Source organism: Bacillus sp. M13(2017) (genome assembly GCF_002218325.1).
Classification (GTDB): Bacteria; Bacillota; Bacilli; order Bacillales; family Bacillaceae_G; genus Bacillus_A; species Bacillus_A thuringiensis_K.
Window position 1 is genome coordinate 115,344 of record NZ_KZ268506.1, and the last position, 56,951, is coordinate 172,294.

Below are 56,951 nucleotides of genomic sequence, written 5' to 3' on the forward strand. Positions count from 1 at the left end.
GATCCATTAATTCTAAGTTTTCATCGCGAATTAATAAACTCATATCAATATTTGCAACTTCAGAAATGCGTTTCATAACAGGTACGCATAAAAGAGCATCGCCACACCAATCAGCAGTTAATACGATAACACGCCAGCCATCATTTTGACGTTCTTCTAATACAGGAAGTAATTCATTTGGAATTAAAAAGTTATTGTAAATGTGTAGTAGTTCGTATTGGTTTACTTTCATTTCATTCACATATGTATCAAAGGACATACCTTTATCAGCCCATTGTTGTAAGTTCATAATTAACACCTCTTTAGTAAGATTTGCTTTCATTGTACCAATTTTTATATAGAAAAGCTTGTATTCTTACTCTTTCTTGTCACTTAATAATTTATTTAATAGAAAAAAGAATAGTACGACACATAATTCAGTTAAGTTAGACATTTGTACGCTTTCTATCCAATCATCAGCAGTATGAATGACGAACCAATCTAGTGTAATTTCAATGAATGAGAAAAGAGTGATAGAAATCAAATTTGGCATGTTTTGAGTCAATGGATATAGCAGCGCTTTGAAGAAACTGAAAATAAATAATGTAATACTATCTAAGAAAGTGATTAATAAAAAAAGAGAAGTAAAGTAGTACGTGAACTATACGCTATACCTGTAATTTGAAAGATTCCTACATATACAAAAAATATAAATGCAAAAACTATAATGAGAAAAAGAGCAATAATACTAATGATAATTGTTTTATCTTTTAGGCTGAGATTTGAGAACCTCTCCTTCTCATGCATTAAAATACCCCCTTTTTCTGAAAGGTGACTTCGTTTTATCATGAAATACATATTAAAAAACTACGAATTATGGGAAAATAAGGTGACAAAAAGTAAGATTTCATGTAAAATTATTAATAAGGTTTTTATTTAACTAAATGAAATAAAAGGAGCTGTCAAAGTTGTCTCAAAATCGAGAGCAATTAATGGAAGAACTATCGACAAATGTGTTTGCTATGTTTCGCACGTTGCGTAATGATATTGGAAAAATATTCGGTGGTTACATACCGTGGAATGAATTCATCGTTCTGAGAATATTAAATCGTACGAATAAAGAAATGGTATCGCGTGTAGCAAATGAATTAAATGTGTCGAATAGTCATATTACAGCTGTTACAGAAAAATTAATTAATAAAGGTTTTGTAACTCGTTCACGTTCTACATCAGATCGCCGAGTTGTGTATTTAGAGATTACAGAACAAGGGAAAGATTTAGTTTCGAAAATGGAAGATGCGAAAAAACAATATTTACAAGAAAGATTCTCTGCACTTTCAGAAGATGAAATGAATGTAATGATTTCAATTTCCCAAAAACTTATTTAAGTGATTATAAACAAGAAAACGTTTACGTGATGAAATAGAAGATCTTCCTTATATATGGGAGATCTTCTTTCGTGTGTAATAGATGTTAATAAATAAAATGTGTATGAAAAAAGATAGAGCGCCATACTACTAATACAAGGAAGGAGGGAGAAGTATGACGAATCGTAACGGTAGTAAAGGGAGCGGTAATCAAGGGTCACCAAAGTCCGGCCAATTTAATCAGGAATTTAGCACTGAATTTGAAACTGGTAATGATAATAAAGGAAAAGAATATCGTTCTAAAAAAGGGAGTAAATCAAAAAAGGAGTGAAATAATTCACTCCTTTTTTGATTTAAGATGCTGCCGATTGATCCGTATTATATTTTTCTTCTGATTTTGCGACAATCATTGCGCAAATTGCATCGCCAGAAATGTTTACAGCTGTTCTAGACATATCTAGAATACGGTCAATACCGATAATTAAAGCGATGCCTTCTACTGGCAGATTTACTTGATTTAAAACCATTGTAAGCATTACAAGTCCAACACCAGGTACACCAGCAGTACCGATACTAGCTAGTACAGCAGTTAATACAACCATAGCTAATTGGGGTAATGTAAGTTCAACACCGTATACTTGAGCGATAAATACAGTGGCTACCCCTTGCATAATGGCAGTACCATCCATATTAATAGTTGCCCCTAGTGGTTGTACAAATGAGCTTATCGCTTTTGGAACGCCAAGTTTATCTTGTGCTGTTTTCATTGCAAATGGAAGCGATGCATTAGAGCTAGATGTACTAAATCCAATTGCCATTACTGGTCCGAAATGTTTAAAGAAACGAACAATACTTTCTTTTGCTAATACCTTTAATAAGCCGCCATATACAAAGACCCCGTGAATAATGAGTACTAACATAACGACAATCATATACTTGAACATCGCAGCGACGCCTGTAAGACCCATTTTACCAACGGATGAAGCGAGCAAACCGAATGTTCCAATTGGGGCTAATTTCATAACGATATTAACAAGATACATCATTAATTCGTTGCCCTGTTCAAGTAATGAATGGATACCTTGAACTCGTTTTCCTAAAATAGCTATACCGAGTCCAATCAATACGGCAAAGGCAATGATTTGTAACATGTTTCCGTCAGCCATCGCTTTTGCTGGGTTATCTGGTACGATATTTAGCAATGTGTCGACGAAAGATGTTTCAGTTTTTGCACCTTCATACTTAAGACCTTCTGTTTTAAAATTACCGCCAGCTCCTGGTTTTATAATAAGTGCAAATGTAACCGCTATAGAGATGGCAACCGCAGTTGTTACGAGGAAGAATGAAATTGATTTTAAACCGATTCTTCCAAGTTGTTTCGGATCTCCAAGACCGGCAGCACCAAGTACGATAGAAATGAACACAACGGGAACAACTAGCATTTTAATAAGTCGAATAAACAATTGACCAATTGGGTTGAACACATATTGATTTAGTGGCTCAAAGATGGATGGAGCAGCTAAATTTAGAGTGAGTCCAACAACTAGACCTAGAAATAATGCGATTAAGATTGCTTTTGTTTGTTTCAATAAAATCCCCCTTTTGTTTTTACGAAATTTCTTTCTAAAGTAATTATACCGAAAAAATACTTAATTTTACAATATTTTCTGAATTTTTTGTTTAAGTGTAGATAGACTTATTTTGTGTTTGGAAAATAAAATAGACCATCACATAGGATGGTCAAGGGAAGGGGACAATTTATGTCAATTTAATTAGGGATGGAAGTTGCTTTAAGACACTGGGGAATGTCTTATAAATTAGGGAGGAACAACTTCGATACATATACTATAAAAGATAGGTGTGACTCTCATGTGAACATAGGGTGAAAGAGAGAGGGAGTTTTAAATAAAAGATAGAAAGACAAAAAATAAGACCATCATTTATAAGATGGTCAAGGAAGGGGACAATTTATGTCAATTTAATTAGGGATGGAAGCTGTTCAAAGACACTGGGGAATGTCTTATAAATTAGGGAGGAACAACTTCGATACATATACTATAAAAGGTAGATGTGACCTCTGTGTGAACATAGGGTGAAAGAGAGAGGGAGTTTTAAATAAAAGATAGAAAGACAAAAAAATAAGACCATCATTTATAAGATGGTCAAGGAAGGGGACAATTTATGTCAATTTAATTAGGGATGGAAGCTGTTCAAAGACACTGGGGAATGTCTTATAAATTAGGGAGGAACAACTTCGATACATATACTATAAAAGGTAGATGTGACCTCTGTGTGAACATAGGGTGAAAGAGAGAGGGAGTTTTAAATAAAATGAAAATTTAATGAGTGTTTTTTGTTCATCCCCTGTTAATTATTAGCCTTAACCAATCGGGCGTTTATTGCCCACAAATAGCGGAATAAAAGATAGAGCAAACAAAAAATAAGACCATCACATATAAGATGGTCAAGGAAGGGGACAATTTATGTTAATTTAATTAGGGATGGAAGCTATTCAAAGACACTGGGGAATGTCTTATAAATTAGGGAGGAACAGCTTCGATACATATACTATAAAAGGTGGATGTGATCTCTGCGTGAACATAGAGTGAAAGATATGGGGATTTGAAAAATAGTACATATGAAATTGTTATTGCTAGCAATATTGAGCTAGGATATAGTTTTCCAGCATAAAACGAAAAAGGAATCTGAATATAAATAAAAGTTGTAATCTATAAAAAAAAGGATTATGCTCAACTATATTATGAGAATATAAGGTTTGTCCCAGTTATTTAAGGGCTTTTAAAAAGCTTTTTATTTATGAGGGGAAAGCTTCACTTTAATAAGGGAGTTAGTGATATGGACATAACAAAAAAACAAGGACTTTATAATCGTCTTATACGATTAAACCCACCACAAATATTAGCATTAGGTTTTTTCTGCTTAATTGTGGTTGGCGGTTTGTTATTAAAATTACCATTCGCAACGAAAGTACATATTAGTTGGGTAGATGCTTTCTTTACAGCAACGTCAGCAGCGACCGTAACTGGTTTAGGAGTAGTGGATACAGCAAGTACATTTACGATGTTTGGCGAAATTGTTATTATGTTTTTAATTCAAACAGGTGGTCTAGGTCTTATGACAATTGCCATTTTAATTGTTTGGGTACTAGGTAAAAAAATCGGATTACGTCATCGTTTGTTAATTGGAGAAGCATTTAATCAAACAAATATAGGTGGTCTTGTAAAATTAGTAAAGCGTGTCTTTATATTTTCGATTTGTATTGAACTTATTGGGGTCATCTTTTTATCGTTTCGCTTTATTCCAGAGTTTGGTTTTGGAAAAGGTTTATACTATAGTATTTTTCATGTAATTGCATCTTATAATAATGCAGGCTTTGCTTTATGGCCAGATAATTTAACAAGATATGTAGGGGATCCCATTATTAATATTGGGATTTGCTCTTTAATTGTAATAGGGGGACTCGGTTTTACCGTATTAATTGATATGTGGTATAGCCGTAGTTTTCGAAAATTATCGCTTCATTCGAAAATCATGATTATTGGAACAGTAGTGCTAAATGTTATAGCGATGATTGTTATTTTTGTATTGGAATATAATAATGTGAAGACGTTAGGGAATTTACCTTTAAATGAAAAGTTATGGGCTTCTTTCTTCCAAGGTATAACTCCTCGTACTGCTGGATTTAATACAGTTGACTACGGGGGAATGGAAGAATCATCTATATTATTTACGATGATTTTGATGTTTATTGGTGCAGGAAGTGTATCGACAGGTGGAGGAATTAAATTAACGACGTTTGTTATCTTAATTACATCTGTCCTTTCTTTCTTTAGAAAAAAAGAGGAAATCGTATTATTTCAGCGTACGATAAAAATGTCAACAGTAACGAGAGCATTAGCCATTGCTGTTGCCAGTCAAATACTTATTTTTGCAGCGGTATTTATATTAATGCTGACAGAAAACTTCAGCTTTATTCAATTATTATTTGAGACGATATCAGCGTTTGGCACAGTCGGATTAACGATGGGAATTACTGCAAAGCTATCGGCATTCGGAAAATGTATTATTATGTTTGTTATGTTTTGCGGATTGATTGGACCATTAACACTTGTGTTCTCTTTAGCGCGACCAGCAAAACAAAAAATAAAATATCCATCGGAAGATGTGTTTACAGGATAAGGTATCCCACGTTAAGCGAGATACCTTTTTCTTTTTTAGAACAGAGAGAACAGTAAACCAATTAGTGCTACTCGGAATAAAATTGCAATAAGTGCAGCAATCCCACCAACAACTGCAGCGATACCCCCAGTTACAGTAGCTCCGCGGTTATAAGCGTAAATACCGAGTAAAACAGAAACAAGACCAAATAGTGTTGGGAATGTAAATAGTGATAAGATAGATAGCGCAAGAGCAATAAAACCAGCAGTTGATCCAGCAGCGGAAGATTTTACAGCATCTTTATCGTCTTTATCATCGTAATTATAATCAATGCGTTGTGGTGCAACTTCAGCGGCGTACTCTTCCTTATAATCACTATCTATTCTATCTCTTCTTTTATAATCATCAAATTTCTCAGTCAAAGTCATGACTCCTTTCATAACAAGGTTCAATAGTAGTATGTATCTCTTTTTCTTTTTTATCCCGCATTAACGGGTAGTAAGACCCCATCTCAAAATTCAGCGAAAGCAAAAAAAGTTAGGTGGGGATTGGGCTGCCCGTAAAAGCCCGATTGGTTAGGGCTAATAATCAGTGGGGGATAAACACCCCCCCACTGATTAAAGTTTCACTATACCGGAGCATGTACAGGGAGTAGTATCTTTTAAAAGGAGGAAAATGTTTTCTTGAAATAGGAAAAGTTAGTATGACTTCCTCTATTTTGGAAAGTATAAAAAGGAATAATGAGGAAAGGGTGCAATACATAATGGAACATCCAATTGAAAATTTAATGAAAACGGCAATGACAAATTTAAAAGAGATGGTAGATGTAAATACGATTGTTGGGAGTCCGGTTTCAACAGCTGACGGAAATGTAGTATTAACAGTATCTCAAGTGGCTTTTGGTTTTGGTGCTGGTGGAAGTGATTTTAAAGGGGATTTCATTACTGAAAAACATAACGGTGGGCAAAATCAGCATAAAGAGAACAAGCAAGGGCATCCATTTGGAGGAGGAAGCGGGGCTGGGGTTTCCATTAGTCCAGTGGCTTTTTTAGTAGTTGGTTCTAATGGGGTGCAAGTATTACATCTCAACAGTAGTACACATTTAATTGAAAAGGCTTTAAATACTGTACCAAGCACTGTAGATAAATTTGTAAATGGTCGTCAAAAGTGAACTTGCATTTTTTAGGAATTATGATATATTAGAAAAAGTGCGCTTTAGGATGATCGGAATAATTGAAATGTAAATATATATGATGTATGGAATAAGGGAGAGGACTTTATGATTAATATTAAAAACTTAGTAGTTGGCTTATTTATGTTAGTAAGCGGCTTTGTTGTATATGTAATAAAAGAAAAAGCTCCATTCTAAAACAGACAAACCGTTACTGTCTGTTTTTAATTTGCAGAAAAATGTTGACAAGTTATTGTATTGGTGTTAAAATTTTAATTCGTGTCTCGGTTACAGCTAGTGTAGAGTAAATATTTCTTATGAATGCAATACGAAAAGTTTGCGAAAGATCGGGTAATTTTATCAACAACTTTTGTGAACAAACCCTATAAATTGTATTTGTAAGCTATATATGTATACTAGTGAATCAAGGAGCGGTCAGTGGAACCGTAATGATGAGAGAGAGGTAGGGCTTTCATCCAGTATATGTTACTTTCCCGTTAGGTGAATATAAAAAAGAGGACTCCTTTTAAAAGGAGTCCTCTTTCATTTTTTAAGTGCGACTTTCAACTTGTTGACAAATTTCATCCGTTGTTAAACCGTGAGCTGTAATGACTGATCCTTTAATTGATGCATCTGCAATGCCCATCATATTGGAATCTTGCCCAGTTACCACACAACAATCGCACCCTTGTGCATCCTGTTCTGAGTTAAGTGTAACAACTTCATGACCTTGTTGCTGAAGAGCTTGTTGAACGTCTGTTAATGAGTTTTCAACGCCAATTCTAGCCATAATTCTCACCTCCTACCATCTAATTGCTAGTATGCTCAAGTTCACTGCATATATTTATGAAAAGACGGTAGGAAGTAAATCTTTGTTTAGTCGTTATATACGCCAGTAAGCATTTGACTAACGAATTGGTCGTTTAATGTATCTTGTGCTGAAGAAGTATTTGAATGGATGTCAATTGAAGCAATAAAATGATTATGTTCTTTCGTATTTGGTTCTACCTCTACGTAATTATCGAATTTACAAAAACCTTTCGTATCCATTAGATCAAATAATTGCAGCATTTCTACTACCTCTTGTCTCGTTCCTTTAATTTGTACACACGCCATATTTATTTCCTCCTTTATTTTGACAAATTGTTTTTTAAAAATAGGATTATGATTACGAAATGAAAAATATGAATGTTATTTTTAGACAGCGCTATTTTTGTTATTTTCCCCCTTTTTCACCAAAAGTCGTTATATATTCCCGGATTTATAAAATCGGATGTCCGTTTATTGAATACAATAGATTCGTATCAATTGATGAAAATCCTTCTTTTAAACAAATATTTTTTTAGTGGAAATTGGCGAAAAAAATTTTTGACTTTTTGTAAACGTTAACAATGTTGTTAAATCAATATAATTAAAGAAGTACGTACGATTAAAAATTATAAATTTTCTAAAAATTCACTTGATTTATTTAGAAAGGAGAGTAAACTAGGAAACAATAAAAAATTCATAGAACATAGGAGGCGCTTCTAGTGAATGAGCAATGGATTTTCTTAAATGGAGAATTTGTTCCAAAAGATGAAGCAAAAGTTTCAGTATATGATCATGGCTATTTATATGGCGATGGAGTATTTGAAGGAATTAGAGTTTATAGTGGTAATGTTTTCCGTTTGAGAGAGCATCTTGTCCGGTTGTATGAATCAGCAAAATCAATCCTTTTAGAAATTCCATATTCATTAGATGAAGTAACAAATATTGTTGTTGAGACAATTCAACAAAATAAATTATCTAATGGATACATTCGACTTGTTGTATCAAGAGGAGCAGGAAATCTTGGATTGGATCCCGATTCATGTAAGAAGCCGAATGTAGTAGTAATTGCAGAACAATTATCTTTATTCCCACAAGAATATTATGAGAAAGGGATTCCAGTTGTAACAGTTGCAACGCGCCGAAATCGTCCCGATGTTTTATCCCCTCAAGTAAAATCTTTAAATTACTTAAACAATATTTTAGTTCGTATTGAAGCGAAATTAGCTGGAGTACAAGAAGCACTTATGTTAAATGATCAGGGATATGTAGCTGAAGGATCAGGAGATAACGTGTTTATTGTTAAAGGAAATAAATTAATTACACCACCAAGTTCTGCTGGAGCGTTAGAAGGTATTACACGAAACGCCATTTTAGAAATTGGTGAAAAACTTGGATATGACGTAAGAGAAGAGTTATTTACAAGACATGATGTATATGTAGCTGATGAGGTGTTTTTAACAGGAACAGCTGCTGAAGTTATTGCTGTTACGACAGTAGATGGTAGAACGATTGGCTTAGGGCAAACAGGTCCACATACGAACCGTTTATTAGAAGAGTTTCGTAAGTTAGTTGTAGAAGATGGAGAGAAAATTTACGAAGAAAACAAAGTTGGATAACAACTTTTTTAACATAAGAAAGCGTTGATAGGGAGGAGTAGTTGATTGTGAAGCCTCACAGAGAGTCGGTGGTTGCTGAAAACCGATGGTTCACGTCGACGAACATCGCCCTTGAGTGCTAAGCTAAAGCATTTGTCTAGGCTTAGACGGTAGCTCCGTTATTAGCTAGATCCATTTATGGATCACTGAGGCAAGAGTATTCTTGCAAAGAAGGGTGGTACCGCGAAATCTTTCGTCCCTTCAGCACATAGCTGGAGTGTGGACGTAGGGTTTTTTTATTGTATAAAAGTTTGAAAAAGGGGGCTTATAAGAACAATGTCTTCAAAAACGGAAGAGAAACTGGCAACTGGTGCACAGCTATTGTTAGAAGCGCTAGAAAAGGAAGGCGTAGAAGTGATTTTCGGTTATCCGGGTGGTGCCGTTTTACCTCTCTATGATGCATTGTATGATTGTGAAATTCCACATATTTTAACAAGGCATGAGCAAGGGGCGATTCACGCTGCTGAAGGGTATGCCAGAATTACAGGGAATCCAGGGGTTGTAATTGCAACGAGTGGACCAGGTGCTACAAATGTAATTACGGGTCTAGCTGATGCGATGATTGATTCATTGCCACTTGTAGTATTTACAGGCCAAGTAGCAACAACGTTAATTGGGAGCGATGCTTTTCAAGAGGCAGATATTATGGGACTTACGATGCCAGTGACAAAACATAACTATCAAGTGCGAAAGGCCTCAGATTTACCTCGGATTATTAAAGAAGCATTTCATATTGCTAAAACAGGAAGACCAGGACCAGTCGTTATTGACCTTCCGAAAGATATGGTAGTCGAGAAAGGTGAGCGATGTAGCAATGTACAAATGGATTTACCAGGATATAACCCTAATTATGAACCGAATCTACTTCAAATAAACAAATTACTACAAGTAATTGAAACCGCAAAAAAACCGTTAATTTTAGCTGGAGCGGGTATATTGCACGCGAAAGCGTCGAAAGAATTGACAAGTTTTGCTCGTAAATATGAAATCCCTGTTGTGCATACATTACTTGGACTTGGTGGTTTTCCGCCAGATGATGAACTATTTCTAGGGATGGGGGGAATGCACGGTTCTTATACAGCCAATATGGCATTATATGAATGCGACTTACTCATTAATATAGGCGCGAGATTTGATGATCGTCTTACTGGAAATTTAGCTTTTTTTGCTAAAGGGGCGACTGTTGCACATATCGATATTGATCCAGCAGAAATCGGGAAAAATGTGCCAACAGAGATTCCTATTGTTGCAAGTGCTAAGCAGGCGTTAGAAGTATTGCTTCAATCAGAAGGAAAGAAAGAAAATCATCATGAATGGCTCTTTTTATTAAAGAGTAGAAAAGAAAAATATCCATTCTCTTATAAACGAAATTCTCAACGTATTAAACCTCAATATGCGATTGATATGCTATATGAAATTACGAAGGGAGAAGCGATTGTAACAACAGACGTTGGGCAACACCAAATGTGGGCAGCACAATATTATCCGCTGAAAAATCCAGATAAATGGGTAACTTCTGGCGGATTAGGAACGATGGGGTTCGGATTTCCAGCAGCAATCGGTGCGCAAATTGCAAAGCCTGAAGAATTAGTTATTGCAATTGTTGGTGATGCTGGGTTTCAAATGACTCTGCAAGAATTAAGTGTATTAAAAGAACACGCTTTACCTGTTAAAGTATTTATTTTAAATAATGAAGCTTTAGGAATGGTAAGACAATGGCAAGATGAATTTTACAACCAAAGATATTCGCACTCTTTATTGCCATGCCAACCAGATTTCGTCGCTCTTGCGAATGCATATGGCATAAAAGGTGTTCGTATTGACAATCCACTTCTTGCAAAGAAGCAAATCCAGCATGCGATTGAATTACAAGAGCCAGTCGTAATTGATTGTCGTGTACTTCAATCAGAGAAGGTTATGCCGATGGTTGCACCAGGAAAAGGTGTTCACCAAATGGAGGGAGTGGAAAAAGGGTGAAGAGAATTGTTACAGCGACAGTTCGAAATCAAAGTGGTGTGTTAAACCGAATTACAGGGGTTATGACACGAAGACATTTTAATATTGAAAGTATTTCAGTAGGTCATACGGAATCATCTGACATATCGCGGATGACGATTGTTGTACACGTTGAAAGTGAACAGCAAGTCGAGCAGTTAATTAAACAACTTCATAAGCAAATTGATGTTTTGAAAGTATCAGATATTACAGAAGAAGCGATGATTGCAAGAGAACTTGCACTTATTAAAGTAGCGACTTCAGTAGCAAGAGCTGAATTATACAGTTTAATTGAACCGTTTCGAGCCGCTGTAATAGATGTTGGGAGGGATTCCATAGTTGTGCAAGTAACAGGTACGCAGGAAAAAGTAGAAGCGTTAATTGAATTACTTCGTCCATACGGTTTGAAAGAAATTGCAAGAACAGGTGTAACAGCCTTTACGCGTAGTATGAAAAAACAAGATAAGCAAGTTATGTTAATCCAATAATCATTTAAATATAGGAGGAAATGAAAATGGCAAAAGTTTATTATGAGAAAGATGTAACAGTAAATGTATTAAAAGAAAAGAAAGTAGCAATCATCGGATATGGCTCGCAAGGTCATGCGCATGCGCAAAATTTACGTGATAACGGATTTGATGTAGTAGTAGGTTTAAGAAAGGGTAAGTCTTGGGATAAAGCGAATGAAGATGGGTTTTCTGTATATACAGTAGCAGAAGCAGCGGAAAAAGCTGATGTAGTAATGATTCTACTGCCTGATGAATTACAACCAGAAGTATATGAAGCTGAAATTGCACCAAATTTACAGGCTGGAAACTCTCTCGTGTTCGCACATGGATTTAATGTTCACTTTGATCAAGTAAAACCACCAGCTAATGTAGATGTATTTCTAGTAGCGCCAAAAGGACCGGGGCATCTCGTACGCCGTACGTTCGCCGAGGGAGGGGCTGTTCCTGCATTATTTGCAGTATATCAAGATGCAACAGGAGTTGCGACTGAAAAAGCACTTTCTTATGCTGACGGAATTGGAGCAACGAGAGCTGGTGTACTAGAAACGACGTTTAAAGAAGAAACAGAAACAGATTTATTTGGAGAGCAAGCTGTGCTTTGCGGCGGAGTGACTGCACTTGTAAAAGCAGGGTTTGAAACGTTAGTTGATGCGGGATATCAGCCTGAACTTGCATATTTTGAATGTTTACATGAACTGAAGCTAATCGTTGACCTTATGTACGAAGGTGGACTTGAAAATATGAGATATTCAGTTTCAGATACAGCGCAGTGGGGAGACTTCGTATCAGGACCACGCGTTGTTACTGAAGATACGAAGAAAGCGATGGGTACAGTGCTAGCAGAAATTCAAGATGGTACATTTGCAAGAGGTTGGATTGCAGAGCATAAAGCAGGAAGACCGAATTTCCATGCGACAAATGAGAAAGAGAATGAACATGAAATCGAAGTAGTTGGACGTAAATTACGTGAAATGATGCCTTTCGTACAGCCGCGAGTAAAGGTAGGGATTAAATAATATGAAGAAGATTTTGTTCATGGATACGACGCTACGTGATGGCGAACAATCACCAGGAGTGAATTTAAATGAACAAGAGAAATTACAAATTGCTAGACAATTAGAGAGGCTTGGTATTCATGTAATGGAAGCTGGATTCGCGGCAGCTTCCGAAGGAGACTTCCAATCGGTAAAGCGCATTGCGAATACAATTCAAAATGCTACGGTTATGAGTTTAGCTAGAGCGAAAGAAAGTGACATTCGAAGAGCATATGAAGCTGTGAAAGGTGCTGTATCTCCTCGTCTACACGTATTTCTAGCTACGAGTGATATTCATATGAAATATAAACTTTGTATGTCAAAAGAAGATGTGTTAAATAGTATTCATCGCTCGGTTACGCTCGGGAAATCATTATTTCCGACAGTACAATTTTCTGCAGAAGATGCGACAAGAACATCGAGAGCATTTTTAGCTGAAGCAGTAGAAATTGCGATTCGCGCAGGAGCGAATGTAATTAATATTCCGGATACAGTTGGATATACGAATCCGGAAGAGTATTATTCTCTTTTTAAATACTTACAAGAATCCGTTCCTTCATATGAAAAAGCAATTTTTTCTTGTCATTGTCACGATGATCTTGGGATGGCAGTAGCAAATTCGCTAGCCGCAGTTGAAGGGGGAGCACTGCAAGTAGAAGGAACGATTAATGGCATTGGAGAAAGAGCAGGGAATGCGGCGTTAGAAGAAGTCGCAGTTGCTCTTCATATTAGAAAAGATTTCTATAAAGCAGAGCCTTCGATGACTTTAAAAGAAATTAAGGCAACGAGTACATTGGTAAGCAGATTAACAGGTATGGTGGTGCCGAAAAATAAAGCGATTGTTGGAGCGAATGCATTCGCTCATGAATCAGGAATTCATCAAGATGGTGTATTAAAAGAAGTGACAACATATGAAATTATTGCACCAGCACTAGTAGGCGAATCTCAAAACCTATTTGTACTTGGAAAACATTCTGGGCGTCATGCGTTTACAGAAAAAATGAAAGAACTTGGCTATGAATTTACAAACGAAGAGCGGGATACAGTATTTGAAGCATTTAAAAAATTAGCTGATCGTAAAAAGGAAATTACTGAAGAAGATTTACGCGCACTTATGCTTGGTGAAGCAGCATTTGCAGCCCAGCAATATAACATTACGCAATTACAAGTACATTTCGTATCAAATAGTACACAATGCGCGACAGTTGTACTAAAAGATGAGGAAGGAAATGTATATGAAGATGCAGCTACTGGCTCTGGTAGTATTGAAGCGATTTATAATGCAATCCAAAGAATTTTAGGATTAGAATGTGCATTGGCGGATTATCGCATACAATCTATTACACAAGGTCAAGATGCACTTGCTCATGTTCATGTTGAATTAAAAGAAGGTAGTCACCAAATATCAGGTTTCGGAGTTGCGCAAGACGTATTGGAAGCGTCGGCGAGAGCTTATGTCCATGCAGCAGGGAAATTAAAATCTCTTATAGCGCTTGTGAAATAAATATTTGATAGGTGAGAGAAGCTTTCCTCACCTATCAAATTAAAGTTCTGAAAATTCTGTTAAAAGGAGTGTTAAAAATGGAAAAACGTATCGTTTGTTTAGCTGGTGATGGTGTTGGTCCAGAAGTAATGGAAAGTGCGAAGGAAGTATTGCATATGGTAGAAAGGCTATATGGACATCATTTTCATTTGCAAGATGAGTATTTTGGTGGTGTCGCTATCGATTTAACTGGGCAACCATTACCACAGCGAACACTTGCCGCCTGTTTAGCGAGTGATGCGGTTTTGCTTGGAGCAGTAGGTGGACCAAGGTGGGATAGTGCGAAAGAAAGGCCTGAGAAAGGATTATTAGCATTAAGAAAAGGACTCGGTGTATTTGCGAATGTTCGCCCTGTAACGGTAGAAAGTGCAACTGCACATTTATCACCATTAAAAAACGCTGATGAAATTGATTTCGTTGTCGTTCGTGAATTAACAGGCGGAATTTATTTTTCTTATCCGAAAGAGCGAACGGAAGAAGTGGCGACAGATACACTTACGTATCATCGCCATGAAATTGAACGTATCGTTTCGTATGCTTTTCAATTAGCGAATAAGCGGAAGAAAAAAGTAACATCTATTGATAAAGCGAATGTTTTAGAGTCTAGTAAATTATGGAGAACTGTGACAGAAGAAGTAGCACTTCGCTACCCGAATGTGGAAGTAGAACACATTTTAGTAGATGCAGCAGCTATGGAATTAATTCGGAATCCAGGAAGATTTGACGTTATTGTAACGGAAAATTTATTTGGTGATATTTTAAGTGATGAGGCTTCAGTATTAGCTGGATCATTAGGAATGCTTCCATCAGCAAGTCACGCTGAAAAGGGGCCTTCATTATACGAGCCTATTCACGGATCAGCACCGGATATTGCGGGGAAAAATAAGGCAAATCCAATTGCGATGATGCGTTCTGTTGCAATGCTGCTTGGGCAATCGTTCGGATTAACGAGAGAAGGCCATGCAATTGAAGAAGCAGTTTCTGCAGTCCTTAAATCAGGAAAATGTACAGCAGATATCGGGGGGACTGAAACGACAACTTCATTTACAAAGGCAGTTATTCAAGAAATGGAAGAGCAAGCGTTAGTAGGGAGAGGAAGATAATGGGGAAAAGGTTACTAGATAAGCTTTGGGAAAGACATGTAGTTGCGACTAATGAAAATGGATTGGATTTATTATATATCGATCTACATCTTGTTCATGAAGTAACGTCACCGCAAGCCTTTGAAGGCTTGCGGCTTACAAATCGAACAGTCCGCAGACCAGATTTAACATTTGCAACGATGGATCATAATATTCCAACGAAAGATGTTTGGAATATTACCGACCGCATTGCGAAGCAGCAACTAGATACACTTCGGGAAAACTGTAAACAATTTCAGGTGCCATTAGCGGATATCGGAGATGAAGAGCAAGGGATTGTTCATGTTATAGGACCAGAACTTGGACTCACACAGCCAGGAAAAACGATTGTTTGTGGTGATAGTCATACAGCAACACACGGTGCTTTTGGCGCACTAGCGTTTGGTATTGGTACGAGTGAAGTGGAACATGTATTGGCAACGCAAACGTTATGGCAACGAAAGCCGAAAGCGATGGGCATTGAGTTAAAAGGAAAGTTACCGCAAGGTGTTTATGCGAAAGATATTATTTTACACCTTCTTTCAAAGTACGGAGTAGCAGTTGGAACAGGTTACGTAATGGAATTTTACGGAGAGGCCATTCATGCTATGGATATGGAAGAGAGGATGACGCTTTGCAATATGGCAATTGAAGGGGGAGCAAAGGCTGGCATTATTGCACCAGATGAAAAAACAGTTGCTTACGTAAAAGGGCGTAAATATGCACCGAAAGACTATGAATCTATTAAGAAAAAATGGTCAGAACTTTATACAGATTTAGATGCAGTTTATGATTTACATATTCTAGTAGATGTTGCGGATTTAGCGCCGTACGTTACGTGGGGAACAAATCCTAGTATGGGTGTTCGGATCGATGAGAAATTGCCAGAAAAGCATGATGCAAATGACGAAAGAGCGTTTTCTTATATGGGATTGAGTCCCGGACAAAGTACGTATGACATTCCAGTTCAACATGTTTTCATTGGATCTTGTACAAATTCCAGGCTTTCTGACTTAGAAATTGCTGCATCTGTCGTGAAAGGTAAAAAAGTAAAAGAAGGTGTGCGAGCACTTGTTGTACCTGGATCTCAAAGGGTAAGAGAAGCGGCGATGCATAAAGGATTACATCGCATATTTGAAGAAGCTGGATTTGAATGGAGAGAGCCTGGATGCTCAATGTGTCTAGGTATGAATCCAGATCAAGTGCCTGAAGGAGAACATTGTGCCTCTACGTCAAATCGCAATTTTGAAGGAAGACAAGGAAAGGGAGCACGAACGCATTTAGTTAGCCCGGCAATGGCGGCAGCGGCTGCGTTATATGGTCATTTTGTTGATATTAGAAAGGAGAGTTATGATGGAGCCATTTCGTATTCATAAAGGTACTGCCGCAGTACTGATGAATGATAACATTGATACAGATCAAATTATTCCGAAGCAATATTTAAAGAGAATTGAAAGAACTGGGTTTGGAATGTTTTTATTTGATGAGTGGCGATATGATAATAATCGCCAAGAAAACCCTAATTTCCCGCTGAATGCACAAGAAAGAAAAGGAGCCAGCATATTAATCACAGGTGATAATTTTGGATGTGGCTCGTCTAGAGAACATGCTCCGTGGGCGCTTGCTGATTATGGTTTCCGCGTTATTATCGCTGGAGGATTTGCCGATATCTTTTATATGAATTGTATGAAGAATGGCATGTTACCGATTGTAATGGATAAAGATATGCGTGAACAACTTGCTAAAACAGATGCGAGGGAACAAATCATAGTTGATTTAGAAAATGAAATAATGACAACGAATACGCATAGATTTCATTTTACAATCGAGAAAATGTGGAAAGAGAAGTTATTAAATGGTTTAGATGAAATTAGTATTACAATGCAATATGAAAAAGAAATAAAAGAGTATGAAAGAAAAGTGGCTTTACATTAAAAAAAAGTGACGGAATATTAAAAATATATTTACATTCAAAATGAACTGTTATATACTATGTGAAAATCAGAGGAGAAAGGGAGTAAGTATTATGAATATCGTGCAATCTATTACAATGCTTACACAACTACATCATCATACATGAAACCCTTGAACCTAGCGTGAAAACGTGTAGGTACAAGGGTTATTCCCGTTGTACCTACACTCTACTGAAGAGCCTTGTAGGTATTTTGTCTACAAGGCTCTTTTTATTTTCGGCTTAGGTGAATGAAATAGGCATACATTAGAAGGGGAAAGGTGTGAAAATTCAAATGACAAAATGGAAACGGGCAAACCCGAATGGAACGAGAGATTATTTATTCGAAGAATGTACGTTAATTGAAGAAGTGGAGCAAAAATTAAGGCTTACTTTTTTAGAGAGAGGTTATGAGGAAATAAGAACACCTACAATTGAATTTTATGATGTTTTTGCATTTCAAAATAGACCGATAGATGAAGAGAAGATGTATAAATTTTTTGATGAAAAGGGAAGGATTATCGTTTTACGTCCAGATATGACAATTCCTTTAGCGAGAGTTATTGGAACACAGAGATGGGATACGCCACTTAAAGTGACGTATAGCGGGAATGTATTTCGAGCGAATGAATCCCATTCTGGAAAATATAATGAAATCGTACAAAGTGGTATTGAAGTTATTGGGATTGATAATGTAAGAGCTGAAATTGAATGTGTAATAAGTGTCATTCAAGCACTTCAAAAGTTGAAGGTGCAATCTTTTACAATTGAGATTGGGCAAGTCCAGTTATATAAATGTATTGTAAAAAAACTCTCCATCCAAGATGAAGAAGAAAGGGTACTTAGAACGTATATAGAAAGTAAAAATTATGCTGCCCTCTCAAATTTTATCAGAGAAAAGAAATTAGATCGATGCGATGAGACAGTAAGATTACTTGAGAAATTACCAAGGCTATTTGGAAATTTAGAAGTTATTGAGGAAGCAGAAAAGCTTGCTTCAAGTAATGAAATGAAAATGGCAATTGCAAGAGTAAAAGAAATGTATGAAACAATTGAAATGTTAGGATATGGTTCTTACATATCAATTGATTTGGGCATGATTCAAAACTTAGATTACTATACGGGTGTTATTTTCAAAGGATATATATATGAAATTGGAGAAGAAATCGTTAGTGGCGGAAGATACGATGAGCTAATTGGGAATTTTGGAGAAATGCTGCCAGCTGTTGGACTCGCGGTACAAGTAAATCAAATTGTGAAGGCTCTGCAAGAGCAGCAAGAACCATATGAACGAAATCAAATTGATATTATGATTCATTATGAGTTAAATAGATTAGCGGAAGCAGAAAGGCTACGAAATTTACTTCGAAAGGATGGGAAAAATGCTTGGTTATCTCTATTCTCTAATTTAAGCGATACCTTTCAATTTGCAAGAAAAAATAAAATAGGAACGGTCGTTGAGGCAAAGAATGAATACTTAGTGGAATATGTATGGAATGAGAAATGGGTAGTCCAGAAAGAGGGAGAGGCTTCATGCGTAACATTCAAATTGCGTTAACGAAAGGAAGATTAGAAAAACATGTCATTCCACTTTTTGAGCAGATTGGAATTGATTGTTCCGAGCTCAAAAATAAAGGTCGGAAGCTTGTATTTCAAAGTAAAAATACAAATGTTTCATTTATTTTAGTAAAAGCGGTTGATGTTGCTACTTATGTAGAACATGGGGTAGCTGATATTGGCATCGTTGGAAAAGATATTTTAATGGAAAACGAGAAAGATATTTATGAAATGCTGGATTTAGGAGTGGGGATTTGTAAGTTTTGTGTTGCTTCTATTCCTACGTATAATCCGAAGAGTTACCGGAAGAAAAGAATCGCTACGAAATACCCACATATTACTTCTACTTATTTTCATGATAAGGGAGAGGATGTAGAAATTATTAAAATAGAAGGTTCTGTAGAAATTGCTCCTCTTCTTGGATTGGCAGATGCGATTGTAGATATTGTTGAAACAGGAAAAACATTACAAGAGAATGGACTCATTGTATTTGAGGAAATGCACTTTATATCGGCTCGGATGATCGTAAATAAGGCAGCCTTAAAAACTAAAAAAGACGAAATATTCAGTATTATAAATATGATGGAGCAAGAAATCTTATCAGGGAAATAGGAGGACTTAAAATGGAAATCATTTATGAAGATTTTAAGGAGGCATTATCTAAAATAAAAGTGCTAAGAGAAAACGCTAATATAATAGAAGAAACTGTTCAAAGAAGTGTAAGAGAAATCATTAGAAATGTAAGGGAAGGGAAAGATGAGGCTTTATCTTTCTATACAAAAAAGTTTGATGGTGTAGAGATGAAAGATTTTCGTGTAAGTGAAGAAGAAATACAGCAAGCGAGTATGTTTGTAGAGAATTCATTTTTAGAAGCTTTAAAAGAGGCGAAGAAAAACATTGTTTCGTATCACGAAAAGCAAAAGAAGTACTCAATATTCGATTGTGAAAGTAAAGGCATAATTAGAGGGCAGCTCATTCGGCAGTTAGAAAATGTAGGTGTATATGTACCGGGTGGGACAGCCTCATATCCTTCTTCCGTATTAATGAATGTATTGCCGGCGAAACTCGCAGGTGTGAAAAAGATTGTAATGGTAACACCGCCGAGTAAAGGAGGAATTAATCCTCACATATTAGCTGCTGCAAATCTTGCGGGGGTAGATGAAATTTATACGATAGGTGGCGCGCAAGCAATTGCTGCTTTAGCATACGGGACGGAATCGATTCCGAAAGTGGATAAAATAGTTGGACCGGGAAATTTGTACGTCGCTCTAGCGAAACGAGAAGTATACGGAATAGTAAATATCGATATGATTGCTGGTCCATCAGAAATTGTAGTTGTCGCGGATGAAACAGGTAATGCAAAATATATCGCAGCGGATTTATTATCGCAAGCGGAGCATGATGAGAGAGCAACGGCGATTTGTATTACAACGAATATGGAACTAGCTAAAGAAGTAGAAAAAGAGGTAGAAAGACAGTTAGAAACGTTGCCAAGAAGTGAAATTGCACGTGAATCGATAAATAGAAATGGAGCCATCTTTATCGTTCCTTCTTTAAAGGAGGCACTAAAGTTATCAAATGAAATTGCTCCAGAACATTTAGAGTTACATATAAAAGAACCAATGAATGCTCTAGATTATGTGAAACATGCAGGCTCTATTTTCCTTGGGCCATATGCACCTGAACCGCTCGGGGATTATTTGGCGGGACCGAATCATGTATTACCAACGAGCGGAACGGCAAGATTTTTTTCTCCGTTATCAGTCGATGATTTCGTGAAAAAATCAAGTTTTATTTCTTATACAGAGGAAGCATTAAAAAATGTACAGCATCATATTGTAGAGCTTGCAAATAAAGAAGGGTTACATGCACATGCGAGAGCAATCCAAATAAGGTTTGAGGAGGAAAAATAATGCGTCAGTCCAGTCAAGTACGTGAGACGACAGAAACAAAAATTAAATTAAATTTGCAGCTTGATGAAAGTACGAGTGTATCTATTCAAACGGGGGTTGGTTTTTTCGATCATATGCTGACTTTATTTGCTAGACATGGAAGATTTGGATTGCAAGTTGAAGCAGAAGGTGATGTATTTGTCGATGCACATCACACCGTTGAAGATGTTGGAATTGTACTCGGAAATTGCTTGAAAGAAGCATTGCAAAACAAAGAGGGAATTAATCGTTACGGTTCTGCGTATGTACCGATGGATGAATCTTTAGGATTTGTCGCAATTGATATAAGTGGACGCTCATATTGTGTATTTCAAGGGGAATTAACAAATCCGAAGCTCGGGAATTTTGATACAGAATTGACGGAAGAATTTTTTAGAGCAGTCGCACATGCTGCCAATATTACATTACATGCGCGCGTTCTATACGGAAGTAATACACATCACAAAATTGAAGCATTATTTAAAGCTTTTGGTAGAGCGCTTAGAGAAGCGGTCGAAAATAATGCCAACATTACTGGTGTAAATTCAACGAAAGGGATGTTGTAATTGATTGCCATTATAGATTATGGAATGGGGAATATTCGCAGTGTAGAGCAAGCATTAAAATATATTGGGGCAGAGTACATTGTAACGAGTGATAAAGAAGAGATATTGAGAAGCGATGGCGTGATTCTACCGGGAGTAGGTGCATTTCCGAAAGCGATGGATGTATTAGAAGAAAGAGATTTAGTGTGTGTACTAAAAGAAGTTTGTGACATAGGAAAACCACTCCTCGGTATATGTTTGGGCATGCAACTTTTATTTGAACGAAGTGAGGAACTAAAAGATTGTAGCGGGTTAGGTTTACTACCAGGTGAAATTCGTAAGTTAAAAGTTTCGTATAAAATTCCTCATATGGGATGGAATGAATTAAGGAAGGAAAGAGAATTTTCGCTTTGGAATGGATTAGTGGATGGTTCTTTCGTGTATTATGTTCACTCATATTACGCGGATTGTCCAGATGAAATTGTATGCGGAGTAAGTGATTATGGAATGCAAGTACCAGGGTTTGTCGCGAAAGGAAATGTATTTGGTGCACAGTTTCATCCAGAAAAAAGTGGCGAAATTGGCATGCAAATATTAAAAAATTTTCAAGGAGTGGTAGAAGCATGGAAATCTTCCCAGCTATCGATTTAAAAGAAGGGCGATGCGTTAGACTTTATCAAGGAGAGTTTAGTAAAGAAACGGTGATGAATGAAGATCCGGTAGCGCAGGCGATCATATTTGAAAAGCTTGGAGCGGAAATACTACACATTGTTGATTTAGATGGTGCAATTGCTGGCGAGTCGTTAAATTTGCCCGTCATTGAAAAAATCTGCAAGGCGGTACGTATTCCTGTGCAAGTGGGAGGAGGAATTCGTTCACTTAAAGCGGTGGAGAAGTTATTGTCAGCAGGTGTAGAAAAAGTGATTTTAGGAACAGCAGCTCTTTATAATAAGTCATTTTTAGAGGAAGCAGTTCGTCTATATAAAGAGAAAATCATTGTTGGAATTGATGCGAAAAATGGTTTCGTAGCAACGAGAGGGTGGCTTGATCTGTCTGAAATTTCTTACGTTAGTTTAGCGAAACAAATGGAAAGTTTAGGTGTTCAAACGATTGTGTTTACAGACATTTCGAAAGACGGAACGCTTGCAGGTCCAAATTTTGAACAATTAGCGATACTTCAAAAAAGTGTGGGCATTCGTCTCATCGCCTCTGGAGGAGTGGCATCTATTCAAGATGTGAAAAAGTTAAATGATATGAATATATATGGTGTCATAATTGGAAAGGCGCTTTACGAAAAAACGATTGATTTAGAAGAAGTGTTACAGGTAACGAAGTTATGTTAGCAAAACGAATTATTCCATGTCTAGATGTGAAAGAAGGGAGAGTCGTAAAGGGTGTAAATTTTATAGGATTACAAGATGTCGGTGATCCGGTTGAAATAGCTGAAGCATATAACGAGGCAGGGGCAGATGAAATCGTATTTTTAGATATTACGGCGACTCATGAAGGAAGAAAAACGATTATAGATGTTGTAGAAAAAACAGCAGCTAAAGTATTTATTCCTCTTACGGTTGGCGGGGGGATTTCAAGTGTGAAAGATATGTACAATTTACTAAGAGCTGGAGCAGACAAAGTTTCAATAAATTCAGCGGCAGTGCGAAACCCGAAGTTAATAGAAGAAGGGGCAGAACACTTTGGATCACAATGTATTGTCGTGGCAATTGATGCTAGAAAAGTAGCAGAAGGTAAATGGAACGTATATGTCAACGGCGGAAGAGTTGACACAGGAATGGATGCCATAGAATGGGCGAAGCGTGTTGTTAAACTTGGGGCAGGTGAAATTTTGTTAACGAGTATGGATGCAGATGGAACGAAAAGCGGATATGACCTTCGTTTAACAGAAGAAATTTCAAAAAGTGTTTCCATTCCAGTCATCGCATCAGGGGGCTGTGGTCATACGGATCACATTATAGAAGTTTTTCAAAAGACAACAGTTGATGCAGCGTTAGCGGCATCCATCTTTCATTATGGTGAGGCGACAGTGCAGAGTGTAAAGCGAAAATTAAGAGATGCAAATGTTGAGGTGCGGTTATGAAACCTAATTTTTCAAAAGGATTAATACCAGCAATTGTCATCGAAGAAGGTACGAAAGAAGTTTTAATGCTAGCTTATATGAATGAAGAAGCATATGAAAAAACGTTAGAGACGAAAAGAACATGGTTTTATTCTCGTTCGAGGCAGTCGTTATGGAATAAGGGGGAAACATCAGGGAATGTTCAATATGTGCAATCTTTATATTTAGATTGTGATCAAGATTCAATTGTTGTGAATGTGAAACAAGTAGGACCTGCTTGTCATACGGGAGAGAAGACATGTTTTCACTATCAAATTCTATAGGGGGATACATATGGAAAATGCCTTTAAGTTGCTGTATAAAACAATTGAAGAACGAAAGGAAAGCCCACTTCCTGAATCGTATACAAATTATTTATTTTCAAAAGGAGAAGATAAAATTTTAAAGAAAATTGGTGAAGAGTGTGCTGAAGTAATTATCGCATGTAAAAATAATGATAAAGAAGAAGTAGTGAAAGAAATGGTTGATGTATTTTATCACTGTTTCGTTTTATTAGCTGAAAAAAATATTACATTGGAAGATGTCATGCGAGAGGTGAAAGAACGAAATGGAAAGCTTTCGAGAGTTGGGGATAGAAGGGAAATAGATACATTATAAGGGGGAATGTATATGAAAGTAGATTATCATCTTCACTTAGAAGAAGGACCGTATTCAATAGGATGGCTTGCTAAAATAAATGAAGCGCTGGAATGTTATGAACCGCTTCAAGAAAGGCATTCTATTGATTGGCTTATGAAAACACAAGAGCGTTTGCAAAAGCGTGTGAAGGAAGGGCCATTTACAACAGAATGGATGGACCTCTATTTAGAAGAAGCTGTGCGAAAAGGTATAACAGAAGTTGGGATTGTTGATCATTTATATCGTTTTCATGAAGCGAAAGGATATTATGAAAAATATGTAGATATTAGTGATTCTAAGCTCGGTCGTATACAGAAGGAATGGTTAGATCAAGTAAGGGTAGTTTCACTGTATGATTTTACAAAGGTCATTGAAGAGGCGAAAGAACGATGGAGTAAAAGAGGTGTCACACTTAAACTTGGAATTGAAGCGGATTATTTTATTGGTTGTGAAGGAGAGTTAAAAGAATTATTAGCGCTAGGAGACTTTGATTATATAATTGGTTCCGTTCATTTTCTAAATGGCTGGGGATTCGATAATCCAGATACGAAAGAATATTTTGAGAAGCATGACCTACGCGCATTATATGATATGTTTTTTAAAACAGTTGAGAGTGCGATTCGTACTGAGTTATTTGATATTATCGCTCATCTTGATAATATAAAGGTATTTAATTATCGATTGGATGAGAATGAACAGCTTTCTTATTATGAGGAAATTGCCTGTGCGTTAGTAGAAACGAATACGGCAACAGAAATAAATGCAGGATTATACTATCGTTATCCTGTTCGTGAAATGTGCCCAAGTCCACTATATTTACAAGTATTAGCTAAGTATGGTGTTCCAATTACGATTTCTTCGGATGCCCATTATCCAAATGATTTAGGGAATTATGTACAAGAAAATGTACAAACATTACTAGCTCACGGTGTTACTCAGGTTGCAACATTTACGAAGCGAGCAAGAGTAATGAGGTCGCTTGAAGAAGAAGTAACAAATTCAAAATGAAACGCAATTTTTTGATGAAAACCGTCCTTTTTGTTCAAAATAAGAAAGAATGAAAAGGAGGGTAAGAAATGGCGAAACAACAAAATAAACAAAATGTACAAGGTACACAGCAACAAGCTTATACTTCTGAAACGAATGCTGCATCTCAATCGGTTATTGAGGAGCAAATTAGCGATACGGTTACAGAAGGAACTATTGATGTGAAGCTTGGAAAAGAATCGCAGGAAAAAGCGTAAGAAAAGGGGAGAGTTGCATCTCCTCTTTTTTCATGGAAAAGTGTCGATTTTTAAAACTATAATCAAATTCCTTGGTTTTTATATGTGGATTTCTTACAATGAAATATAAGAGATATCTTATTTTCTATAGAAGAGGTGTTAGTAGTGGCAAAAATATTAGTAGCAGGAAAAATTCCGGAAATTGGATTAGAACTATTAAAAGATCATGATGTAGAAATGTACGATAAAGAGGAGTTAATTTCTATAGATGAATTAACAGAGCGTGTAAAAGATAAAGATGCATTGTTAAGTTTACTTTCGACAAAGGTGCCAAAAGAAGTTATTGATGCAGCACCTCATTTAAAGATTGTTGCAAACTATGGTGCTGGTTACGACAATATTGATTACACGTATGCGGGTGAAAAAGGAATTGCAGTTACGAATACACCGAAAGTATCAACGGAAGCGACTGCAGAATTAACATTTGCACTTCTTTTAGCAGCGGCGCGTAGAATTCCTGAAGGGGATACGTTATGTCGTACGACTGGATTTAACGGATGGGCACCGTTATTTTTCTTAGGACGAGAAGTCCATGGTAAGACAATCGGAATTATAGGTCTTGGAGAAATCGGGAAGGCTGTTGCAAAACGTGCGAAAGCATTTGGAATGGATGTTTTATATACAGGGCCAAATCGTAAGTTTGAAGCTGAAAGTGAACTGGGAGCAACGTATGTGACGTTGGAAGAATTATTACAAACAGCAGACTTTATTACAATTAACTGTGCTTATAATCCAAAATTACATCATATGATTGATGAAGAGCAGTTTAAAATGATGAAGAAAACAGCGTATATTGTAAATGCTTCACGTGGACCAATTATGAATGAAGCAGCACTTGTTCATGCATTAAAAACGAATGAAATTGAAGGAGCAGCTCTTGACGTGTTTGAATTTGAACCGAAAATTACAGAAGAGCTAAAAGAATTAAAGAATGTAGTACTTGCTCCACACGTAGGGAATGCAACATTTGAAACTCGTGATGCGATGGCTGAAATGGCTGTCAGAAATATTTTAGCTATATTAAACGGCGAAGAGCCAGTAACACCTGTAAATCAAAAGGTATTAGTTACAAAATAAAAAGAAACCTTCCGGACTCGGAAGGTTTTCTTATTTTTCTTTATTCGCTTTTTTAGACGGTCTTTGTCTAATGAATTGAGATAACATGTACAAAATATATAGTGGAATGGCAATGAATAAGAAAACAGAAAAATTTCCAAATCCTGTTTGATACATTGTAATAATGATTCCAACTAAAAATAGTGTAATAATGATGCTATATCGTGGAATTGGTACATCTTTTAAACTTGGGATACGAATGCGGCTCACCATTAAAAATGCGAACGTTACAAATACGGTAATAAGAACGATTTTTGGAATGGTATGTGAAAATAATGTTAAGAAAGCAACAAGCCCTCCCGCTGCTGTAATCGGTACTCCAGTGAAATATTTCATTGAAGTAGAAGATGGTGTTACATTAAATCGTGCTAAACGATATGCTCCGAAAAGAGGGAATAATCCCGCTATGTATAATCCGATGATTCCGTAGTTTGAGAAAGATGTGTAATACATTAAAACAGCTGGTGCTGCACCAAATGTTACGACATCTGCAAGCGAGTCGAGCTCTTTTCCCATTTGTGAATCAACACGTAATAAACGAGCAACACGACCATCAAGACTATCTAACATCATCCCGATAAGTACTAAAATAGCAGCTGATTTATAATATCCTAAAGATGCATAGCCGATTGATAAAAATCCGCTATATAAATTTCCGAGCGTAAATAAGTTTGGAATAGCTGCTCTATACAAAATCTGATCCCTTGCTTTCTGTAATAAATTCTTAATTAGTGTATGAAAGTTTACTTATTTTATCATACCATAAATTTATTCCTCATACGAAAGAAATTACCAATTTGTGAAAGATTTCATAGAAGGATGGTTTGAAAATTAAGTGAAAATAAAAAGAGGAAGCAACTTGTATAAAGTTGCTTCCTTTACTATTCAAATTTCGTTGTCATCGTTCCGGTTTTATATCGATTGTTAGGATCGAAGCGTAACAAATCTCCATAAATTAATTTATCGGAGAGTTTTAATTCTGTTTTTGCTTTTTCAATATACGGCTGACATAGCGCCATGTCAGCTTCTTCACCTGTACTTCTTTTGTAGCACATATTTTTTGTATAAACATACTCTTCAGAAACAAAGCTACCATCACGCATTACCATAAGCGTATCTTTCTCTTTAATAAATAAGTCAGTTCCAAATTCAACGGATTTATTTGTTTTAATACCAAGTAAATGAAAGAGCGTTGGCTTAATATCAATTTGACCGGATACTTTAGAAACAACTTTTCCTTCTTGGCCAGGCACATGAATAATAAGAGGGACTCGTTGTAATTGCATAGAATCGAATGGTGTAATAGTATCTTTTCCTAGGAACTGTGCAATAGCTGCGTTATGGTTTTCGGAAATACCGTAATGATCACCATAGATGACAATAACGGAATTATCATACAATCCTTCTTCTTTTAATTGTTTAATAAATAATTTAAGAGCTTCATCTGTGTAACGAACAGTTGGGAAGTAGCGGTTTACAACACCACTTTCCGAGTTGAATTCATCAACATATTGATCTTCCGGATTTAGAAGAAACGGAAAATGATTTGTTAATGTAATAAATTTTGTATAGAACGGTTGCGGTAAAGATTTTAACTTTGGAATAGATTGTTCAAAGAACTCTTTATCTTTTAATCCCCAACCGACAGACATTTGCTCCGTTCCTGCGTAATCATTTAAATTAAAGTAACGATCATATCCAAGCGCAGGATACATTACATCCCGATTCCAAAACGTTTTATCATTTGAATGGAAGACAGCAGAAGAATATCCGTATTTCTTTAATTGTTCTGGTGTCGCTGTGTATTCATTTGTTGCATGAGTAAAGAATACAGAACCACGATCTAGCGGATAAAGTGAGTTTTCAACGATAAATTCAGCATCAGAAGTTTTACCTTGTCCAGTTTGATGATAGAAGTTATCGAAATAGAAACTATCCTTAATAAATTCATTTAAAAATGGTGTAATTTCTTTTCCATTTATTTTTTCATTAATAACAAAGCTTTGTGTAGATTCCATTGAAATTAAAATTACATTTTTACCTTTTGCAGCTCCAAATAAGTTTTTATCAACTTGTTTGTCTTTTGAGTCTGTATAGTTTTTAATTTCAGAAAACCCATCCCCACTTGCAAATACACGCTCAGCTGAAGACTTGGATTGAAGCGTAATATCAAATAGATGATATGTGTATAAACCTAAATTCTTCACGACAGTTTGACGGTCAAATGAGCGTGAGAACATTTGTGGTTTATAAATAACTGATACAACAATTTGTAGTGCTAATAAAGCTGTTACACCGCTAAAGAAAGTTCGCTTCTCTGAGCGGGAAAGTGGTGTTTTGTCGCCAAATGATGGGAATTTACGCGAAATAAACATTAAAATAATTGCATCTGCAAATAAAAGTAATGTTTTGTACGTAAAGAGTTCTTTTATACTTGTCCCTAAATCAGCCATATTGTTTGTTTGGAATAAAACCGGGAAAGTAACGAAATCGTTATAGAACCCATAAAACATTGCGTTTCCAAATAAAATAAATGACAGTATAAAACTGATTCCAATTATAATTCGGTTTCGGTGCTTAGATGCAAGTAAAGCTAAGCCGAAAAATAAAAGTAACGCAGCTAGTGGATTGATAAAAAGCATGAATTCTTCAAAGAAATTATCAATTTTAATATCAAATGCTAGCTTGTACACAATATATGTTTTAATCCATAGTAAAACGACTGCAACGAGTGCAAATCGCAGTTTTGGAAACAGATGTTGTAGCATAATATACTCCTCTCCTAAAAAGCATGACAGTTCTTGAGAATCAGTTTGCTTAACGACTCATTTTATATATACGAACAGTCCTTTGTTATTATGATTATTATACTATGAGTATCATTATACGAAAATAAAAGAAGGTTGTGGGCTTTTTTATAATAATCGAGTAGAAAAAGAGTGGTGGGAGACAATAAAACAGAATTTCTATGTATGATAATTATCGTACGCAGAAAGAATCGCGTGATAATACGGAGGTTATAATGCGAAAATTATTATGTTTTATAGCATGCAGTAGTGTTGTACTTTTTACTTCACCGAGTGTGTCGGTAGCCCAATATGATCCACCTCTTATGGAAGATGCACTTTATTCTGTTTTATTTCCAAAAATAAATAAAGCAATTGAAAAACAATATGGAAGTTTGAAACCTTATCAATGTCCTAAAATTATTAGTTTAAAAAAAGTGTATAGCGGTACATATTTATTTCAAGCAAGTATTGAAGTGACAAAGTATGAACGTGTTGCTGGGAAAATTGCTCCACCATTTGAGAAGGTAACGATTACATTTAATAACGAAGAAGGCGAATGGGAAGTGACAAAGATTTCAGTAAAGCGCTTACCAAACGATACAAAATTAAACTGTAAAAAAACAATATAAAAAATTGTTTGACAAATAAAATGGTCCTTTGGTATTGTTAATAGCAACAATTAGATGTTTGAAAATTAAATAGACTTACCTCATCTACTCTCAAAGGTAGAGGCCGCGATAGGAAAGAGTAAGCTATGGGAGATTTAATGGAATCTGTGATCATAGGTTGAAAGGGACTATTGCCGAAATATAAGAATAACCATCTTATTCATATATTGGGACTGCATTGAATAAATGTAGTACTGTCATAAGATTTATTTTATGGAGAGCTATTTGGAGATGTTGATGCGGTTTCTTATTTTGAGGAGATAACAACTCGTTTATTTTTTCAATATATATTTTTCCTAATAAGAAACGCGTGTGAACATTGTTCCGCGCGTTTTTTGTCTATCTAAAAGCGTGCTGCAATGAATAGAAGATTGGGGTTATGAGTTTTAGAGGAAATAAGGGAGGAATTTAAATGTATTTACACGGCACAAGCCGAATTAATGGGCAAGGACACTTAGAAATTGGAGGGTGCGATACGACGCAGCTAGCAAAGCAATACGGAACACCACTTTATGTATACGATGAAGAGTCTATTCGAGGAAAATGCCGAGCGTTTCATCGTGCTTTTAAAGAAAGTGGTTTCTCTTATCAAGTAGCATATGCAAGCAAGGCGTTCTTGTGCATGGAGATGTGCCGATTAGCTCGTGAAGAGGATATGTCATTAGACGTTGTTTCTGGGGGAGAATTATATACTGCGCTCCAAGCAGGATTTCCGGCATCACGTATTCATTTTCATGGAAATAATAAAACAGAAGAAGAAATAGTGATGGCTCTTCAGGCGAATATCGGTTGTTTTGTCGTAGATAATTTCTTTGAATTAGAAGTTTTACACGATTTAGCGATGCAACATGGGAAATTTGTGAACATATTAATTCGTGTAACGCCTGGAGTAGAGGCGCACACACATGAATATATTACAACAGGTCAGGATGATTCGAAATTTGGATTTGGTGTTTCAAATGGTCAAGCAATGCAGGCAATTGGATTTGCTTTACAAAAATCCAATTATAATGTGCTAGGGATCCATTCACATATTGGATCGCAAATATTTGAAACAGCTGGTTTTGTTCGAGCAATTGAAGTTCTTCGCCAATTTTTAGAAGAAGTGAGAGAGCAAACAAACTATGTAGTAAAAGTGTTAAATGTAGGCGGGGGATTTGGAATACGTTACACAGAGTCAGATACACCATTAACTCTTGAGACATATGTGCGAGCTGTAACAAGTGCAGTGAGGGAACAATTTACTGTATGTGAATATCCATTGCCAGAAATATGGATTGAGCCAGGCCGTAGCATTGTAGGTGATGCTGGGACAACAATTTATACAGTTGGATCTGTGAAAGATATTCCTGGTATTCGGAAATATGTATCAGTCGATGGTGGAATGACAGATAATTTAAGACCTGCTTTATATAGTGCGCGTTATGAAGCGATGTTAGCGAATCGAGGGAATGATGAGAATGAGGAACTCGTTTCGATTGCCGGGAAATGCTGTGAGAGTGGAGACATGTTGATTTGGGATATTCATTTACCGAAAGTCGCTGCTTCTGATTTACTAGCAGTTTCCTGTACAGGAGCATACGGGTACTCGATGGCGAATAATTACAATCGGATTCGAAGACCAGCCGTTGTCTTTGCAAAAGGCGGAACATCGCAAGTAGTTGTGGAACGCGAAACATATGAAAATATTATTGGGAACGATCGCATACGTATTAAAGAGCTTGTCTAAATAGGAAAAGGAGTTGTTCGAATGGGCAATTCCTTTTTTATAAAATAAAATAATTAAAATATATCGGAAAACTAGGATTGAAAAAAATCAGAATTGTGATAAAATACAAATACAAAGCTTATCAAGAGAAGCGGAGGGAACTGGCCCGAAGAAGCTCGGCAACCTGCTTATAGAAAGCAAGGTGCTAAATCCAGCAAAATGGGATCCATTTTGAAAGATAAGGTAAAATATATTACCGAACAGTCTTTTCGAAATGGGAAAGATTTTTTTTATGAATAAAAAGGGGGGCTGTTCGCGTGAGTTTACGGGAACATTTTGATGAAGTATCCGAGAAGATTGAAGCGATGCTTGCTGATATGAAATATGGTTCAATTACAATTGTTGTGCAAGATGGAAAAGTAATTCAGTTAGAGAAAAGTGAAAAAGTACGTTTAAAGTGAAAAGCGCTGACTAGAAAAACTAGAGGCGGTTTTAACCTATTTTCATTAGGTTAAAACCGTCTTTTTGCTTTTACAGGGGGAAAAAACATGTTGACGTATGAAACGTGGGAAGAAAATGTTGTTTCGTTTTCGGAAGAAGATGAAACAAAAGGCGCGTTATCAGTATTAAATTGGGCTTATAAAGAATATAAAGATGAGGTTGTCTACGCATGTAGCTTTGGGGTGGAAGGTATGGTATTGCTGCACATTATAAACCAAGTAAATCCATCTGCTAAAGTTGTATTTTTGGATACAAATGTTCATTTTCAAGAAACGTATGAATTAATTCAAAAAGTGCGGGAACGATTTCCTTCATTGAATATTATAGAAAAACAGCCAGAACTTACACTTGATGAACAGGCGAAGTTGCATGGTGAAAAACTGTGGGAGAGCAATCCGAATCTTTGTTGTAAGATTAGAAAAATTTTACCTTTAGAAAAATCATTAGTCGTGGAAAAAGCATGGATATCGGGCTTAAGAAGGGAACAATCAGAAACACGTAAGCATACAAAGTTTATAAATCAAGATCATCGTTTTCAATCTATTAAAGTTTGTCCACTCATTCATTGGACGTGGAAAGAAGTTTGGCGATATGTATACAAACATAGCTTGCCGTATAACCCGTTGCATGATGTTGGCTATCCAAGTATTGGGTGTGAGAAATGTACGTTACCTGTAGGGGATGGTGGCGATTCAAGAGATGGTAGATGGGCTGGAAAAGTGAAAACTGAATGTGGTCTTCATTACCAATAAGATGAATCTTGAAATAAAGCTAAGAGAGGATATAGAAAAATGAGCATAGTAAACGAATTAGTAAACCGTATAGATGAGACATATGACGTATCACAAATTGAAAAAGAAATTAAATTAGACAATATTGCGTTAAGTGATTTAGAACTATTGGCGATAGGTGGATATAGCCCCCTTACTGGTTTTTTAGGGAAGGAAGATTATGATTCAGTTGTAGAAACGCTTCGTTTAGCAAATGGTAGTGTGTGGAGTATACCGATTACATTACCGGTAACAGAAAAAGTCGCAGAAAGCCTGAAGACTGGAGAGGAAGTAAAGCTTGTCAACAACGGAAATATATACGGTGTCATTCAAATAGAAGATATTTTTGTACCAGATAAAGAAAAAGAAGCGTTACTTGTATATAAAACAACGGATGAGGCTCATCCAGGAGTGAAAAAATTATATGAACGACCAAACGTTTACGTTGGAGGAACTATTATTCTAACAAAACGCTTTGAAAATAATCAATTTCCTTCTTATCATTTAGACCCAATTGAAACGAGGGAAGCATTTAAAAAACGTGGGTGGAAAACAGTGGTCGGATTTCAAACGAGAAACCCGGTACATCGTGCCCATGAGTATATTCAAAAATCTGCTCTTGAAATTGTAGATGGTCTCTTTTTAAATCCGCTCGTCGGAGAAACGAAATCGGATGATATTCCTGCTGATGTAAGAATGGAAAGCTATGAAGTACTTCTTCAAAACTATTATCCGAAAAATCGTGTCTTTTTAAGTGTATTTCCTGCTGCCATGCGTTACGCAGGACCAAGGGAAGCGATATTTCATGCGTTAGTAAGAAAGAATTTTGGATGTACCCACTTTATAGTAGGGCGTGATCATGCTGGAGTAGGAGATTATTACGGAACGTATGAAGCGCAAGAAATCTTCACAAATTTTACGATAGAAGAGTTAGGAATTACACCACTATTCTTTGAACATAGTTTTTACTGCACGAAATGTGAAGCGATGGCTTCAACGAAAACATGTCCGCACGGAAAAGAAGATCATGTTATTTTATCGGGTACGAAAGTAAGAGAATTATTAAGAAACGGTGAGATTCCGCCAAGTACATTTAGTCGTAAAGAAGTAGTGGAAGTGCTAATTAAAGGTTTGAAAAAAGAAGTAGTAACAGAATAGGGAGAGAACGAGATGGATACGAATATTACTTGGCACACAGCTTCGGTTTCAAAAGATGAGAGAAGAGTGAAGAATGGACATCATAGTTTTGTAATTTGGTTTACTGGTTTATCAGCTTCGGGTAAATCTACAGTAGCGAATGCGGTCGCTCGTAAACTTTTTGAAAAGAATATTGGAAATTATGTGTTGGATGGGGATAACATTCGCCACGGTTTAAATAAAGACTTAGGATTTTCTGAAAGTGATCGCATGGAAAATATAAGACGTATTGGCGAAGTGGCAAAGTTATTTGTAGATCAAGGAGCAGTTGTCCTTACAGCATTTATTTCACCATTTCGAGTAGACCGCAAACAAGTAAGAGATTTATTAGAGGCAGATGAATTTATTGAAATTTTTGTGAAGTGTCCGATTGAACAGTGTGAGAAACGTGATCCGAAAGGACTTTATAAAAAGGCAAGGAAAGGTGATATTAAGGATTTCACAGGTATTGATTCGCCTTATGAAGAGCCAGAGCAAGCGGAATTAATTGTAGAAACGCACAAATATTCTATTGAAGAATGTGCAGAACAAATCGTGAAGTACTTACAAGAGCGTAGTTTTATATAGGGGGATAAACAATGAGTTATGAAAAAGTATGGGCTAACAATGAAAAATTAAATCAGACCGAGAAAAATAAATTAGAAAAAGATGGCTTAGAAATTTTCAATGATATTCCTTACTATGCGGAAAATGGTTTCAAATCTATTCCGAAAGAAGAGTGGGATGCCTTTAAATGGGCAGGCTTGTATTTACAAAGACCGAAAGAAGCTGGTTATTTTATGATGCGGGTAAATATTCCGTCGGGGATTATTACAAATGCACAGGCAGAAGTACTTGCTTCTATCGCTGAAGATTATGGACGTGATGTAATAGATATTACGACGAGACAGGCGATTCAGTTTCACTGGTTAGAAATTCAGCAAATTCCAGATATTTTTAAAAGATTAGCAAGAGTTGGGTTATCTTCAGCGGGGGCTTGTGGTGATATAACGCGGAATATTACAGGTAATCCGCTTGCTGGCATTGATGCAAATGAACTATTCGATACAACGCATATTGTAAAAGAAGTATATGATTACTTCCAACATAATGAAGAGTTTTCTAACTTGCCACGCAAATTTAAAATGTCTATTAGTTCTAATATTTATAATTCAGCAAACGCAGAAATTAACTGTGTTGCATTTACGCCTGCAACGAAAGAAATAGATGGTGAGAAAAAAGTTGGTTTTCATATAAAAGTAGGTGGAGGATTATCAGCTCGACCGTATTTAGCTGATGAATTAGATGTATTCGTTTTACCAGAAGAAGTGAAGGCGGTGGCGATTGCAATTGCTACTATATTCCGTGATTTTGGATATCGTGAAAAACGTCATTTAGCTCGGTTGAAATTTCTTGTTGCGGACTGGGGAGCAGAGAAATTTAAAGAGAAACTAATAGAGTATACAGGGCCTTTACAAAGTAAAGGGGAAAGTGCACTCAAAGGATGGAATGCAGGCTATTTTTATGGTGTTCAAGACCAAAAACAAAAGGGATTAAAATATGTAGGTTTTAATGTACCGGTAGGTCGTTTACATGCAGAAGAAATGTTTGAGATTGCAAGAATTGCAAAGCGATATGGAAATGGACAAATTCGTACATGTAACTCGCAAAACTTCATTATTCCGAACGTTCCTCCGGAAAATGTAAAAGGATTACTTAGTGAACCGCTGTTTGAAGCGATATCTGCTAGCCCGAAATCATTTATTGGTTATGCGGTTTCATGTACCGGTATTGAATATTGTAATCTTGCACTAGTAGAAACGAAAGAAAGATTAAGAAAAATTGCAGAATACTTAGATACACAAATTGCACTCGATGTTCCAGTTCGAATTCATATGGTAGGCTGCCCGAATTCATGTGGTCAACGTCAAATTGCTGACATTGGGTTACAAGGGGTGAAAATGAAAACGAAGGAAAAAGGCATTGTTGAAGCGTTTGAAATATACGTAGGTGGAACATTGTTAGATGGCGGTGCCTACAATCAAAAGTTAAAAGGAAAAATAGATGGCGAGGATCTACCTGATGTACTCGCATCATTTATAAGTTATTTCAAAGAGAACAAATTACCAGCCGAAACATTTTATGATTTTGTAGGTCGTGTTGGTATAGAGACATTACAAATAGCGTTAAATAACGTGTTAGAAGAAGTAATAGCGTCTTAGGAGGGGCAATATGGATTTATATCGATTTGAAGCGGTATTAGTGAGTAGCATTGTTCCAATTGTTGTTGTTGCTGAAAGTGAAGAACAGGCATTTAAGATGGCGGAGATGGAGCTTGAAAAACATTTTTTACCGTTACCAGAGGTAAAGGAGATTGCTTTATTTGAAAAAAAGAAGATTCGAAAAAGCGCGGCCTTTGTTATTCATGAGTAAGGAACATTGAAATATGAAGAAATGAAAACTTCCATTCATATATAAGGATGGAAGTTTCACTTTAATAGTAGAAATGAGGAGAGATGATGGGGAAGGTTTATATTGTTGGAGCGGGTCCTGGTGATCCAGATTTAATTACTGTTAAAGGATTGAAATGTATTGAGAAGGCAGATGTTATTTTATACGACCGTCTTGTGAATAAAGAGCTGCTTTCACACGCAAAGCCTGACGCGGATTTGATTTATTGCGGGAAACTCCCGAATTATCACACGATGAAGCAAGAAACAATTAATATATTTCTTATTAAGTATGCGAAAAAAGGAAAAGTTGTAACAAGGCTTAAGGGCGGCGATCCATTTGTGTTTGGTAGAGGGGGAGAAGAAGCCGAAGCATTAGCAAAGCAAGGTGTACCATTTGAAATCGTCCCAGGTATTTCGTCTGGAATAGCCGCACCTGCTTATGCTGGTATTCCAGTGACGCACCGTGATGCAAGTGCAAGTTTTGCTATTGTGACTGGGCATAGGAAAGAAGGTGCTGAAGAAGAAGTGAAATGGGAAAGTTTAGCGAAAGGTGTAGAGACTTTAGCGGTATATATGGGGGTTAGTAATTTGCTCTACATATGTGAGCAACTTATGAAGCATGGAAAAGATAAAAGTACGCCAGCTGCTATTATTGAGCAGGGGACGACGTCTATGCAGCGCACAGTTGTTGGAACGTTAGGGACAATTGTAGATGTTGCGAAAAAAGAGCAAATTCAAAATCCGAGCATGATTGTAATTGGAGAAGTTGTCCGTTTTAGAGAAAAAATTCATTGGTTTGAGAAGCAGACAGAAAATGCTTATCAAGTAAGTGGAGTGTTGTAAAATGAAAGCCGTTTTATATATATGTCATGGAAGTCGTTTGAAGACAGCGAAAGAAGAGGCGATTCAATTTATTACATCGTGTATGAGCCGTATAGAAGCGACTATTCAAGAAGTTTGTTTTTTAGAGTTAGCGAATCCTTCTATTGAAGATGGTTTTCGTACATGTGTGAAGCGTGGGGCCACAGAGATTATTGCTATCCCTGTTTTTTTATTAGCGGCAGGTCATGTGAAGAAAGATATTCCGTTTGAATTGGTAAAGCTCAAGAATCAATATCCAAATGTTAAAGTGACGTATGGTAATCCGTTTGGTGTATCAGAAACACTTGTTAAATCGGTGTATAGCGGAAGTGGCATCGAACAGGAAGATAAAAATGAAGTGACGTTACTTCTCGTTGCAAGAGGGAGTGGTGATCCTGAAGTATTAAGAGATATAAACTGGATTGCTTCTTTATTTCAAACAAAAGAGAAGGTTAAAAAAGTAGAAGTTTGTTATTTAGCGGCTGCAGATCCAAAATTTGAGGAGAAGTTAAAGGAAGTTGTAGAACGAAAAGAAAAGAACATCGTTGTACTGCCTTACTTGTTATTTACAGGTTTACTTATGAAACATATTGAGAAAGAAGTGCGCCAATATGAATTGGAAGAGATAAAAATCAGTCCATATTTAGGGAAGAATGAAGCGTTTCAAGATATGTTAATTCAGAAAACGACGGAGTTATTGAAAGAAGATCAGTATGTATCCACTTACAGTGCGAGTTAATGAGAAACGCGTTGTTGTTATTGGCGGGGGAAAAGTTGCAGGATTTAAAATTATTCCTTTACTCAAACAGGGTGCGAATATAGTTGTGATAAGTCCAGAATTAGATGCGAATTTAGTAAAACTTGTGGAAGAAAAGAAAATTCGTTGGTATCAAAGAGAATATGAAAAAAGTGATATTAAAAGTGCTTTTTTAGTTGTTGCAGCAAGTAGTGATTCAATATTAAATGAACAAGTTGCTGAAGATGCCGCTGAGAATCAATTAGTAAATGTTATTACAAATCCGGAAAGTGGTAATGTTCATTTTCCGGCAGCGATTCATCGTGGTTTACTTAATATAGCAGTTTCTACTGGGGGAGCGAGCCCGAAGCTCGCAAAAAAAATTCGAGATGATATTGCAAATAAATATGATGAGACATATGAATCGTATTTAGATTTTTTATATGAAGTAAGGTTGAAGTTAAAAGATTTACAGTTAGAAAAGAGGGAACGAAATATATTGCTCCAAGAAGTGTTGAAATCAGTATATGTGCAAAACGAGGGGAAAAGAGAAAGTTTTTTACGAGAATTAGAGGAAAAGATTTTAAAATAATAAAAGATAAAGTGCGCTTTACAAATATAAAAATATAATTTATAATCACAAGTAACTTCAATAGATGAAATCGATGAGCAAGAAGAGTACGTATATTTGATGCGTTCAGAGAGCCGGGGTTAGGTGGGAGCCCGGTACGATAAAATATACAGAATGGGCTTGCGAGAGGTATGTTGAACATTGTAGTAGGCAACCCGGGTTCCGCCGTTAAAAGGATAGAGTATCGGAATTATTCCTGTACTTGAACAAGTGGGATTTATCAATCCAATTGAGGTGGTACCACGGTATTTACATTACATATATCGTCCTCTACATGCATATTTGCGTGTAGGGGACTTTTTTATTTTCTAAAGGAGGTGTGCGAGTATGAAATGAAAGTGTATAATTAACAAAAGTTTAAATATTCAGAAAAGGAGATTTTATGATGAAAGAAACACAGCAATGGACGTCGAAAATAGGCTTTGTACTCGCAGCAGCCGGAGCCGCAGTAGGTCTTGGTGCGATATGGAAATTTCCATATGTTGCAGGTAATGGCGGGGGAGGCGCATTCTTCCTTGTATTTTTACTATTAACTTTATTTATAGGTATGCCTCTTCTAATAGCGGAGTTTGTTATTGGACGTAGCACGCAAAAAGAGGCGGTTACAGCTTATAAAGTACTAGTGCCAAATAGCAAATTATATCCTTGGATTGGTCGTATGGGAGTTGTTACTTGTTTTAGTGTACTATCTTTTTATAGTGTTGTAGGTGGATGGATTTTACTTTATTTATATTATAGTGTGACAGGAAGTTTCTGGAATGGAGTAGCTGATTATGGACAATTGTTCGGTGAAACGATTTCCAATCCATTAAGTGCGATTGGAGCGCAATTTATCTTTATGCTTTGTACGATTTTTGTTGTAAGTAAAGGTGTAGAGAAAGGTATAGAAAAGGCAAGTAAGTACATGATGCCGCTATTATTTATTTTATTTATTGCGATTATTGTTCGTGCGTTAACACTCGATGGTGCTTTTGCTGGAGTAGAGTTCTTCTTAAAGCCAGATTTTTCAAAGCTTACAGCAGATACGATTTTATATGCGATGGGACAATCTTTCTTCTCGCTAACAGTAGGTGCCTCAGTAATGGTAACGTATAGTTCGTATTTAAAGAAAGAGGAACATTTAGCGAAATCAGCAACATCTATTGTAAGTTTAACTGTTTTTGTTACAGTACTTGCAGGATTAGCGATTTTCCCGGCGATTTTCGCATTAGGAGTTAAACCGACTGAAGGACCAGGATTACTGTTTATCGTCCTTCCAGCAGTATTTGCAAAAATACCATTTGGTCAATTTTTCTTTATTATGTTTTTAATTTTATTCTTCTTTGCGACTTTAACATCAGCAATTTCAATGCTTGAAATAGTAGTAGCATCTGTTGCGAAAGGTAATGAGAAGAAGCGTCCATCAGCATCATTATTAATTGGTATTCTTATTTTTGCAGTCGGTATTCCATCAGCGTTATCATTTGGGATTATGAGTGACGTGAAAATATTTGGGAAAACATTCTTTGATTTAGTCGACTTTTCAGTAAGTAACGTATTGCTACCGTTAGGGGTACTAGCTATTTCATTATTTGTACCAAATAAAATGAGTAAAGAATTGTTGATGAAAGAATTAGAAGTGACGGAAACGAAAGGGGAAACGTTATTTAACATTTGGTTCTTCTTACTTCGTTATGTTATTCCGATAACTGTAATAATTGTATTTTTAAATGCGATAGGTGTATTTAAAATGTTTGCATAAAAAAAGGCGGGGAGCTCCCGTCTTTTTTATGTTGTTGAATGTAATAGATGATTATATGCTTTATAGGCTGTGGTGACTGCGAGGAATGAACCGATTAAAAATAAAACTGAGCCGCCAAATGTAAATATCCGGCTGATATATGTCGCTCTAGCTTCTTCTATTTTTTGTTGTAATTGCGTATTCATATGGATCACCTCGTAAACTAGAGGCATTTAGTTATAGTCTATGTAGAATGCCTATATTGTGTGAAGTATAAATAAAAAAACCTCGGTAGGCACCGAGGTTTTTTATAATCCGATATAAGGAGATGGGTCAACTGCGTTTGTCTTGCCGACATTCCATTCTCCAAGATGGAGTTCGAAGTGTAAATGTTGTCCGTATGATTGGCCCGTATTCCCCATAAATCCAAGCTGATCGCCTTGTTTTACAGTTTGTCCATTCGATACAGAACGGCTATTCATATGAGCATATACTGTCGTATATGTTTTTCCGTTTATACGGTGAGATAAATACACTACGTTTCCGTAACTAGATGATAATTCTGAGCGAATAACAACGCCATCTGCAGCAGCGATAATTGGAACCGTTCCCGAAGCAGCGATGTCAATTCCTTTATGGTTATCTAAAGAACGTACACCAAATCCGGAAGTTTTTGATCCGGCTGCTGGTTTGATAAAGCCACCGATATTTGTATCATGTGGTGTTGGGGCTGCTTGAGCTTTTTGAGCAGATTTAGTAGCTTGTTGCTTGCGAGCCTCTTCTGCCTGGCGAGCTTCTTCCGCTTTACGAGCTTCTTCGGCACGTTTTTCTTCTTCAATTGCTCTTTGAACAGCTTGACGTTGATTTTCTAAAATGCCTTTGGATTCTTCTAATCCTTCAATCTCTGAATCTACTTTTGCTACTTTCGTATGTAGATCGTTAATAAGGGTTTGTTGCTGTTGTTGGTTATTTTGTAATTCTTGCTGTTTTTGTTCTAGTTTTTGTTCAGATTCTTTCAGTTGTTGTTCTTTTTTCTCAACAGCTTCTTTTTCTGTTGTTACAGCATTTTGATCAGATGTTTGTTTTTTTACAATATCTGTATCGTTGTTTAATATTAAACTTACGGAGTACATATTATCAACAAGATCAGCAATGTTTGTAGAGTTTGTTAATACTTCTGTAATGATATTTGTACGCGGTTTTTCTTGCATAGATTGTAATCGTTGTTTAATAACTTCCTGACGTGTATCTATGTTTGTTTGTAATTGTTCTATATGTTTCTTTTTATCAGTAATTACTTGTTGCGTTTTGCTAATTTCCTTTTTTGTATCGTTTAATTCAGCCTCATTTTTATTAATAGAAGTAGTTAATTCATCGATTTTCTTCTGTAATTCTTGAATTTCTTTTTCTATTTGTTCTTTCTCGACTGATTTATTTTGTAAGTCACTTTGTTTGCCTTCTAATTCAGATTGAATATTAGATAATTTATCTTGATTCGTTTCAGCGTATACGGGTGAAAGTAACGGGGAAGCAAAAATCGTTCCTGCTGCTAAAACACTAAACGCTGCAAATTTCTTTTTCATTGTTGTCTGACTCCTTTCCCTATGAATGTTATATATCATAAGAAGAAGGGTGTCTATCGTTGTAATCATAATGTAAAGAAAAATTTATAAAATTGCTAAGTTTTGTCGGAATTTATCATTTTTCAACTGTAATTGTCATAGTGCTTACATTTTATTCATATGTGTAACAAAGGTATATTTTGGGATTTATCTGTAAAATAAAGGAGGAAAGTAATCGTTTTTATGAGATGAGATATTGCTTGGAAAGCTAATAAAACACTAGTGAGGAATCGTTCTCATGTTAGGTTTTCTGACATGGGTCTGCTTTTTGTCAAGAAAATTATTTGTGTTCGGGCAAAGTTATTTTGTTGTCAGATTTAAATTTTTGATTTATGATTTTTAACAGGGACAAAATGTAGTGAATTGTCGAATAATATGTAATACTCTTAATTTCAAGTTTTATAGAGATAGAATGAGAGATAGAGTGACACATCGAAGAGGGGGTTACAACAAATATGAAAAGAATAGGACTTGCATGGCAAATATTAATAGGACTTGCACTTGGTATTGCGGTTGGGGCGATTTTCTTTGATAATCCAGCTGTTGTGAAGTACTTACAACCAATTGGTGATATTTTCATCCGATTAATTAAAATGATCGTTGTACCGATTGTTGTAGCAAGCATTGTTGTTGGGGTTGCTGGTGTTGGCGATGTTAAAAAACTAGGTCGACTAGGCGGAAAAACAATTATTTACTTTGAAATTATTACAACAATTGCAATTATTGTTGGTCTATTAATAGCGAATATTTTCCAACCAGGAAAAGGCGTAAATATGGAGCAGTTAACAAAGACAGATATTTCGAAATATACACATACGACAGAGCAAGTACAAAGTCATTCATTTGCAGATACATTTGTAAATATTGTTCCAACGAACATTATGAAGTCATTAGCTGACGGAGATATGCTTGCTATTATCTTCTTCTCTGTACTATTTGGTTTAGGTGTAGCGGCAATTGGTGAAAGAGGAAGACCAGTTCTTCAATTTTTCCAAGGTGTAGCTGACGCAATGTTTTACGTAACAAACCAAGTTATGAAATTTGCACCATTTGGTGTGTTTGCACTAATTGGTGTTACAGTTTCTACATTTGGTCTTGCTTCATTAATTCCATTAGGGAAATTACTAATTGTCGTATATGGAGCAATGATTTTCTTCGTAGTAGTTGTCTTAGGACTTACAGCGAAAATATTTGGAATTAATATTTTCCAATTCTTTAAGATTTTAAAAGACGAGCTGATTTTAGCGTATTCTACAGCAAGCTCAGAAACAGTTTTACCAAAAATCATGGAGAAAATGGAGAAATTCGGTTGTCCGAAAGCAATTACATCTTTCGTTATTCCGACAGGTTATTCATTTAACTTAGATGGATCAACTTTATATCAAGCAATTGCGGCTATTTTCTTAGCGCAAATGTACGGTATTGATTTATCTATTACACAACAAATTACATTATTGCTTGTATTAATGGTTACATCAAAAGGTATCGCAGGTGTACCGGGCGTATCATTCGTTGTATTATTAGCGACACTTGGTACAGTAGGTATTCCACCTGAAGGCTTAGCGTTCATTGCTGGTATTGACCGTATTTTAGATATGGCTCGTACAGCAGTTAACGTTGTAGGAAACTCTTTAGCAGCTGTAGTTATGTCTAAGTGGGAAGGTCAATATGACGCTGAAAAAGGACAAGCTTATTTAAAAGAGATTTCTGAAAAGGGTCAAGCGGCTTAATTATAATATGAACAAGCTCTCACATAATATGTGGGAGCTTTTCTGTATATAGAAGAGGAGCAGACATAATGAAACGTAAATATGGTGACGGTTCTTCGTGGAAGAGGCTAATAGAGAAGGGTTATACGGTTAAGCAAGTGGAAGAGGGGATGCTCGGAATACTGGATATAAAAAAGGTGAGGAAGCCTAGTTGTAAAGAATATGATGGTGAAGAACTTTGTATTGCAGCGGATCAGTATATGTGGATTCAATATTTCATAGACGGGAAAAACTTTGCGATTACCGCTATGTTAGATGATCAGAAAAAATTAGTGCAATATTATATCGATGTGGCGAAAGAATATAAAATAGACGATCGTGGTTTACCTTATTTTGATGATTTATATTTAGATGTAGTATTATTATCTAGCGGTAAGGTGTATGTATTAGATGAAGAGGAGCTAGAGGATGCTTATAAAAGTGGCGATGTCACGAAGGAAGAGTATGAGTTAGCTTGGTACACTACGAAATGGATATTAGCTGCAATAAAAAATAGTGAATTTTATTGGATTTCAATATTAGAAGAAGAAATCGAAAAGTTAAAATGATTGTTGTATTCACATTTTTGTATAATTACCAAAAAAATCTATACAAAAAACAATTGACTTTTGTTTTGTAAGCGAGTAAAGTTAGGAAAGAAATTATTATTAAAAAATAAATATGAAACCTTCTTATAAAGAGAGGCGGAGGGACTGGCCCTACGATGCCTCGGCAGCGGACTCGATTTCAGAGTGCTGTGCCAAATCCAGCAAGCGTGTGCTTGAAAGATGAGAAGAGCGTTTCTTATAGATGTATAAGACCTCTTCTCATTGGAAGAGGTCTTTTGTTATTCATTAGAAAAAGGTTGAAACTAGGGAGAGATGGTACTTTGAAAGAAACGAGAGGAAATGGTTTAGCTTTATTACCACTTGGGATATTTTTGGCGCTATTTATTGGTTCTGGAATTATTACAGGTGATTTCTATAAATTGCCGATACTTGTAGCGATTTCAATTGCTGTAGGAGTCGCTTTAGTGATGAATCGTAAAGAAAGTTTTAATGTGAAAGTCGAGCGGTTCGCTAAAGGTGCAGGAAATCCGGATATTATGATTATGGTATTAATTTTTGTGCTTGCAGGTGCATTTTCTGAAACTGCTAAAGGAATGGGCGGAGTAGACTCAACTGTTAATTTAGCGTTAACTATTTTACCGCCAGGATTTATCATAGCTGGAATCTTTGTTATTGCTGCGTTTATTTCATTAGCGATGGGAACTTCAATGGGAACAATTGCAGCATTAGCACCGATTGCTGTAGGTATTAGTGGTCAAACTGATATCTCAATTGCGCTTGCGATGGCTACTGTTGTTGGCGGAGCGATGTTTGGTGATAATTTATCATTTATTTCAGATACAACAATCGCAGCTGTTCGTTCACAAGGAACAGAAATGAAAGATAAGTTTAAAACGAACTTTTTAATTGTATTACCAGCAGCTATTATCACAATTGTATTATTAGTAATAGTTACTTCAGGAAGTGATACGCAGGTTAAAGCGCATAGCTTTGATTGGATAAAGATTTTACCGTATGCAGGAGTACTTATTACAGCGCTACTTGGCTGGAATGTACTTATTGTATTAACTGGTGGAACTGTACTATCTGGTGTTATCGGTCTTATAGATGGAAGTTACACGTTAGAAAGTTTCTTTAAAAGTGTAACGACTGGAATGGGCGGTATGATGGAGTTAGTATTACTTGCTATATTAATTGGCGGTATGGTTGAATTAATCCAATATAATGGTGGTATTCAATATTTAATGAATGTATTAACACGTAATATTCGTTCGAAAAAAGGAGCGGAATTTGGTATTGCTGGTTTAGTGAGTATGACAAATATGTGTACAGCGAATAATACGATTTCAATTATCTTTACAGGCCCGCTTGCAAAAAATATTGCAGATCAATATGAAATAGACCCTCGTAAATCAGCGAGTGTATTAGATCTTTTCTCATGTTGTGTGCAAGGATTAATTCCGTACGGTGCCCAAATGTTAACGGCAGCAGGATTTGCAGCGTTATCTCCGGTTGAATTGTTACCATATGCATTTTATCCAATCTTAGTTGGAGTATGTGGGATTGTTTCTATTTTAATTGGGTTTCCAAGGTTTTCGAAAGTAGCTGAGAAAAAAAAGTATCATAAAACAGCTTAATTTAATATGAATGTTAGTAATTAAAAAAACGTGCAGAGAATAGACTCTGCACGTTTTTTTGCGTAAAGGGCTGAATATGACTCGGTCTTAAGTCTGAGTTAAAAACGGTTCTTAAGCTCGTTATGGAAAGATGAAAAAATAGTTAAGATAAGAGTATCAAATCGAAGGGAGGCAAGCACAAGATGAAACAATTTCTAGCGTTTATCGCAGCCGGTATTTTGGCTTTAATTGCTCTTGGTAGTCTTGCTGGTATTGTAGGGTTCGCAATCGGAGCAGGAGTTGTATATTGGAGCTATAAATCATTTGTGCGAGCTAAATCATTTTTTGGAAAGTTAGCTTGGGGTATTGTTGGTTTAATCGGTTTATCCATTGCACTTTCTCATTCGCCAGCATTAATCGGTATCGCTGCTTTAGTGGTTTTATATTACGGATACCGTGAGTGGAAAAAAGAAAAAGATGTAGTTGTTGAATCTGCTCCAGAAAGTTCTAAACCATATAGCAACTTTGAAGATGAGTGGAACAAATTAATGAAAAATTAAAACAATAAATCAAATTATAAATAAAGTAGAAGAGAGGAAGATTTATAATGAAACAATCTTTATTCGGACGTGTACGCGATGCAATTTTAGCTGATTTTCATAACGTGTTAGATGAGAAGGAAAGAAAAAATCCAATTGCGATGTTAAACCAATATTTACGTGATAGTGAGCGCGAAATAACAAAAATTGAGAAGTTAATTGAGCGTCATAAAACATTAAAATCTAACTTTGCTCGTGAGCTTGAGCAAGCGCGTTATTTCGTTAATAAAAGATCAAAGCAAGCTATCATTGCTCAAGAAGCAGGCGAATTACAATTGCATGAACGTGCTTTAGAAGAGGTAGCTTATTATGAAGGGCAAGTAACTCGATTAGAAGAAATGTATGCAGGTGTTGTAGAGCAAATTGATGAGTTAGAGCGTCGTCTTTCTGAAATGAAAAATAAGTTAAAAGAAATGCACGCAAAGCGTATGGAACTAATGGCACGTGAAAATATGGCACATGCAAATCGTCGTATGAATACTGCGATGCATAAAATGGATGAAAATAATCCGTTCTTACGATTTGAAGAAATTGAAGATCACATTCGTGACTTAGAAACTCGTATGAATGAAGAGCATGAGCGTGACACATTTGATATGAAAATTGCAAAACTTGAGCGTGAAATGAAAGAAAAGAATGATATATCGTTAACGAAAGAGTTAACAAAATAATAGTAGTATATTATAAAACAGGCTTATGATATAGTGATAGGAGAAAAGGTGTTGGAAAGCAATGCCTTTTCTTCTATGTATATGTGACAAGAAGGGGGGAGCTGAAATGAAGAAACATTTTTCAAAGACACAATTAATGGGAATGCTCCTCATCATATTTGGATTCGGTCTTTTTCTTGATATGATACTTGGACATTTTGAACCAGGTGGTCTCATTTTTGCATTTATTATGCTTATGTTTGGAAGGCATTATCGTAAAAAGAATCGTTATGTACGGGGAAATGTATTTTTATTTGTTGGTGGTATCGTATTTTTATTTTTCTTATTTTCATCAGCAGCATTTGTTCTTGTCGTATTTGCTTGTTTAGCTTTAATTGGTTATCAATTGATTCAACAAGGACATCAGCAAAAAGCAATGAAGGTTGAAATTAAAGAAAAAGGGATTATAGACGAAGAGAAGCAAATATATCGTACAGAACCATATTTGAAAAATATGTTTGTAGGCAATGTAAGAATGATGGATCATATTTATGAACTTGAGGATATTAATGTTCAATATGGTGCTTGTGATGTGGAAATAGATTTAACAACTGCTATGATTCCAGAAGGGGAAACGGTAATTGTTATTCGGGGTGTCGTTGGTAATATTCGTTTATATGTGCCGTATGATATTGAATTGTCTCTAAATCATTCTGTTATTGTCGGACGTGTGCTCTTGCCAGGTCATGAGGAGACAGGGTTTAACCGCAATGTTACATTTAGAACAGAGCAGTATAAAGAGGCTCCTCGTCGTATAAAAATTATTTCTTCGCTTGTCGTAGGCGATACGGAAGTGAGGAAAGTATAATGAAGAAACAAAAAAATATTTCGTGGATGTATATTCGTTATTCTATGTTGTCCTCAGTTAGTATCGCACTCATTTGTACAATTGTATATGTATGGAAAAGCGAGCAACAAGTATATGATTTATTATGGAAGGAATCCATCGCTTCTGTTCCAATTGGCTTGTTTATTATGACTACAAGTTTACTTATCGGAGGAATTGTAGGATATGCAATCGGTTACTATATAGAGCAGCGTATACAAGGATTAAATACGTTTCTATTTGAAGTAGAGCGAGGGAATTTTCCGAGTGATGTTTCGTTTACTGCAGATGATGAATTTCATGAAGTGGAACGAAAAGTAATCGTTCTGGCTCGCCGATTAGAGGAGCAAGCTGGACTCTTTCAAAAAGTAACGAATGAACGAGCTCATTGGAATGAAGAGATGAGACAAGAAGCAATTTCTCAAGAAAGGCATCGATTGGCGAGGGAGCTGCATGATTCTGTCAGTCAGCAGCTTTTTGCAATGTCGATGATGATGTCGGCTATTAATGAACAAGTAGCTGAATTTCCAGAAACGACGAAAAAGCAGTTGCAACTCGTTGAAAATATGGTCGTAAATGCACAATCAGAAATGAGAGCATTACTTCTTCATTTACGCCCAGTACAGTTAGAAGGTAAAAAACTAACAGAGGGTATAGAAGAATTATTAACAGAACTGTCTAGAAAGCAACATATGAAAATTGAATGGTTAATTGAACCGATTCAATTAAAAAAAGGTGTAGAAGATCACTTATTCCGTATTGTGCAAGAGGCGCTGTCTAATACTTTACGGCATGCGAAGGCAAAGAAAACGGAAGTGCGCCTTCGAAAAATTGATCAATATGCGATTTTAAAAATCATTGATGACGGCGTTGGTTTTAAAGTAGGGGTTAATAAGGCTGGTTCATATGGTCTAAGATCGATGCAAGAGCGTGTTCATGAAATTGGTGGTACATTAAAAGTGCTTAGTTTTCCAAATAAAGGTACACAGATAGAAGTGAAAGTACCCATTATGATTGAGAGAGGGGGAGAATCATGATAAAAGTATTACTAGTGGATGATCATGAAATGGTTCGAATGGGTGTATCTGCATATTTATCAACGCAGCCAGATATTGAAGTAGTTGGAGAAGCTGAAAATGGAAGAAAAGGTTCAGAGTTAGCTTTGCAATTAAGACCGGATATTATTTTGATGGACCTTGTCATGGACGAGATGGATGGTGTCGAAGCAACACGTGCTATTATTCAAGAATGGCCAGAAGCAAAAATTGTAGTTGTAACAAGTTTTTTAGATGACGAAAAATTGTATCCTGTTATTGAGGCTGGGGCGACCAGTTACTTGTTAAAAACATCAAGAGCAAGTGATATTGCAGATGCTGTACGAGCTACTTATGATGGAGAAACAGTATTAGAGCCGAAAGTTACCGGGAAAATGATGTCCCGTATGCGTCAAAAGAAAGAGCAACCTTTGCATGAGGAGTTAACAGAAAGAGAGTCAGAAATTTTGTTATTAATTGCAGAGGGGAAAAGTAATCAAGAGATTGCAGATGAGTTGTTTATTGCGCTCAAAACAGTAAAGACACATGTGAGTAATATATTGAATAAGCTAAATGTAAGTGATCGGACACAGGCGGTTATTTATGCGTTTAGACATCAATTGACGAAATGATACAGTGAAACTTTAATCAGTGGGGAGCTATCCTCACTGATTATTAATTTGCACCGAATCTTATTATTGACGTCAATATATGTAAGCGTTATCATTAGGTTGTTAACAGTACATACAAAGGGGAGAATGTATATGTTAGTTCAAACTATATTTGGCATGGATAAGTCTAAAAAATTAGGGGATTATGTGAACGTATTACAAGCGCTTTGTGAACAATATAATGTTGAAACAGATAAAATTGCAATTATTGAGGCGACAGAAGAGTACTATTTATTTTTAATAAAGCAAGAAGATTGCTACGATGTTGTCAAAGTAGAAACAGTGGATACAAATATCGATTATTATACGAGAGCGTATAAAATAAGTAGTTTTAATCATACTGCTTCTCAAATGTAAAAAACTCCCTTTTGGGAGTTTTTTAGGATGCTTTTACTTCATGAGATTCGGTTAGCAAGGGGACTTTTTTCGCACCACTTAGCTTAGCGATTGTAAGGCCGATAAGAGATCCAGCTAATGCAGGTACTAGCCAGCCTATTCCTTCATTATATAAAGGGATAAATTCAAAATATGATGTGATAAATGAAACGGAAATACCACCTTGTTTTAATCCATCAAATACGCTTACGATTGCTGCTCCAATCAAAGCGCCTACATAAACGGAGCGATATCCACCGAAGTATTTATGAAGTAATGATAGTAGTACGAGTACAATCGCAATTGGATACACAACAAGTAGAATTGGAACAGAGATGGCAATGATTTTTGTTAAACCTAAGTTGGCAACTAGTAACCCTAAAGCACAAATGATACTTGCGAACATTTTGTATGAAAATGTAGTTAATAACGTTGAAAAATATTGGCTGCATGCAGATACGAGTCCAACACATGTCGTTAGGCAAGCGAGTGTAACGATAAGAGATAATAGAAGCAAACCGTACGGACCGAATAATTGTTGTACGATAACAGTAAGTAACTGTCCACCATTTTTTGCATATCCGAGAGAGACGCTAGTTGCCCCGAGCCAGCCGAGTGCACCATATACAAGTACGAGCCCTGTAGCGGCAATAAGCCCTGCTTTTGCTGTGGCGATGGCAATGGACTTACGATTATTCACACCTTTAGAGCGAATTGCATTTACAACGATAATTCCGAATGCAAGTGCTGAAATGGTGTCCATTGTTAAGTAGCCTTCCATAAATCCTTTGAAGATTGGAGAAGTTTGATACTCTTGCATTGCTGGTCCTGATTGCCCAAGTGGTGTGAATACACTTTTAACAAACAATAAGAAAATTGAGAGTAATAAAATAGGTGTTAATATATTTCCAATACGATCAACAAGTTTAGATGGATTCAAACTCAGCCAAAATACGATAGTAAAGAAGATGATTGTATATACAAATAGCACTAGGCTGCTAGAGCGGATTGTTTCTGGTAAGAAAGAACTAACACCCATTTCATAAGCGACATTTGCAACACGTGGGATGCCCATGGATGGACCGATGGCAATATATACAACTACCGTAAAGAAAATTCCGAATAATGGATGAACATGACTTGCAAGTTGCTGCATTCCATTTCCTGATAGAGAAATTGCGATAACAGTAAGTAGTGGTAAGCCAACTCCTGTTAGTAAAAATCCAATCATTGCTGGCCAAAAGTTTTCACCTGCGTTTTGCCCAAGCATGGGAGGGAAAATTAAATTACCTGCCCCAAAAAATAAAGAAAATAGCATAAGACCCGTGAAAAAAATATGTTTTTTTGATACAGTGTTCATTGTTTTTCCTCCTTTTTCATTCATTCATTTGTAAGAACACAAAAAAACTCGTCCCTAAAGAAAGGGACGAGTTATATTTACCCGCGATACCACCCTAATTTACACATGTAGAAATAAATCTATATGTATACGGCTTTGCAACGTACAACATGATACGTGTTCCTTGTAACGGGGGACGGCCGGTAAGAACTTACTGTAACATTCGGTTCTACTTCTCGGAGATGATTTTCGGTTACGCACTGAACGTTGGCTTTCAGCAAATCGCCAACTCTCTGGGGAACAGTTCTATAACGTACTCGTTCTCGTCAATGAATTTTTATTCAAGTATTCTGACAGTATTGTTGCATGTTTTTTTTAGAAAGTCAATATGTTTTTTGGAAGATATATTTATATACGAAAATATCGAAAGTGATATTCGTTGTTGTAAAGGGAATGATGAATTGTAAAATGGGAGTAAAAATTTGCGGAGAATTGTAAAATTTATAGAGAAAATTGATATTTATAGGAGTGAAGAAGGGATTGTTTGAATTTATAGAGAATAATACAACAATCCACTTGCTGGAAAGAACAAACCAAAAGAGGTGACTGAAATGCTTGCGATGGGAGTATTATTTGGCATTATTGCTATAATTGGTTTTATGTGGTTATATTATTCGCGTTCGTTTAAACAAGCAGAAGTTTTACTCTTTCAAAAAGGTAGTTTGTTGACAAATCAGTCTAGATATTTAGTATGTCCGAAGTGTGGAAGTGCACAGGCTAGAAGTGGAGGATATCAAGAGTGTTGCAAAATTAGATTATGAAAGAAAGGAAGCCTCACATTATTTTGTGAGGCTTCCTTCCTTACAACTTCATCGCGCTCCAAATTGTCCATCGATCTCTTTCAATAACAGGAGAGACGTTTTGTAATGCGGTCTGTATATGATGTAGAAGTTGAGAAAGTTCATCATCTGTTAACTCATATAGAATGGATCGACCTGTTCGAGGAGATAAATCTTGCAATAATGCTTCTACAGAATCATGTATTTTGCGTATTTCCCATTGTGTTTGTGTGGGAAGTACATGAAGAGAATGTTTTTGTAATTCTGTCTGTATAGTGTTGGTTTTTGGACGTCTTTTTGACTCTATTTCAATAAGTTTTGGAAATAGAGAGAAAAAATATCCGCGAATGTGTTCGGGACTTCCTGGAATTGTACAATCTTCAATTGTTCGATCTTGTAAAATAAGTACACCGTTTTTATTTAATATACGAGAAGCTTCACGTAAAAATGTAGGAATGTCTTGTAAATGATGAATAACTGCGCGAGAAATAACTATGTCGAATGTTTCATTAAGGTATGGGAGATTATGTGCATCACTGTGGACGAATGAAATGTTTGGAAAGTTTTTACAATTTTCTTTTGCAGCTTGTAAAATTTCTTTTGAAAAATCAAGTCCCACAACATTTTTTGCTCCCATAAGAGCGAGTTCTTTCGTATAAATTCCGCCACCACAGCCGATATCAATTATTTGCTTGTTTTGTATTTCTGTAATGTTTTTTACCATTTCAGCCCAAGAAATATGAGCGTTTCTTGTTGCATATGTGTACTTATTATTTTCATCATGAAAATTAATGGACATGATAAAGACCTCCTTTCAATGATTAGTATAGCGTATTTAATAGGATGTCACGTTTTTGTTTTATGTATGAAGATTATAAGGATTTCTTATCGTAAAAGGAGGATTAATTTGAAAGGGAAATATGTATTGGTGTTGTTGTTTGTTATGTTACTAGCAGCTTGTGGTCAAGTTGAGCCAAAAAAAGAAACAAAAAAAATAGAAGAGACGGTGAATGAAGTGAAAGAAACAATAGGGGTAACCGTTATACAAAGAAAACATAAAGAGAAAAAGTTGCAAGAATCAGAAGCGAAGTTAGTAATAGACATTTTGGATAAAGCTGAAAAACAAGAAATAACAGGAAGCTTCGGTGAACCTGAATATGAAATACACATTAGTAGAGATGGGAAAAAAGAAACTTATTATGCATGGTTAAGGGGAGAAGATAGACGAGGATGGGTGCAATATAAGAAAGCTATGTATATGTTGAATGAAAAAGATACGGAAAAGCTTTTGGATATATTTCCAAATGTCTCAGAACAAAAAGAAGATGAGATGCAGGTAAGCCCTTTAACGGAAGTAACAAAAAAAGATTTGCAGATTACCGCGTTTCATATTAAAACAGGCGATCAAAACGTGAATTATATGGTACGGTATACGATTTCACAATCACTATACAATAAGTTAGTGAAGGAGAAAGAATATTATTTGCAACTCAATTTTCCAGAAAAAGTTCAAAAATTAATTGGCGCAAAAGAGAGTGAAATGATTTTAGGTGAAAAAGTAAAGGAAGGGTATAAGCAATATGAATTGCATGCTACTGTGCAGGTAAAAAGCGCTTCAGAATCACAATTAAAATCATTAGAAACATATTACGAAAATTATGATTTGAAAATATTAAACAGTGAAAAAGAAAAAATAGGTTTGTTTCAAAATATAATTCAGATTGTTAAAGATTATGGTGAAAAAATGAATTTTCAAAGATAAAGTGAGACTTTAATTAGCCCTTACGGATTGGAATGAATGTAAACTCGTCAAATCTATATGGCCTTTCCTAGGAAATGATAATAGAGAGGGGAAAACACCCCTCTCTATTACTTTGCTTTTGTAGATGGCTCATTCATTGATTTTCGTGTAATAAGAAAAGAAATCATAAGAGCGGAAAGGATGACAAGGGCAATAAATACGTGATTGGGCAACAAATCTAATAATAATACGTAACTAACGGTATAAAAAATAAGAGTTGAAGCTAAAAACGATAGAGCACCTATTATAAGAGATTGTAAATTCATTTGTGTACACCTCCTTTTATTTATATTTTTGGCTTAAAATGGATTATATAAACATTATTTCTAATAATAGAAATAAATATGTCATAATAGAGAAAAGAACAAGCTTTGATGAATGAATATGATTCATTAATGAGAGATAAAGGAGAGGAATATGAAAAATAATAAAAAAGGATTATGGGGAATTATTGTTGCGATAGGTCTATTTTTACTGTCTAAGTTAAAGTGGGTATTTGCATTTTTTAAATTAGCAAAGTTTTCAACGGTATTTAGTATGTTTCTATCGCTTGGCGCATACGCAGTTCTATATGGTTGGAAATTTGGAGTAGCGCTCATTTATTTGTTGTTTGTTCATGAAATGGGCCATTTATGGGCTGCCAAAAGAAAGGGGATTCCAACATCGCCAGCAATCTTTATTCCATTTATGGGGGCCCTTATTGGAATGAAAGAGATGCCGAAAAATGCGAAAGATGAAGCTTACATTGCCTATATGGGTCCGCTTTTCGGACTTCTGTCATTTTTACCAGCGATACCGCTTTATATAATGACGAAAGAGCCATTTTGGGCGCTTGTTATTTTGCTTGGAAGTATGATTAATTTCTTTAATTTAATTCCCGTTTCGCCGCTAGATGGTGGGAGAATTATTTCAGTTGTCAGTACTAAAATTTGGGGAGCAGGCCTTATTTTATTACTTGGCTATTCAATTTACTTTAAAAGTATTTTGGGAGGATTTATTGTTATTATCGGTTGTATGGAGTTATATAGAGTAATAAAGAGAGATGAGCCGATTAAGGAATTAGGGCATAAAATTGATGGGATGAAAGAATATGTTACTAGGCTTGAAGAGGAATTAAAAGAAACGGGTGCTGTACATCGGACTATATATGTGATGCATCATGAGATGCATGCATTAAGACAAAGAGAACGGGAAAAAGAGTTACAAATAGGTGAACTTCAAAAAATGGAAGTGTTAGAGTATCTTTTACCGAAGTTCGAACCGTTAGATTATGTTCCATATGAAGATGAAAAAGATGAGTATACAATTCACATAAGGGAAGCATTTGAAGCGTCAGAAAGAAAATTAAATGAATGGAAAACAGAAAAGGAACAACAAGAAAACTATTATAAAGTGGATGCGAAAACGAAATGGACAGTATTTGCTTGTTATATCGGATTAATGGCTATACTCGGTTACACAGCTTATGAAGGATATATTGTTTTACAAGATTATTTGCCAACGAGAAATGTATAGAAAAACATTGTCGAAATGATAGGAAGAATTAATACAGGAATTATATTTCTACGAGAGAATGTTACATGTATAGTCATACGTTGTAATATTTTTAGTAGAGAAGGAGTTCTGTATATGAAGAAATTGTTAAATGTATTTGGAATTATTATCGTGATGATCATGGCTAGTTATAGTCTTATGAAAGTGCTGTTACATTATGCGAATAAGCCTGCTGAGGTAAATACAATAGCTCAAATAGAAGATGTGCAAGAAGAGACAAAAGTGCTAGATTTTATTCGAATGACACATGAAAGCTATAATAATTTCTTAAATTACGGTAAAGCAGAGAATTATACAGACGGGGATTGGAATCAATTTAAGCAATGGTTTCAACAACAAGAACAATCTTTAAAAAATATACATACGGAAATAAAGAATGAAAAAATAAAACGCGATGTAAATAGAAGCTATGAAATTGTAAAAAAAGGTGTGGAATTTCAAAATATTGAGTATGTAGTGTATGCCCACCGTGTATATCATGACTTGGATATTATCGTAAATAAATATAGAGGTGAAACGAATATCTGGGGGTATACGGAGTTTGGCGATGGGAAAGATATAAAAGTAATTGAACAAGCTATACAAACAAAATAATAAGCTAGCTAGAATTCTAGTTAGCTTATTTTGTTTTGTAAATGCAATGTTCATATATTATTCACAAAAACACCGTGTTAATAGTGATTAAAATCACAATCTGCATTATAAGATTCAGTTAAACTAAAAACAGTTAAGGAAATAGAGGAGTGGGATACAATGTTAAGTGCAAAAACAATTGAAATCGTAAAGTCAACAGTACCATTATTACAAGAAAAAGGTGTTGAAATTACAACGAGATTCTATCAAATTTTATTTTCGGAACATCCGGAGTTGTTGAATATTTTCAACCATACGAATCAGAAAAAGGGAAGACAACAACAAGCGTTAGCGAATGCTGTTTATGCAGCTGCAACGTACATTGATAATTTAGAAGCAATTATTCCAGTTGTAAAACAAATTGGTCATAAGCATAGAAGTTTAGGGATTAAAGCTGAGCATTATCCGATTGTAGGTACATGTTTACTACGTGCCATTAAAGAGGTCGCAGGTGCACCTGATGAAGTTTTAAATGCATGGGGAGAAGCATATGGTGTCATTGCT

At 35.9% G+C, this 56,951-nt stretch carries 63 protein-coding genes, 1 pseudogene, 3 riboswitches and 3 other annotated features (2 of these 70 cut by a window edge); of the genes and pseudogenes, 51 read left to right on the forward strand and 13 right to left on the reverse strand.

The annotated features are described in order from the left end of the window. Together CGQ22_RS17315 and CGQ22_RS17320 are read right to left on the reverse strand one after the other, a co-directional pair. Positions 1-322, reverse strand: the 5' portion of a protein-coding gene (locus CGQ22_RS17315) for a thioredoxin family protein (protein WP_003300531.1). The gene continues 266 nt to the left of window position 1, outside the view; the window shows 322 of its 588 coding nt (coding positions 1-322); it begins with the start codon at positions 320-322; its stop codon lies beyond the left edge, outside the window. 33 nt (positions 323-355) lie between these two features. Then, a pseudogene (locus tag CGQ22_RS17320) lies at positions 356-786 on the reverse strand (YrvL family regulatory protein). Positions 787-947: 161 nt separating this feature from the next. Here CGQ22_RS17320 and CGQ22_RS17325 point away from each other — a divergent pair. Together CGQ22_RS17325 and CGQ22_RS17330 are read left to right on the forward strand one after the other, a co-directional pair. Then, the gene (locus CGQ22_RS17325; protein WP_000081444.1) at positions 948-1,367 is read left to right on the forward strand and encodes a MarR family winged helix-turn-helix transcriptional regulator; all 420 of its coding nucleotides are present in this window, start codon (positions 948-950) and stop codon (positions 1,365-1,367) included. 154 nt (positions 1,368-1,521) lie between these two features. Then, the gene (locus CGQ22_RS17330; protein WP_000184928.1) at positions 1,522-1,677 is read left to right on the forward strand and encodes a hypothetical protein; all 156 of its coding nucleotides are present in this window, start codon (positions 1,522-1,524) and stop codon (positions 1,675-1,677) included. A 22-nt stretch (positions 1,678-1,699) separates the two neighbouring features. Here CGQ22_RS17330 and CGQ22_RS17335 read toward each other — a convergent pair whose 3' ends face one another. Next, entirely contained in the window at positions 1,700-2,935 is a 1,236-nt protein-coding gene (locus CGQ22_RS17335) for a dicarboxylate/amino acid:cation symporter (RefSeq protein ID WP_000814805.1), read from the reverse strand. A gap of 1,267 nt (positions 2,936-4,202) precedes the next feature. Here CGQ22_RS17335 and CGQ22_RS17340 point away from each other — a divergent pair. Then, entirely contained in the window at positions 4,203-5,546 is a 1,344-nt protein-coding gene (locus tag CGQ22_RS17340) for a TrkH family potassium uptake protein (protein WP_000355549.1), read from the forward strand. Positions 5,547-5,581: 35 nt separating this feature from the next. Here CGQ22_RS17340 and CGQ22_RS17345 read toward each other — a convergent pair whose 3' ends face one another. Further along, the gene (locus CGQ22_RS17345) at positions 5,582-5,947 is read right to left on the reverse strand and encodes a hypothetical protein (RefSeq protein ID WP_000136544.1); all 366 of its coding nucleotides are present in this window, start codon (positions 5,945-5,947) and stop codon (positions 5,582-5,584) included. 281 nt (positions 5,948-6,228) lie between these two features. On the opposite strand from CGQ22_RS17345, the gene ytfJ reads away from it, so the two are divergent. Beyond that, positions 6,229-6,696, forward strand: a complete 468-nt coding sequence (gene ytfJ, locus CGQ22_RS17350; RefSeq protein WP_000204241.1) for a GerW family sporulation protein — start codon at positions 6,229-6,231, stop codon at positions 6,694-6,696. A 108-nt stretch (positions 6,697-6,804) separates the two neighbouring features. Further along, complete coding sequence (locus tag CGQ22_RS17355) at positions 6,805-6,894, forward strand: hypothetical protein (protein WP_000608227.1); 90 nt, start codon at positions 6,805-6,807, stop codon at positions 6,892-6,894. A 352-nt stretch (positions 6,895-7,246) separates the two neighbouring features. Here CGQ22_RS17355 and CGQ22_RS17365 read toward each other — a convergent pair whose 3' ends face one another. Further along, positions 7,247-7,486 (reverse strand): YkuS family protein, encoded by a 240-nt coding sequence (locus tag CGQ22_RS17365; protein WP_000101018.1) that lies wholly within the window; start codon positions 7,484-7,486, stop codon positions 7,247-7,249. An 86-nt stretch (positions 7,487-7,572) separates the two neighbouring features. Further along, the gene (locus CGQ22_RS17370) at positions 7,573-7,812 is read right to left on the reverse strand and encodes a DUF3911 family protein (RefSeq protein WP_000752512.1); all 240 of its coding nucleotides are present in this window, start codon (positions 7,810-7,812) and stop codon (positions 7,573-7,575) included. A 413-nt stretch (positions 7,813-8,225) separates the two neighbouring features. On the opposite strand from CGQ22_RS17370, the gene ilvE reads away from it, so the two are divergent. From ilvE to CGQ22_RS17475, 20 genes are all read left to right on the forward strand, one after another. Next, the gene (gene ilvE / locus CGQ22_RS17380; protein WP_001005480.1) at positions 8,226-9,122 is read left to right on the forward strand and encodes a branched-chain-amino-acid transaminase; all 897 of its coding nucleotides are present in this window, start codon (positions 8,226-8,228) and stop codon (positions 9,120-9,122) included. A gap of 15 nt (positions 9,123-9,137) precedes the next feature. Then, positions 9,138-9,365: a binding site (T-box leader), on the forward strand. Positions 9,366-9,437: 72 nt separating this feature from the next. Then, positions 9,438-11,138: an acetolactate synthase large subunit gene (gene ilvB, locus CGQ22_RS17385; protein ID WP_000095836.1), complete on the forward strand. Its 1,701-nt coding sequence runs from the start codon at positions 9,438-9,440 to the stop codon at positions 11,136-11,138. Next, a complete protein-coding gene (ilvN, locus tag CGQ22_RS17390; RefSeq protein ID WP_089149033.1) occupies positions 11,135-11,644 on the forward strand; it encodes an acetolactate synthase small subunit in 510 nt (169 codons plus the stop codon). The genes ilvB and ilvN overlap by 4 nt, the downstream gene beginning before the upstream one ends. Positions 11,645-11,670: 26 nt before the next feature. Further along, positions 11,671-12,681 carry a ketol-acid reductoisomerase gene (gene ilvC, locus CGQ22_RS17395; RefSeq protein ID WP_001151743.1) on the forward strand — a complete coding sequence of 337 codons (1,011 nt, stop codon included), beginning with the start codon at positions 11,671-11,673 and terminating at the stop codon, positions 12,679-12,681. A gap of 1 nt (position 12,682) precedes the next feature. Continuing rightward, positions 12,683-14,203 (forward strand): 2-isopropylmalate synthase, encoded by a 1,521-nt coding sequence (leuA, locus tag CGQ22_RS17400; RefSeq protein ID WP_089149034.1) that lies wholly within the window; start codon positions 12,683-12,685, stop codon positions 14,201-14,203. Positions 14,204-14,280: 77 nt separating this feature from the next. After that, complete coding sequence (gene leuB, locus CGQ22_RS17405; protein WP_000415381.1) at positions 14,281-15,345, forward strand: 3-isopropylmalate dehydrogenase; 1,065 nt, start codon at positions 14,281-14,283, stop codon at positions 15,343-15,345. Further along, complete coding sequence (leuC, locus tag CGQ22_RS17410; RefSeq protein WP_000518101.1) at positions 15,345-16,739, forward strand: 3-isopropylmalate dehydratase large subunit; 1,395 nt, start codon at positions 15,345-15,347, stop codon at positions 16,737-16,739. Before leuB ends, leuC begins: the two co-directional genes overlap by 1 nt. Then, positions 16,717-17,298, forward strand: coding sequence for a 3-isopropylmalate dehydratase small subunit (gene leuD / locus CGQ22_RS17415; protein WP_089149035.1), 582 nt, complete (start codon positions 16,717-16,719; stop codon positions 17,296-17,298). The genes leuC and leuD overlap by 23 nt, the downstream gene beginning before the upstream one ends. Positions 17,299-17,609: 311 nt before the next feature. After that, a complete protein-coding gene (locus CGQ22_RS17420) occupies positions 17,610-18,872 on the forward strand; it encodes an ATP phosphoribosyltransferase regulatory subunit (RefSeq protein WP_089149064.1) in 1,263 nt (420 codons plus the stop codon). Beyond that, entirely contained in the window at positions 18,848-19,483 is a 636-nt protein-coding gene (hisG, locus tag CGQ22_RS17425; protein WP_001244491.1) for an ATP phosphoribosyltransferase, read from the forward strand. The genes CGQ22_RS17420 and hisG overlap by 25 nt, the downstream gene beginning before the upstream one ends. 11 nt (positions 19,484-19,494) lie before the next feature. Beyond that, positions 19,495-20,784, forward strand: a complete 1,290-nt coding sequence (hisD, locus tag CGQ22_RS17430; protein WP_046945105.1) for a histidinol dehydrogenase — start codon at positions 19,495-19,497, stop codon at positions 20,782-20,784. After that, the gene (gene hisB / locus CGQ22_RS17435; RefSeq protein WP_089149036.1) at positions 20,784-21,368 is read left to right on the forward strand and encodes an imidazoleglycerol-phosphate dehydratase HisB; all 585 of its coding nucleotides are present in this window, start codon (positions 20,784-20,786) and stop codon (positions 21,366-21,368) included. Before hisD ends, hisB begins: the two co-directional genes overlap by 1 nt. Further along, positions 21,369-21,998 carry an imidazole glycerol phosphate synthase subunit HisH gene (gene hisH / locus CGQ22_RS17440; protein WP_000560354.1) on the forward strand — a complete coding sequence of 210 codons (630 nt, stop codon included), beginning with the start codon at positions 21,369-21,371 and terminating at the stop codon, positions 21,996-21,998. It abuts the gene before it with no gap. After that, the gene (gene hisA / locus CGQ22_RS17445; RefSeq protein ID WP_000402292.1) at positions 21,971-22,690 is read left to right on the forward strand and encodes a 1-(5-phosphoribosyl)-5-[(5-phosphoribosylamino)methylideneamino]imidazole-4-carboxamide isomerase; all 720 of its coding nucleotides are present in this window, start codon (positions 21,971-21,973) and stop codon (positions 22,688-22,690) included. The genes hisH and hisA overlap by 28 nt, the downstream gene beginning before the upstream one ends. After that, positions 22,684-23,442: an imidazoleglycerol phosphate synthase cyclase subunit gene (hisF, locus tag CGQ22_RS17450; RefSeq protein WP_000880109.1), complete on the forward strand. Its 759-nt coding sequence runs from the start codon at positions 22,684-22,686 to the stop codon at positions 23,440-23,442. Before hisA ends, hisF begins: the two co-directional genes overlap by 7 nt. Continuing rightward, positions 23,439-23,744 carry a phosphoribosyl-AMP cyclohydrolase gene (hisI, locus tag CGQ22_RS17455; RefSeq protein ID WP_000803965.1) on the forward strand — a complete coding sequence of 102 codons (306 nt, stop codon included), beginning with the start codon at positions 23,439-23,441 and terminating at the stop codon, positions 23,742-23,744. The genes hisF and hisI overlap by 4 nt, the downstream gene beginning before the upstream one ends. A 10-nt stretch (positions 23,745-23,754) precedes the next feature. After that, positions 23,755-24,078: a phosphoribosyl-ATP diphosphatase gene (gene hisE / locus CGQ22_RS17460; protein WP_000426357.1), complete on the forward strand. Its 324-nt coding sequence runs from the start codon at positions 23,755-23,757 to the stop codon at positions 24,076-24,078. A 12-nt stretch (positions 24,079-24,090) separates the two neighbouring features. Next, entirely contained in the window at positions 24,091-25,107 is a 1,017-nt protein-coding gene (locus CGQ22_RS17465; protein ID WP_000861842.1) for a histidinol phosphate phosphatase domain-containing protein, read from the forward strand. 68 nt (positions 25,108-25,175) lie between these two features. Beyond that, complete coding sequence (locus CGQ22_RS17470; protein WP_089149037.1) at positions 25,176-25,343, forward strand: YozQ family protein; 168 nt, start codon at positions 25,176-25,178, stop codon at positions 25,341-25,343. A gap of 144 nt (positions 25,344-25,487) precedes the next feature. After that, positions 25,488-26,459 (forward strand): NAD(P)-dependent oxidoreductase, encoded by a 972-nt coding sequence (locus CGQ22_RS17475; protein WP_089149038.1) that lies wholly within the window; start codon positions 25,488-25,490, stop codon positions 26,457-26,459. Between the two features lie 30 nt (positions 26,460-26,489). Here CGQ22_RS17475 and pssA read toward each other — a convergent pair whose 3' ends face one another. Together pssA and CGQ22_RS17485 are read right to left on the reverse strand one after the other, a co-directional pair. Beyond that, entirely contained in the window at positions 26,490-27,191 is a 702-nt protein-coding gene (gene pssA, locus CGQ22_RS17480; RefSeq protein WP_000285417.1) for a CDP-diacylglycerol--serine O-phosphatidyltransferase, read from the reverse strand. Between the two features lie 188 nt (positions 27,192-27,379). Beyond that, positions 27,380-29,266: an LTA synthase family protein gene (locus CGQ22_RS17485; protein WP_089149039.1), complete on the reverse strand. Its 1,887-nt coding sequence runs from the start codon at positions 29,264-29,266 to the stop codon at positions 27,380-27,382. Positions 29,267-29,520: 254 nt separating this feature from the next. Here CGQ22_RS17485 and CGQ22_RS17490 point away from each other — a divergent pair, with 254 nt between their 5' ends. The 12 genes from CGQ22_RS17490 to CGQ22_RS17550 all read left to right on the forward strand — a co-directional run bounded on the left by CGQ22_RS17490 (position 29,521) and on the right by CGQ22_RS17550 (position 40,532). Then, on the forward strand, positions 29,521-29,916 hold the full coding sequence (locus tag CGQ22_RS17490; protein ID WP_001228752.1) for a DUF3888 domain-containing protein: 396 nt from the start codon (positions 29,521-29,523) through the stop codon (positions 29,914-29,916). 89 nt (positions 29,917-30,005) lie between these two features. Beyond that, positions 30,006-30,187: riboswitch (Lysine riboswitch) on the forward strand. Between the two features lie 180 nt (positions 30,188-30,367). Further along, positions 30,368-31,684 carry a diaminopimelate decarboxylase gene (gene lysA, locus CGQ22_RS17495; RefSeq protein WP_089149040.1) on the forward strand — a complete coding sequence of 439 codons (1,317 nt, stop codon included), beginning with the start codon at positions 30,368-30,370 and terminating at the stop codon, positions 31,682-31,684. Between the two features lie 115 nt (positions 31,685-31,799). Next, positions 31,800-31,908: riboswitch (SAM riboswitch) on the forward strand. A 72-nt stretch (positions 31,909-31,980) separates the two neighbouring features. Beyond that, positions 31,981-32,124 (forward strand): YezD family protein, encoded by a 144-nt coding sequence (locus CGQ22_RS17500; protein ID WP_000058410.1) that lies wholly within the window; start codon positions 31,981-31,983, stop codon positions 32,122-32,124. 87 nt (positions 32,125-32,211) lie between these two features. Continuing rightward, positions 32,212-32,916: a phosphoadenylyl-sulfate reductase gene (locus tag CGQ22_RS17505; RefSeq protein WP_000959020.1), complete on the forward strand. Its 705-nt coding sequence runs from the start codon at positions 32,212-32,214 to the stop codon at positions 32,914-32,916. A 39-nt stretch (positions 32,917-32,955) separates the two neighbouring features. Next, complete coding sequence (sat, locus tag CGQ22_RS17510) at positions 32,956-34,092, forward strand: sulfate adenylyltransferase (RefSeq protein WP_000029487.1); 1,137 nt, start codon at positions 32,956-32,958, stop codon at positions 34,090-34,092. Between the two features lie 12 nt (positions 34,093-34,104). Further along, entirely contained in the window at positions 34,105-34,698 is a 594-nt protein-coding gene (cysC, locus tag CGQ22_RS17515) for an adenylyl-sulfate kinase (RefSeq protein WP_000380505.1), read from the forward strand. A gap of 11 nt (positions 34,699-34,709) precedes the next feature. After that, positions 34,710-36,332, forward strand: a complete 1,623-nt coding sequence (locus tag CGQ22_RS17520) for a nitrite/sulfite reductase (RefSeq protein WP_000119627.1) — start codon at positions 34,710-34,712, stop codon at positions 36,330-36,332. Between the two features lie 10 nt (positions 36,333-36,342). Then, positions 36,343-36,543, forward strand: coding sequence for a DUF3906 family protein (locus CGQ22_RS17525; protein ID WP_000366922.1), 201 nt, complete (start codon positions 36,343-36,345; stop codon positions 36,541-36,543). 86 nt (positions 36,544-36,629) lie between these two features. Next, positions 36,630-37,406, forward strand: a complete 777-nt coding sequence (gene cobA / locus CGQ22_RS17530; RefSeq protein ID WP_000521254.1) for a uroporphyrinogen-III C-methyltransferase — start codon at positions 36,630-36,632, stop codon at positions 37,404-37,406. Between the two features lies 1 nt (position 37,407). Further along, complete coding sequence (locus CGQ22_RS17535) at positions 37,408-38,163, forward strand: sirohydrochlorin chelatase (protein WP_089149041.1); 756 nt, start codon at positions 37,408-37,410, stop codon at positions 38,161-38,163. Further along, positions 38,138-38,752, forward strand: coding sequence for an NAD(P)-binding protein (locus tag CGQ22_RS17540; protein WP_089149042.1), 615 nt, complete (start codon positions 38,138-38,140; stop codon positions 38,750-38,752). Before CGQ22_RS17535 ends, CGQ22_RS17540 begins: the two co-directional genes overlap by 26 nt. A gap of 64 nt (positions 38,753-38,816) precedes the next feature. Then, positions 38,817-39,065 (forward strand) — a binding site (T-box leader). A gap of 111 nt (positions 39,066-39,176) precedes the next feature. Continuing rightward, on the forward strand, positions 39,177-40,532 hold the full coding sequence (locus CGQ22_RS17550; protein ID WP_000665432.1) for a sodium-dependent transporter: 1,356 nt from the start codon (positions 39,177-39,179) through the stop codon (positions 40,530-40,532). A 26-nt stretch (positions 40,533-40,558) separates the two neighbouring features. On the opposite strand, the gene CGQ22_RS32035 is transcribed toward CGQ22_RS17550, so the two are convergent. Then, positions 40,559-40,717, reverse strand: coding sequence for a hypothetical protein (locus CGQ22_RS32035; protein WP_001095999.1), 159 nt, complete (start codon positions 40,715-40,717; stop codon positions 40,559-40,561). A 102-nt stretch (positions 40,718-40,819) separates the two neighbouring features. Then, positions 40,820-42,094 carry a murein hydrolase activator EnvC family protein gene (locus CGQ22_RS17555; protein ID WP_000726084.1) on the reverse strand — a complete coding sequence of 425 codons (1,275 nt, stop codon included), beginning with the start codon at positions 42,092-42,094 and terminating at the stop codon, positions 40,820-40,822. Positions 42,095-42,588: 494 nt separating this feature from the next. Here CGQ22_RS17555 and gltP point away from each other — a divergent pair, with 494 nt between their 5' ends. The 9 genes from gltP (at position 42,589) to CGQ22_RS17600 (ending at position 50,263) form a co-directional block, all read left to right on the forward strand. Then, entirely contained in the window at positions 42,589-43,863 is a 1,275-nt protein-coding gene (gene gltP, locus CGQ22_RS17560; RefSeq protein WP_000821126.1) for a glutamate/aspartate:proton symporter GltP, read from the forward strand. Between the two features lie 68 nt (positions 43,864-43,931). Then, complete coding sequence (locus CGQ22_RS17565) at positions 43,932-44,450, forward strand: ribonuclease FAU-1 family protein (protein WP_000824650.1); 519 nt, start codon at positions 43,932-43,934, stop codon at positions 44,448-44,450. A gap of 120 nt (positions 44,451-44,570) precedes the next feature. Further along, a riboswitch (SAM riboswitch) is annotated at positions 44,571-44,676 on the forward strand. 94 nt (positions 44,677-44,770) lie between these two features. After that, positions 44,771-46,087 carry a Na+/H+ antiporter NhaC family protein gene (locus CGQ22_RS17570; RefSeq protein ID WP_000665488.1) on the forward strand — a complete coding sequence of 439 codons (1,317 nt, stop codon included), beginning with the start codon at positions 44,771-44,773 and terminating at the stop codon, positions 46,085-46,087. 182 nt (positions 46,088-46,269) lie between these two features. Continuing rightward, positions 46,270-46,626 carry a lmo0954 family membrane protein gene (locus CGQ22_RS17575; RefSeq protein ID WP_000808640.1) on the forward strand — a complete coding sequence of 119 codons (357 nt, stop codon included), beginning with the start codon at positions 46,270-46,272 and terminating at the stop codon, positions 46,624-46,626. 47 nt (positions 46,627-46,673) lie between these two features. Next, the gene (locus CGQ22_RS17580) at positions 46,674-47,336 is read left to right on the forward strand and encodes a PspA/IM30 family protein (protein ID WP_000814126.1); all 663 of its coding nucleotides are present in this window, start codon (positions 46,674-46,676) and stop codon (positions 47,334-47,336) included. Between the two features lie 106 nt (positions 47,337-47,442). Further along, entirely contained in the window at positions 47,443-48,183 is a 741-nt protein-coding gene (liaF, locus tag CGQ22_RS17585) for a cell wall-active antibiotics response protein LiaF (protein WP_000716094.1), read from the forward strand. Next, positions 48,183-49,238 (forward strand): sensor histidine kinase, encoded by a 1,056-nt coding sequence (locus CGQ22_RS17590; RefSeq protein ID WP_000744331.1) that lies wholly within the window; start codon positions 48,183-48,185, stop codon positions 49,236-49,238. Before liaF ends, CGQ22_RS17590 begins: the two co-directional genes overlap by 1 nt. Then, entirely contained in the window at positions 49,235-49,867 is a 633-nt protein-coding gene (locus CGQ22_RS17595) for a response regulator (protein ID WP_000598709.1), read from the forward strand. The genes CGQ22_RS17590 and CGQ22_RS17595 overlap by 4 nt, the downstream gene beginning before the upstream one ends. Before the next feature lie 57 nt (positions 49,868-49,924). Then, complete coding sequence (locus CGQ22_RS17600; RefSeq protein ID WP_116777483.1) at positions 49,925-50,263, forward strand: DUF3922 domain-containing protein; 339 nt, start codon at positions 49,925-49,927, stop codon at positions 50,261-50,263. Between the two features lie 22 nt (positions 50,264-50,285). Here the strand turns inward: CGQ22_RS17600 and brnQ3 are convergent, their stop codons facing one another. Next, positions 50,286-51,641 carry a branched-chain amino acid transport system II carrier protein BrnQ3 gene (gene brnQ3, locus CGQ22_RS17605; RefSeq protein WP_001099173.1) on the reverse strand — a complete coding sequence of 452 codons (1,356 nt, stop codon included), beginning with the start codon at positions 51,639-51,641 and terminating at the stop codon, positions 50,286-50,288. Between the two features lie 59 nt (positions 51,642-51,700). Beyond that, positions 51,701-51,959: a binding site (T-box leader), on the reverse strand. A gap of 272 nt (positions 51,960-52,231) precedes the next feature. Here brnQ3 and CGQ22_RS17610 point away from each other — a divergent pair. After that, positions 52,232-52,441 carry a hypothetical protein gene (locus CGQ22_RS17610; RefSeq protein WP_000880630.1) on the forward strand — a complete coding sequence of 70 codons (210 nt, stop codon included), beginning with the start codon at positions 52,232-52,234 and terminating at the stop codon, positions 52,439-52,441. Between the two features lie 40 nt (positions 52,442-52,481). Here the strand turns inward: CGQ22_RS17610 and CGQ22_RS17615 are convergent, their stop codons facing one another. Continuing rightward, on the reverse strand, positions 52,482-53,258 hold the full coding sequence (locus CGQ22_RS17615) for a class I SAM-dependent methyltransferase (RefSeq protein ID WP_000026276.1): 777 nt from the start codon (positions 53,256-53,258) through the stop codon (positions 52,482-52,484). A gap of 108 nt (positions 53,259-53,366) precedes the next feature. On the opposite strand from CGQ22_RS17615, the gene CGQ22_RS17620 reads away from it, so the two are divergent. After that, complete coding sequence (locus CGQ22_RS17620) at positions 53,367-54,221, forward strand: YhfM domain-containing protein (RefSeq protein ID WP_000677058.1); 855 nt, start codon at positions 53,367-53,369, stop codon at positions 54,219-54,221. A 107-nt stretch (positions 54,222-54,328) separates the two neighbouring features. On the opposite strand, the gene CGQ22_RS17625 is transcribed toward CGQ22_RS17620, so the two are convergent. Beyond that, on the reverse strand, positions 54,329-54,526 hold the full coding sequence (locus CGQ22_RS17625) for a hypothetical protein (RefSeq protein ID WP_001053357.1): 198 nt from the start codon (positions 54,524-54,526) through the stop codon (positions 54,329-54,331). Positions 54,527-54,677: 151 nt separating this feature from the next. On the opposite strand from CGQ22_RS17625, the gene CGQ22_RS17630 reads away from it, so the two are divergent. The 3 genes from CGQ22_RS17630 to hmpA form a co-directional block, all read left to right on the forward strand. Beyond that, the gene (locus CGQ22_RS17630; protein WP_000794471.1) at positions 54,678-55,775 is read left to right on the forward strand and encodes a site-2 protease family protein; all 1,098 of its coding nucleotides are present in this window, start codon (positions 54,678-54,680) and stop codon (positions 55,773-55,775) included. 114 nt (positions 55,776-55,889) lie between these two features. Beyond that, positions 55,890-56,408, forward strand: coding sequence for a hypothetical protein (locus tag CGQ22_RS17635; RefSeq protein ID WP_000735212.1), 519 nt, complete (start codon positions 55,890-55,892; stop codon positions 56,406-56,408). A gap of 159 nt (positions 56,409-56,567) precedes the next feature. Further along, on the forward strand, positions 56,568-56,951 hold the 5' end (the start) of the coding sequence (gene hmpA / locus CGQ22_RS17640; RefSeq protein ID WP_000947332.1) for an NO-inducible flavohemoprotein. The gene runs 825 nt beyond the window's last position; the window shows 384 of its 1,209 coding nt (coding positions 1-384); its start codon is at positions 56,568-56,570; its stop codon lies off the right edge, out of view.

What these genes read in the sequence shown, in the direction of transcription:
- CGQ22_RS17330 (WP_000184928.1), top strand. Translation starts at nt 1,522, where the DNA reads ATGACGAATCGTAACGGTAGTAAAGGGAGCGGTAATCAAGGGTCACCA.
- CGQ22_RS17340 (WP_000355549.1), top strand. Translation starts at nt 4,203, where the DNA reads ATGGACATAACAAAAAAACAAGGACTTTATAATCGTCTTATACGATTA.
- ytfJ (WP_000204241.1), top strand. Translation starts at nt 6,229, where the DNA reads ATGACTTCCTCTATTTTGGAAAGTATAAAAAGGAATAATGAGGAAAGG.
- CGQ22_RS17355 (WP_000608227.1), top strand. Translation starts at nt 6,805, where the DNA reads ATGATTAATATTAAAAACTTAGTAGTTGGCTTATTTATGTTAGTAAGC.
- CGQ22_RS17365 (WP_000101018.1), bottom strand. Translation starts at nt 7,486, where the DNA reads ATGGCTAGAATTGGCGTTGAAAACTCATTAACAGACGTTCAACAAGCT.
- CGQ22_RS17370 (WP_000752512.1), bottom strand. Translation starts at nt 7,812, where the DNA reads ATGGCGTGTGTACAAATTAAAGGAACGAGACAAGAGGTAGTAGAAATG.
- ilvB (WP_000095836.1), top strand. Translation starts at nt 9,438, where the DNA reads ATGTCTTCAAAAACGGAAGAGAAACTGGCAACTGGTGCACAGCTATTG.
- ilvC (WP_001151743.1), top strand. Translation starts at nt 11,671, where the DNA reads ATGGCAAAAGTTTATTATGAGAAAGATGTAACAGTAAATGTATTAAAA.
- leuA (WP_089149034.1), top strand. Translation starts at nt 12,683, where the DNA reads ATGAAGAAGATTTTGTTCATGGATACGACGCTACGTGATGGCGAACAA.
- leuB (WP_000415381.1), top strand. Translation starts at nt 14,281, where the DNA reads ATGGAAAAACGTATCGTTTGTTTAGCTGGTGATGGTGTTGGTCCAGAA.
- leuC (WP_000518101.1), top strand. Translation starts at nt 15,345, where the DNA reads ATGGGGAAAAGGTTACTAGATAAGCTTTGGGAAAGACATGTAGTTGCG.
- leuD (WP_089149035.1), top strand. Translation starts at nt 16,717, where the DNA reads ATGGAGCCATTTCGTATTCATAAAGGTACTGCCGCAGTACTGATGAAT.
- CGQ22_RS17420 (WP_089149064.1), top strand. Translation starts at nt 17,610, where the DNA reads ATGACAAAATGGAAACGGGCAAACCCGAATGGAACGAGAGATTATTTA.
- hisG (WP_001244491.1), top strand. Translation starts at nt 18,848, where the DNA reads ATGCGTAACATTCAAATTGCGTTAACGAAAGGAAGATTAGAAAAACAT.
- hisD (WP_046945105.1), top strand. Translation starts at nt 19,495, where the DNA reads ATGGAAATCATTTATGAAGATTTTAAGGAGGCATTATCTAAAATAAAA.
- hisB (WP_089149036.1), top strand. Translation starts at nt 20,784, where the DNA reads ATGCGTCAGTCCAGTCAAGTACGTGAGACGACAGAAACAAAAATTAAA.
- hisA (WP_000402292.1), top strand. Translation starts at nt 21,971, where the DNA reads ATGGAAATCTTCCCAGCTATCGATTTAAAAGAAGGGCGATGCGTTAGA.
- hisF (WP_000880109.1), top strand. Translation starts at nt 22,684, where the DNA reads ATGTTAGCAAAACGAATTATTCCATGTCTAGATGTGAAAGAAGGGAGA.
- hisI (WP_000803965.1), top strand. Translation starts at nt 23,439, where the DNA reads ATGAAACCTAATTTTTCAAAAGGATTAATACCAGCAATTGTCATCGAA.
- hisE (WP_000426357.1), top strand. Translation starts at nt 23,755, where the DNA reads ATGGAAAATGCCTTTAAGTTGCTGTATAAAACAATTGAAGAACGAAAG.
- CGQ22_RS17465 (WP_000861842.1), top strand. Translation starts at nt 24,091, where the DNA reads ATGAAAGTAGATTATCATCTTCACTTAGAAGAAGGACCGTATTCAATA.
- CGQ22_RS17470 (WP_089149037.1), top strand. Translation starts at nt 25,176, where the DNA reads ATGGCGAAACAACAAAATAAACAAAATGTACAAGGTACACAGCAACAA.
- CGQ22_RS17485 (WP_089149039.1), bottom strand. Translation starts at nt 29,266, where the DNA reads ATGCTACAACATCTGTTTCCAAAACTGCGATTTGCACTCGTTGCAGTC.
- CGQ22_RS17490 (WP_001228752.1), top strand. Translation starts at nt 29,521, where the DNA reads ATGCGAAAATTATTATGTTTTATAGCATGCAGTAGTGTTGTACTTTTT.
- lysA (WP_089149040.1), top strand. Translation starts at nt 30,368, where the DNA reads ATGTATTTACACGGCACAAGCCGAATTAATGGGCAAGGACACTTAGAA.
- CGQ22_RS17505 (WP_000959020.1), top strand. Translation starts at nt 32,212, where the DNA reads ATGTTGACGTATGAAACGTGGGAAGAAAATGTTGTTTCGTTTTCGGAA.
- sat (WP_000029487.1), top strand. Translation starts at nt 32,956, where the DNA reads ATGAGCATAGTAAACGAATTAGTAAACCGTATAGATGAGACATATGAC.
- cysC (WP_000380505.1), top strand. Translation starts at nt 34,105, where the DNA reads ATGGATACGAATATTACTTGGCACACAGCTTCGGTTTCAAAAGATGAG.
- CGQ22_RS17520 (WP_000119627.1), top strand. Translation starts at nt 34,710, where the DNA reads ATGAGTTATGAAAAAGTATGGGCTAACAATGAAAAATTAAATCAGACC.
- CGQ22_RS17525 (WP_000366922.1), top strand. Translation starts at nt 36,343, where the DNA reads ATGGATTTATATCGATTTGAAGCGGTATTAGTGAGTAGCATTGTTCCA.
- cobA (WP_000521254.1), top strand. Translation starts at nt 36,630, where the DNA reads ATGGGGAAGGTTTATATTGTTGGAGCGGGTCCTGGTGATCCAGATTTA.
- CGQ22_RS17535 (WP_089149041.1), top strand. Translation starts at nt 37,408, where the DNA reads ATGAAAGCCGTTTTATATATATGTCATGGAAGTCGTTTGAAGACAGCG.
- CGQ22_RS17540 (WP_089149042.1), top strand. Translation starts at nt 38,138, where the DNA reads ATGTATCCACTTACAGTGCGAGTTAATGAGAAACGCGTTGTTGTTATT.
- CGQ22_RS17550 (WP_000665432.1), top strand. Translation starts at nt 39,177, where the DNA reads ATGAAAGAAACACAGCAATGGACGTCGAAAATAGGCTTTGTACTCGCA.
- CGQ22_RS32035 (WP_001095999.1), bottom strand. Translation starts at nt 40,717, where the DNA reads ATGAATACGCAATTACAACAAAAAATAGAAGAAGCTAGAGCGACATAT.
- CGQ22_RS17555 (WP_000726084.1), bottom strand. Translation starts at nt 42,094, where the DNA reads ATGAAAAAGAAATTTGCAGCGTTTAGTGTTTTAGCAGCAGGAACGATT.
- gltP (WP_000821126.1), top strand. Translation starts at nt 42,589, where the DNA reads ATGAAAAGAATAGGACTTGCATGGCAAATATTAATAGGACTTGCACTT.
- CGQ22_RS17565 (WP_000824650.1), top strand. Translation starts at nt 43,932, where the DNA reads ATGAAACGTAAATATGGTGACGGTTCTTCGTGGAAGAGGCTAATAGAG.
- CGQ22_RS17575 (WP_000808640.1), top strand. Translation starts at nt 46,270, where the DNA reads ATGAAACAATTTCTAGCGTTTATCGCAGCCGGTATTTTGGCTTTAATT.
- CGQ22_RS17580 (WP_000814126.1), top strand. Translation starts at nt 46,674, where the DNA reads ATGAAACAATCTTTATTCGGACGTGTACGCGATGCAATTTTAGCTGAT.
- liaF (WP_000716094.1), top strand. Translation starts at nt 47,443, where the DNA reads ATGAAGAAACATTTTTCAAAGACACAATTAATGGGAATGCTCCTCATC.
- CGQ22_RS17590 (WP_000744331.1), top strand. Translation starts at nt 48,183, where the DNA reads ATGAAGAAACAAAAAAATATTTCGTGGATGTATATTCGTTATTCTATG.
- CGQ22_RS17595 (WP_000598709.1), top strand. Translation starts at nt 49,235, where the DNA reads ATGATAAAAGTATTACTAGTGGATGATCATGAAATGGTTCGAATGGGT.
- brnQ3 (WP_001099173.1), bottom strand. Translation starts at nt 51,641, where the DNA reads ATGAACACTGTATCAAAAAAACATATTTTTTTCACGGGTCTTATGCTA.
- CGQ22_RS17610 (WP_000880630.1), top strand. Translation starts at nt 52,232, where the DNA reads ATGCTTGCGATGGGAGTATTATTTGGCATTATTGCTATAATTGGTTTT.
- CGQ22_RS17615 (WP_000026276.1), bottom strand. Translation starts at nt 53,258, where the DNA reads ATGTCCATTAATTTTCATGATGAAAATAATAAGTACACATATGCAACA.
- CGQ22_RS17625 (WP_001053357.1), bottom strand. Translation starts at nt 54,526, where the DNA reads ATGAATTTACAATCTCTTATAATAGGTGCTCTATCGTTTTTAGCTTCA.
- CGQ22_RS17630 (WP_000794471.1), top strand. Translation starts at nt 54,678, where the DNA reads ATGAAAAATAATAAAAAAGGATTATGGGGAATTATTGTTGCGATAGGT.
- CGQ22_RS17635 (WP_000735212.1), top strand. Translation starts at nt 55,890, where the DNA reads ATGAAGAAATTGTTAAATGTATTTGGAATTATTATCGTGATGATCATG.